The sequence below is a fragment of the Fodinibius roseus genome, from assembly GCF_900129315.1.
Lineage (GTDB): Bacteria > Bacteroidota > Rhodothermia > Balneolales > Balneolaceae > Fodinibius > Fodinibius roseus.
Map to the genome: position 1 here is coordinate 57,672 of NZ_FQUS01000014.1, position 57,671 is coordinate 115,342.

The following is a 57,671-nucleotide window of genomic DNA, read 5'->3' on the forward strand; positions in this document are numbered from 1 at the left end:
ATAAAAAACGATCGATCAAAAAGCCGACCTGATTGGCCGGAAGCTGAACCTTATCTAAATCGCGCTGGTACCCGGGAAGTTGATTGAGGTTATTTCTCAGGAAAGCCAGCTCAAAAGTAATGTTTTCATCCCCCTCTTTATCAAGTATAGCGGCTTTCTGCTCCCGGAACTGCTTTCGTACCTGATCCGGCCAGTCCCGGGATTGCTCTCCGAGGCGTTCCAGGGCTTCTTCCACCGCCCTTTGATCGTTCCATTTCGCAGAGGTACGCACCACCTCTAAAAGCAGGGCGAGATTGCCGGGATCTTTCGCCAATATTTGATCAAGCCGCTCTCTAATCTCTTTGGCATTGCCATCAGGATCCTGGCGCTCCAATTCATCAACAAGGGCAAACTGGACGCGAAGATCGGATGAATCCGTTTCAGCGGCTTTTTTCAGGTGCTCCAGCGCACGTTGAATATTTCCTTTGCGACTTTCTAATATTCCAGCTAAAAACTGAATCTCCGCATGATCCGGCGCAAGATCGATCGCCTTCTGTATTCGGGTAGTTGCTAATTCAAAATTACCCTGGCGCATGGCAAAAACACTCAGGTTGCCCCATACAGCCGGTTCTTCCGGATACCGTTCGGATACCTCCTGCATCTTGTCTACGGCAAACAGCGCCTGGTTTGATTGTATAGCAGCTATGCTGGTGTAGAAATCCGCTACCGCTTCCCGGTATTTCTCAGAATCTGTTTCAATATCAGACTTAGACGGTTCCGGGGTGCACGAATAAATAATCGCTATTAAGATCACACCTGTTACCCGGAGCAGCCAGGCACTTATCCGCTCTGTTTTGCAGTCCGTAACCATTGTTCGAAAATTGAATACCAACTTTACCTCATTTATCTCACTCATCCTTTGCCCGTTGTTGCAGGGCTGAAAGCAATACAGATCATGTCCATTTCTCAATCGGGACTAACCCGCATTTCTCAGTATGTTACCACTGTTATAATTTTTTGGCCTCAAAAAAAGATATAAATTTATCCGAATCAAAAGGCCACAACAATGCACAACAAATCCTTGTGAGAGGCCTTTGTAAAACTGTGCTTATGGCCAGTCTCTGCATTTCCGTGCATTCAAATATCCTCACATACACCTGATGTGGGGTGGTTTGGATGCACTCAGGCTTTGATATTGACCAAAGTTTATGGTTCTTCAAAGCCCTCTGTGAGACATAGTGGCTAAAATACCAATAATATCAAAAGCAAACGAATTTAATCCGATCAAATAATGCAAAAAAGTGCAATTATTTTATTTAATTATGAAAAATATTTGAAAAAAATAAAAATGAAATGCTTATTACATACAAATAATAGCAATAATCCGTAACATTGAACCTTCAATATTGTGAAAGTTACTCTAAAAAACATTGCTGAGGAAACCGGATACTCAATCTCCACGGTATCCAGAGTTCTAAACGGATCGGATAAAATAGGAAAACAGGCACGCCGCAAGATTTACCGGGTCGCAAAAAAACTTGAATACCCTATTTATCAAAACCTTGACGGAAAAAAGATTGTTGATACCTTAAAAATACTCTTCATTGTAACAGGTTTTCACCGGGGAGCATTTTACTCTTCCCTTTTTTACGGGATGAATACCGCCGCGGCAAAATACAATGCCCAGCTGTCCTTCGTTTTTCTGGACAAACCTTTTGAAGAAATTCTCGAAACTATTCATCGGCTGGTGGATGACCGGTTCGAGGGATTAGTTCTTTTTGCGCCTGAATTTAATAAAAATCATTACCGGCAAATCAAGGAAGAATTACCCGATCAATTTCCCATCATCTCCAATGGGCTTATTGAAAGTCCGGTTGTCTCAACCGTCACTTTTGATGGATACAGCGGCGGTTTTCTGGCCGGCGAGCATTTTAAAAAAAGAGGCTATATAAAATGTGGCATCATCAGGGGTCCCCTCCAAAAGACCGAAGCCCGCTACAGGTTCAACGGTTTTAGAGACTATATTACCCAGGATAATGAAATGGAACTGTCATGGTGCTATGATGGAGACTTTAATTTTCAATCCGGTGTTGAGGCTTTTAAAAAATTCGAAGAAGAAGAACAAAAGCCGCGCGCCATTTTTGCAAGCAATGATAATATGGGACATGCATTCCTGGAGGAGGCACTCGCCGAAGGGTACCGCGTACCGGACCAACTTGCCCTGGTGAGTTTTGATGATTTACCCATCTGCCGTCGTCATCGTCCCACTATTTCATCTATTCACACTGATTACGAAAAACTGGGACTTGTAACGGTTGAAAAAATGAAAGACTTGCTTGATAACCCGGATCAGCAAGAGGGCGTGCTCAGTTTGGTCCCCGTACATTTGAATATACGTGAATCGTCGTGAGGCGGCGTCACCATACCCGAAATAGCATTCGATTAGCTATTCCCTGGTCCCGTGAGCCTGTTTTTTGCTCTTTCCCAGCAGGCTTACCGACTCCACCAGGATCCAGAGGGTAAAGCCCAGGATGACGGCTCCCAGGAAAAACAGCAGCATATTGGCTTCCCCCGACCTGTAGCCCGACCACTCCAGGAGCACCTGTTCGGTCATCGCCCACAGCGTCATCGCCAGCAGAAACACCATCGGCACCAGCGTATAGAGGATCGGCCGGCCCTGCCGCCGCAGCCAAATCGTGACCAGCAGCAGGCTGATACCCGCCAGCAGCTGGTTTGAGGTCCCGAACAGCGGCCACAGCAGGTACCCCCCGGACCCGAGTCCCCGCGGACCTTCCGGGCCCAGCACCAGCGCCGCGCTGGAAAGCACCGCAATGGAGGTGGCCACATGGATATTGGTCAGCGGCCGCACCCTGTAGATCTCCCCGAGTTCCCCGATGATATAGCGCATCAGCCGCACCGAGGAGTCCAGAGTGGTGGCAGCGAAGCTGACCACAATCACAGCAATAATCGTGCGGGCCGCCTCGGCCGGGATCCACAATCCCGTGGCAAGCTGGCCGGCCCCCTCTATAAAGGCTCCCAGTCCGTTGGCTCCGGCCGCCGAAAAGGAGGAATAGGTTTCCGCAAACGCTCCGCCGGAACCGAAATAGGTACCCACTGCAAGGATGGTGATAATGGCCAGCGCGCCTTCGCCGACCGCCCCGAGGTAGCCCACAAACCGGGCGTCCGGTTCGGCGTCGATCTGCTTGGAGGTGGTCCCGGAGGCCACCAGCCCGTGAAAGCCCGAAACCGCCCCGCAGGCAATGGTAATAAACAGCAGCGGGAACCAGCTCACGTCCGTCGCTGCCGGGTTATGGGCCGGGGCCGTCACTTCCGGGGCCAGCGCAAGGAGTCCACCGTAGAGAATCACCAGTCCAAGCACCAGCTGCTGGGCGTTGATAAAATCGCGCGGCTGCAGCAGTTTCCAGACCGGCAGCACCGAGGCGATATACACGTAGCTCATCAGCACGACGATCCAAGTCAGAAAGGCCATCGAGGTCCCGCTCAGCCCAAAAACCACGGTGCCCCCCTCCCCGCCGAAATAGCGCACCAGGTCAATTTGCAGGACCGGCAGGTAGGAGGCCGCCACGGCGGTCCCGTACATTACCGCCAGCACCAGCAGGGTGGGAATAAGCATCCCGCCCTGGCGACGGTAGGTGTAATAGCCGATCCAAACCGCCAGGGGGATCTGGATGAACACTGAAAGCACGCTGGCCGGGAAGGAGATAAACAGGTTTGAGATTACCCAGGCAAATACGGCATTGACCATCAGTACCAGAATCAGGATGATAAACAGAAACAGAATCCGCCCGCGCCGGCCGATCAGCTGGTCGGCCAGGGTACCGATCGAACGGCCCTTGTGGCGCAGCGAGAGCACCAGCGTCCCGAAATCGTGGACCCCGGCGGCAAAGACCGTTCCCAGAGCCACCCACAGGATGGCCGGCAGCCATCCCCAGTAAATGGCGATGGCCGGACCCACAATCGGGGCGGCCCCGGCCACGGAAGTGAAGTGGTGGCCCAGCACAATCCATTTGTTGGTAGGCACATAGTCCACTCCGTCCTCCTGTGCGTGGGCCGGGGTCTGAAAATCCGGATCAAGCCGGTAGATCTTCTCGGCGATAAATTTCGAGTAGTAGCGATACCCCAGGGCAAAAATCACTAACGCAGATGCGGCCAGCCAGATGGCATTCATAATCGTTCTCTGTGATATAATTAATGTTAACGTTACCGGATAATAGCAGATCCGTTCCTTTTTCTAAAGCCTGCTTTAACAGATATAATAACGACGACAAACGACCCCTATCCCCTGCCGGCTGTTTCACTGGATACCTGGATTAATTATCATCATAGCCCAAAACCTGCCCGTCCTTTTGCAGCTGCTCGCGGAGCCTGGGGTAGTCCACCTGCTGCACCCCGACCTCCTCTTCAACAGCGAGGGCCGCGGCCGTAGCAGCGGACTGTCCCAATACCATAAACACCGGTTCCATGCGGATCGACCCGAAAGCAATGTGGGAGGCCGAGAGCGCCACCGGCACCAGCAGGTTGGTCGCCTCCCCGGCCCGGGGCGTCATCGAACGGTAGGATATGGGATACGGTGGAAATCCGTGCACCTGGATATCCCCTTCGTTTTTGACCATCCCGCCGGTGACCAGCCGCTGAATATGGTGGGAGTCCATCCCATAGGCGGCCATGCCGATGCTGTCGGGCACCACCCGACGGCCGGTCACGTTCTGCTGGGTCATCACGTAGGCGCCCACCATCCGGCGGGCCTCGCGCACGTACAGCTGCGGGGTGAAGTGGCCGTTTTCCTCAAACTCGTCTTTCGGGTATCCCCACTCCGAAATAAACGCCTGCAGCTCCTTCGGCACCCGCGGGTCGGTTTGGTAGAAATACAGCAGGCCCTTGGTATAGCGCTCATGGGCCCGGGTGATCGCCCGGCGCTGCTCATAGCCGGCCTCCGGGTAATCGTGGTTCATCCCGATCATGTCGGTGGAAAAGCCCCCGCGGTTGTTGACATCGGTCTTGCGGTTGGGCATCCGGGTCCAGATAAAATAGTCGTTGATCTCCCGCAGCTCCGGCTGGGCCTGGAACAGGCGCACCAGCAGCTCGTAGCGGGTGGAGTCGTAGCCGGCCGGACGGGTTATGGGGATGCGGTTGGCGGGATCATCGGTCAGGGTAAGACGAAAATTGTAGGCCTGCACTTTCCCGTCGCCGCTCCCGTTCGGGGCCAGCGTGTCGTGGCTGATCCCCCACAGCAGCCCGCTGTCGGGATTTCCTTTTTCTACATACGGGTCCACGCCATCGGGAAACTGGTGGCGGTTGCGCGGGATCCGGCTGAAGTAGTCCACCTTGACCGAGTCAATATCCCCGGGCAGCCCATCCGGGTACAGCTGCACCCCGTTGAGGGATTCCCCGTAGGTATCCGAGGACTCCCGGCCCACTTCGTAGGAGACTCCCGCCGCGGCCATCAGGTCGCCCTCGTAGGTGGCGTCCAGGAACACCTCCCCCTCAAAGGTGCGCCCGCTTTCCATGGTAATCCGGGTAATGGTGGCCTCCCGCTTTTCTACACCTCCTTCCCGCTTCAGGCGTTCTTCTGGGAACAGGTCAATATCTTCAGCTGCCATCATATCCTCATACACCTGGAGGGCGGCGGAGGGCTCAAAGGTCCACATCGCCTCCTCTCCCTCGGCCGTGCGCCCCTGCTGGTCGCCCAGGTACTCCTCCCGGCTCTGCCCGTGCCAGTGGGTGGGACCCTCGTAGTAGCGGTGGATGTTTTCGTAAAATTCGCGGGCGATGCCCCCGATAGCAAACTTGTTGCCGATATCCGTGGCCCCCAGCCCCCCGGTCGTCAGTCCCCCGATGCGGCCGGTCGGCTCGATCAGCGCCACCGACTTGTCCATCCGCGAGCTTTGGATAGCCGCCGCTATCCCCGCCGAGGTGCCCCCGTAGATGACAATGTCATAGGCAGCAGGGGCCTCCGGGCCTTCGGGCGCTTCCTGCCCGCAGCCGGCGGCTACCGCAATTAAGAGGGAGACCATGATAAGGATAATATAGCGTTGCATTATGGATGTCATACGTATTGGTTTCCGGTTCATGTGGATTCATTCGTGGCAATGGACATACCTGCAGCACTACCTGTTGAGCCGTTGTGCATCCTTTCCTTCTTCCAAAAAAAAGAGGCTGGCTTCACGGGTATGTTTTTTGGTGAAAAATCCGGGTTTAATCGTTCGCATGATTATGCCATACGGCGGTTAGCGATTGAATATTTGTATCCCTGCGATTCGGATCACCCCTCCTTTCCCTGCTCCGGCCAGCGCGTCTCGATGCCTTCCGAGCGCACGAACTGCTGGAATTCCTCCAGCAGCGTCCGCTCTTCGCGGACGGCCCGCGGGGGCACCTCCCGGTCCAGGGCAAAGCGGGCCAGCAGTCCGGCCGCCTCCCCGATGCTCCATTCGACGGGGTGAAGCCGGTAGCAGCCGTTGGTGATATGAGTGGTGCCGATATTTTTGGCCGCCGGCAGCAGGTTCTTCATCCGCCTGGGCAACAGCGCTCCCAGCGGAATCTGAAAGGGAAGCGAGGAAAAATCGATATAGTTATCGCCCCCGCTGCTGGGATGCAGGTCGATGTGGTAATAGCCAACCCCCACGCTGTCATAAAAGTCAGCAGCTGTAACCTCTGACTGGTCCTGTCCCGTAACCATCGCCCGCTGCTCTTTGCCCACATGCTCCTCCAACACGGTAAATTCAGCCTTAATGCGCCGCGACTCGCGCACGTACGGGTATTTGGCCAGCCCGTCGCCGGTACCCATCACATCCGCACGCAGCCGCAGCCCAGGCCAGCCCCGGCCGCCATCGGGGCGGGGGACTTCGGTTTGCAGCCAGTACAACAGCGACAGGCTCAGCTGTTTGGACTGGCGGATATGCCGGTTAAACACTTCTTCGGGCACGTCGATCAGGTTCCCGAGCATATAATCATTCTGGGGCCAGTTTACGACCGTCATCCCCCCGCGGTAGGTGCCGGGGACAAAATTATCCGGGTTGATGATCCGCCGGTAGTTCCACAGGTTCAGCTTCTGTCCTGTCGCGGCGCCCCCGGGATGGAAGCCCAGCTCCCGGGGCTGGAGGGTCGAAGGATTCGGGTAGGTCAGGTCCAGCAGTTTTTCCGGCCACGGGGGACTGACATCAGGAACATGCCGCCTCCAGAAGTCATAACGATCCGGTTTAGCAATGATATGGTCTTCCCCCGGCACGTAGTCCATGGCAAAGCAGTAGGTGAACGCCTGCTGGTTGGCCGCGCTGGCCTGCTCCGGGGCGTGCAGCTCCCCGGTCTCTGCCCGCGATTCGGCGCCCGTCACATACTCGGTGCCGGTCAGTGGCAGCAGATCCCCCAGCTCGGTGGCATCCAGAAAATAGGGCGCCTCAAGCACGCGGCAGATCCCGCTCCGCCCGTCAAGGACCTGCAGGCCCCGCACGCGGTCTCCCTCCACGTCGGCCCCGGTCGCGCGGTGCTCCAGCAGCAGCCTCAGCTGCCCGTTGCTCCGGTAGGGAGCGAGCATCCGGCGCAGCACCGCCAGGGCCACCCGCGGCTCATGGCAGAGCCGGGAGACAGCCCCGTCACCGGGATTCAGGTGCTCCCGGTCCGCCGCCTCCGCGGTCAGCGGATAATGCCGGCGGTAATAGCGGCGGATGCCGGTGCGCAGACGGCGGTAGCTGCGCGGGGCCCCGTGCGTTTCGATCCACTGGTGCTCATCCGGCGGCACTCCCTGCTGGGTCAGTTGTCCCCCGATCCAGTCGGTCGGCTCGGTCAGTATGACCGACAGCCCGTTGCGCAGGCCCGCCAGGGCCGCCGCCACGCCCCCCAGTCCCCCGCCGGCGATGACCATATCGGCCCGCATCGCCTGGCCGGCCGCCGCTGCATCGGCCCCGCCCTGCCCTTTCCCGGCCGGCCCCATCATCCCCAGCCCGGAAGCCGCGGCCGTGCCCGCTGCCGTTACCAATTGCAGAAAATCTTTGCGGTCCATCATAGAAGAAAACCTGTTTCTATTGGATTTTTCGAACTACATTTAGGAAATCTGCTATTCTTATCAGGTTAGGTTGCCAGAGGTGGACCTTCGGGAACGCTTATCGGCTCCCGGTCTCCCGATTTGGGCTGGCGGGTGGCTTCGAATGAAGCCGTCAGGTATTCACCCAGGAAGACCTTCCCCGAAATGCTGTTTCCGTCCCCCGAAAGCGTCCCGGTAAAAATATTCGTAACCCGGTCACCGGGCAATCGCTCCGTACTCAATAGTTTAACGGTCGTCCCTTCTACGGTCCCTCCGATATCACGGACGGTAAAGTCGCCCTGGTGCGCCCCCTCCACCCAGTTCTTATCCTGGTCTTCAATGAAGAAAACATGCTCGCTCCGGCCGGCATAATACTGCATGTCAACTTTCCAGCGTCCCGTCAGCCGGGCGGCCGGAGCCTGCATATCGCCGGACCGCGGAGAGCGTTTTTTCGACAACAGCTCATGGATACGACCGGCTACAACCTCCGCATCGTCCGGCTGCATCATCCATGCCGTTATGGTAATATAGCTCGTCCCCGCCTCATCGTCAGTCCCGCTGCCCACCACAATCCGGGGCTTCGTCCGTGCCATCTGTTCAGCCAGCTCAGGGCCGGTCACATGCAGCCGGTCCGGGTCCCAGTGAATTTCCAGGCGGGGACTGTGATTCGAGATCGGCGCCAGCGCGCCCGGGTGGGACATCCCGGGAAGGGACGGTTCTTCTACGACCGTATCAATGCCGTCAATGCCGGAAACCCGCTGGTCAATGGTATCCAGCCACGAAAGCCAGGTCTCCCATTCAGCCTCGTGATCAATCTTGACCCAGGCTTCAACAGCTGCCAGCATACCCATCATCTCCTCCCGGCCGACTTTATTATCGCGTCCCGGTCCGTGGTGCGGCGAGCTCGCCTGCCAGGCCGCCTGCATCAGATGCTTGGGTCCCAGCAAAAGCCCGGCGCACTGGGGACCCCGAAGCGCTTTGCCCCCGCTATAACAGACCATGGTGGCCCCGTCACGCAGGTGGGCATTGGGGATCGTAAGATCTTCGGCAGCGGCATCCACCAGTACCGGCACATCATACTCCCCGGCCATTTTTGCCACGTTCTTGAGTCCCAGGGGACCCGTGCGTCCCGCCAGCAGATAAATCATGGCTGTCCGGGAGCTCAGGGCCAGCTTAAACTCTTTCTCGGTCTCCACAGTAATCACATCCACCCCGATATTCCGCACCGCATGATCATAGGCGTTTCGAGAGTTGTGAGGGATAATGACCTCGGTCTTCTCAAATCCCGTAAGATCAGGGATTCGGATCAGTTTCTCAGGATTTCCACCCGTCACGCAGGCCGCCGTAGCATGCTTCATGGCAGCGGCACAACCGGCCGAAACCATGCCCCACTCAGCGCCCGTCAGCTCCGCCAGCCGCCGGCCTATGCCTTCGGCCAGCTCATCGTATTGTACATAACTTTGTGAGGCGGCCTCCATCGCCTGCCGCACCTGGGGACGCTCCAGCGATCCCCCGATAATGGTGAAAGTCCCCCTACAGTTAATAACCGGCTCCACCCCGATATTCCGAAACGCTTCATCGCCCATCACCCGGTTGGCCTTTCCGTTTTCCGAAAGGATCGCACCGTCACGCTTGCGATTGGCAGCGTTGGCGATATGGCTTCCAGCGGCGGCTCCCAGCGGGAGGGCCGACAACATCTTTAAGACTTCTTTTCTACTTGGCATAACGTTAACATCTTAGTTGAACTTTTTATGATAGATAATGTAACTTGAGTATGGTCATTCTGTTATTCTTCCCACGCGGTGGCAGACAGCCCGTTTTGGTCCCATACTATACGGCCCGCGCGAATGGTCAGGGCGGCTTCCAGTTTTTCATCACCTTCGATCCTCATTCCCCCGGAATCCACAAAACCGTAGTCTCCCGTTTGTCGGTCCAGGACAACAATATCCGCTACCGACCCCTCCTCCAGATCTCCAAGGTCACTGCGCTGAAGTGCCAGGGCCGCCCTCCAGGTGCCCCCTGCAATCACTTCCTCCAGGCTCATACCCAAATTCAGATAGGTTGACAAAATATTCAGCATATTTTTCATCGGACCATTCATGCTGTAGCGGTGCAGGTCCGTGCCAAACGTATCGGGCCGCAGGCCCTGACGCAGGGCGGGGATCGCCTGGCTAAAATGAAAACTTCCGCCGCCGGGACCCACATCAAACAGAATGCCCTTCGCCCGGGCCTCCCTGACGTACGGCCGCAGCTGCCCGTTCTCATCCAGGATCGCCGCCCGGTCGCTCACCTCGCCGAAGGCGTGGGTAACGATATCACCCGGCCGCATCCGCTCCAGCAGCCCGGACAGCGGCAACTCGGGCAGGTGACACTCCAGCAGCAGGGGACGACCGGTGCGGCGGGCGGCTTGCACGGCGGACTCAAACGGCCGCCAGCTCTCCCCGAGAAAGTGTCCCACCCGCATGCCTACGATAAGGTCGGGATGCGACTCGATCATCGCCCGGGCCTTCTCAGCGTCAATATCATCCATCTCATAACGGCCGGAACCGGAGGTCAGCCCGTCGCCGAAAATATTGAGGAAAGCCAGTACGCGCGTGTCGGACTGGTCGATCACCCGCCGTTTAAACTCCGGAAAATTGCGCCATCCGGCATCCCCGGCATCGACCACCGTGGTCACTCCCGACCGGAAGGAGAACGCATCGGGAGAGACGCTGCCCGTCCCGCCCGCAAAGCTCCCCTCAGGGTCGCTGCCGAAAAACACGTGGGCATGAGGATCAATTAATCCCGGCGCTACATAAAGTCCGCTGACATCAATGACGGTCGCAGCCTCCGAGGCCGGAATATCGTCGGCGACCCGGGCAATGCGATCGCCCGTGACGGCAAGGTCCATCGGTTCGTTGATATCATTTTTGGGGTCTATTACCTGTCCCCCCTTGAGCAGCAGGTCGTACGGCTGAGCGAGAGCACAGGCCGATCCCAGAACCAGGACCAAGGCCAGGGCCGCCAACATCATACCAGGAAAATACCACGGGATCCGGTCCGTATTCGTGCCTGTCATTTGGTAACATGCGTGCATCATAAGCCTTGTTTTTTAACTTCTATCCATCGCCTTAAAATTAATACCTCCGCGGCTCCTCCTCCCACGAGGGCGATGCGCGGCCGTTCAGATCCCAGACCACCCGTCCCTCGCGCAGGGTTAGCTCGGCCTCCAGCTTCCGGTTGCCCTGCATGGTTCGGCCGCGGGCATCTAAAAACCCGAAATCCCCTTCTTTCAGCCTGAACACCGCCACATCGGCGTCCGCGCCCGTGCTCAGGTGCCCCAGGTCTTCGCGACCGATCACCTGCGCCGGACTCCATGTGGATCGCAGTATAACCTCTTGCAGCGGCATCTCCATATTTAAAAACTTTGACATCAGATTCGCCATGTTTTTCATGCCCCCGTTCATGCTTGAGGTATGCAAATCGCTGCTAATCACATCCGGCCAGAACTGCTGCTGCATGGACGGGATCACCTGGTGCCAGATCAGGCTTCCTCCGCCGTGTCCCACATCAAACAGTACGCCCCGCTCCTGGGCTTTGAGGACATAAGGCTTAACGTTGAATTCCTCGTCAACCACCGCCTCACGTCCCCGGGTATAAGAATAGGTATGGGTGAAGATATCACCCGGACGGAGCTTGTCCATAAGCAGGGTCTCCAGGGACAGCGGGGGATCATGCTCGCCGAAATCCACCATCACCGGTACCCCGGCCCTGTTGCCCGCTTCGACCGCCCGCTCCACCTGGGTAAAATCGCCCCAGTAGTGGGCGGACTTAATGCCTACGAGAAGATCGGGAAAAAGCTCATTGATCATCAAAGCGGTCATCTCCGGGTTCATATCCTCCACATTCTGTTCTTCATACCGCCCCACCATGCCGACCCCCACAATATTTAAAAAGGCCAGCACGCGGGTCTCCGCCCGGTCGATAGTTTGGGCTTTCAGGGTGCGAAAGTTTTTCCACCCGGCGGACCCGGCATCTACGACCGTGGTAACTCCGGACCGAAAGGTAAACCCATCCGGTGCCACACTTACATGGGCATCCGCTATATAGGCGTCCGGGTCGGTGCCATGAAACACATGAGTGTGCATATCGATAATCCCGGGCGTCACATACAACCCGCTCACATCCACAACGCGATCGGCGCTGTCCGGGGAAATTTGGGGAGCAACCTCGGCGATGCTGTCCCCGGCGATAGCTACATCCATCGGTTCATTAATACCGTTTTTGGGATCAATAAGATGTCCCCCCTCCAGCAGCATATCATAGGACTGAGCATACACTACAGCAACAGGCATCAACAAGCCCCCGATCACCAATACCCGGAACGCCCGCTTCAGGGTATTCCACCGCCGGAACGCCAAACTATTTTTTTTAATCATTGCCTTCTCTTATCTGTTTTAAGTTGCTGTAAATTAATTTTAAAAACCCGTATCCCGTTTGACCATATCTTCCGTACGGCGGATCTCCTTCTGACTTCATGCCTCCTGTGAATCCCCAGCCCCCGGTTCAATGTCAAAGCCTCTTCCAGCCGACCTTAATTTTCTCCCGGTATCAAGGTAGCACTGATCACTTCATTCCGGCGTTCACGGATGTTTGACAATACCTGCCGGCTGGGATCCGTATCGAGCTGAATCGTACAACATGCGGTCTTTTTACCGTCAAATATGACGTTTTTAAGCTCCTGGGCATTGATGTCCGCTTTTTTTAGTTCGTTCATAACATTAGCAATAACGCCCGGTTTATCATAATGACGCACCACAAGTTTCCAGGGGGCCTCGGTGTGCTCGCAACGGTTCAGCCAGTTTCTTACTTTTCCTTCGTTAATATACCCGCGTATAATGTCAACCGCATCCGAAGCTACCGCCAACTGGGCCTGCCGGGTACTTGCTCCGATGTGATGACTCACATAGGCGCCCTCCAGTTCCTGAAACCGGCTCTCGACGGGACCCTGTTTCACTTCAGGCTCATCACTCAGCAAGTCTAATCCCGCCCGTATCCGGCCCGACCGGACTTCCTCGAAAAGAGCATCTTCATCGACCACCCCTGCCCGTGCCGTATTGATAAAAAGGGCTCCGTCGCGCAGTTTGGACAGGATCTCCCCGGAAATAATTTGCTCCGTCTCCGGATTGAGGGCAAGGTGTACACTCAATATATCACATTCGGATGCCACTTGCTCCACACTTTCTGCATGTGCAATATCCATTTCTTCTGCCCGGGCGGGCGTCAATGAGCGCGACCACGCGATGACCGGCATGCCAAATGCTTTAGCTCTTTTAACCACCTCCCGGCCAATACCCCCCAGTCCGACAATGCCGATAGTCTTTCCGAACAGGCCGTCCGCTTTACCGTAGGTGGCTTTATTCCATTTACCATCCCGAAAATCGATCACGTTGTCCGCCAGACGCCGGTCGAGCGATATGATTAATCCCATCGTCAATTCAGCAACAGCGATGGAATTCTTTCCCGGACAGTTAGCCACATAAATGCCCGCATTGCTTGCGGCCTCAAGATCAATGGTATTTACACCGGCGCCCGCTCTGACAATAAGAGCCAGGTTGGGACTATTATTGATGCATTCTTTACTGACAATCGTTGACCGGACAACCAGTACCTGGGCCTCTCCCAAACCGCTATCCATCTCACTCGCTGTGATCGACGGTTTGTTTTCAACGTTTTCAACGAGCGTTCCGAGCTCATCAATCGATTCCTGTGGCAGTTTATCAGCAACAAATACCTTCATAAATATAATTTACCTTTATAAATTTTGAGCTTCTCATAATGTGAAGAAATACAAAATATTTACAAATCACAGCATAACAAAACTTTTATTCTTTTTTTTAGCTGTTTTATTTCCTCTTTTCTTGCATTATATAAATATATCCCCGTCACTTAGGAGAAGCCTTTGCAAAACCGCTCTTTTGACCAATGTCGGCGTTACCGGCCGGTTGAAATCCTCACAAAGCTTCTCATTTTTTTGTATCTTGTCGCCTTTTTCTACCAGGAAATTCAACAAAAGAGTCCCTATGAGTGAAATTCAGCCCAGTGTCAGCTACAGCTTTACCATGCGCCTGTATATCGAAAACAAGCCGGGTATGCTGGTTAAGGTTCTTAACGTCATTGCAGAACATAAAGGAGACCCCGGCGCAGTTGACGTCGTTCGCGTTGAAGGCCGCTACAAGGTACGCGACCTCACGGTAAGCGCCCGCGACGAAAAACATTCCCGTGCTATCGTAGAGGAGGTCAAAAAAATTGACGGAATTAAAGTTCACAATGTATCCGACCGGGTATTTCTGCTCCACCTCGGCGGAAAAATTCGCATCGAAAACAAGGTGCCGGTTAACACCCGTGATGCGCTCTCCATGGCCTATACGCCGGGCGTGGGACGTGTCTGCGAGGCTATTGCCGAAGAAAAGGACAAGGCCCATACCCTCACTATCAAGCAAAATTCCGTGGCGGTCGTCAGTGACGGTTCAGCGGTATTGGGACTCGGTAATATCGGGCCGGAAGCCGCGATGCCCGTTATGGAGGGAAAAGCGATGCTTTTCAAGGAATTTGCGGATGTCGATGCCTACCCTATATGCCTGGATACCCAGGAGGTCGATGAGATCGTCAACGCCGTAACATGGATGGCGCCCGGCTTCGGGGGTATAAATCTCGAAGATATCAGTGCCCCCCGCTGTTTTGAGATTGAAAAGCAGTTAAAAGAGATCCTGGATATTCCCGTATTTCACGACGATCAGCACGGTACGGCTGTCGTAACGCTGGCCGCCACGATCAATGCCTTGAAAGTCGTCGGCAAGAACCTCTCCGACCTCCGGATTGTCATTGTCGGCGCCGGTGCGGCCGGCGTGGCGATAACCCGCATACTGCTTGAAGCGGGAGCGGAGGAAATTCTCTGCTGTGATCGAAATGGCATTATTAATCGTAATGATCTTTCGGACAGGAATGCCAGCAAAAAGTGGATCGCCGAAAACACCAACCCGGAGAATAGCTCCGGCTCACTGATGGATGCGGCAACGGGCGCCGATCTGCTCATCGGGGTAAGCGGGCCCGGCATCGTACCCCGGAAAGCAATTGAGGAAATGGCGGAAGATCCGATCGTTTTTGCGCTTGCCAACCCCGTGCCCGAGATCAGGCCGGAAGAAATAAATACCATTGCCCGAATCATAGCTACGGGAAGAAGCGATTATCCCAACCAGATCAACAATGTACTGGCATTCCCGGGATTGTTCCGCGGTGCCCTGGATGCCCGGTCCAAGGATATCAATGAATCCATGAAACTCGCTGCCGCCCATTCTATCGCCAACTGCATTGATGAAAATGATCTGGGAGAAGAGTATATTGTCCCCAGCGTATTTAACAAACAGGTGGTACGCAACGTAGCCAGGGCCGTCGAAGAGGCGGCTTATGAGAGCGGGGCCGCAAAGCGAAAAAAAGTAGAAGGAGCCGATGAATTATAGAAAGGGGGTATGATGAAAACGCTTCTGTGCATCCTGACGCTTATCGGCTTCACCGCCTGTCAACAAAGTAATGAAGGAAAGGGAGAGGCAGAAGACTATCCCATCATGACGGTCACCGGCGAGATTTCCGCCTCGGAGATGGACACTACCCTGATTCACGAGCATGTGTTGGTTGACTGGATCGGAGCCGACAGTACCGGTTATCATCGGTGGGACCGTGACGAAGTCGTAGAGCGGGCGCTTCCATTTATCCGGGAAGCGGCGGGACATGGGGTGCAGACCATACTCGATTGTACACCGGCTTACCTGGGACGCGATCCCTGGCTGCTTCAGGAGCTTTCTGAGCAATCAGGGGTCCGGTTACTCACCAATACCGGTTATTACGGCGCCGTGGATAACAAATTCATGCCTCGGCATGCCCGGCAGGAAAGTGCTGAGGAACTTGCCGGCCGCTGGATTGATGAATTTCGAAACGGTATTGAGGATAGCGGCGTGAAGCCGGGGTTTATCAAAATCTCAGTGGCCGGTAACGGTCCCTTATCCGACCTGCATCAAAAAATTGTCCGGGCCGCTGCACGTACCCATCTGCAAACCGGGCTGACCATAGTATCGCACACCACCGGAGACAGGCCTGCCCTGGCTCAAGTAGAAATACTGAAGGAAATGGGGGTGTCTCCTTCCGCCTGGGTGTGGACCCACGCGCAGGCCGGGACCCTTGAAAACCAGATTAGAATTGCCCGGGAAGGCGGCTGGATCTCGCTCGATAATGTTAGCTATGTCCCCTCCCGGGAAGGCGATAATGGTGATAACGACGACAATATGAAATGGTTTGTCGAACGCATTTCGGAGCTGGATGAGTCCGGCTTGCTGGACCGGGTCCTGATCTCACATGATGCCGGTTATTATAATCCCGATGAAGATGACGGGGGTGACTTTCGAGAGTACACCGATATTTTTGAATACCTTCTCCCCGCCCTCCGGAAAAACGGATTTACGAACAGTGATATTGATCAACTGCTGGTACAAAACCCACGGGAAGCCTACGGTATTCGAACGAGAACCGCGCAATAAACATTTTGGCGGTTATCGCCGGACAGCAATAGCAGTTGTCTGACAGTTTTTCCTGTAAAGGCTCCATTGTATAACAAAAGCCGCGCTCAAAGCCGCGGCTTTTGTTAATGTTATGATAATTACGAGCTACTGTATTAGTGTTAATGTTAATGCACTTCTATCTTGCGGCCGGCTTTTTCTTTCAATTTGGGCACCCTCACCGCCGAACGCCTTATATTAATATTAAATTCTCACGCTATTTTTCTGTAGTTTATGCCTCTCAACTAACCAATTTCATTCGGATATGTTTGGATCGGAACCGTTAAGCAGTATGAAGAAAAAAGGCCGAATTATCTTTAACTCACGATTTTTGCAAAATCTGACCATATTGGAACGGTCGGAATTTTTGCAGTATTGCCACCGGCGCAAATATAAAAAGAATGAGTACATCTACTATAAAGGCGATCCCGGCACCGGCATGTACTTTATTGAGGAGGGAAAGGTTGAACTTATTTTAGAGGTCGAATCGGATCAGGATCAGAGTCCCTATTCCTATACCATAGAAGCCCCCGAAAGTTTTGGAGCTCTCTCCATCGGGTATGAAATTCGACGGATCTCCAATGTAAAATGTCTCACGGATTGCACCCTGCTGGGATTCTTTAAACCCGACTTTGAAACGCTGAAAAACCGACATCCTGTTATTGCCGTTAAGTTTATGGAGACGCTGGCAATGGTCGCCATGAAACAGCTGGAGATTGTAACAAACGAACTCAAAAGACAGGTGGGGGCCAAGCATGCCCTTTCCCTGCAGTTCGAGTCTTTGATGAATCCTAATAATAATGACGAACTACTTTAATGACACTCACAAAAGGAACAGAAGCTGAGTTTACCATTGAGTCCGTTGCTTTTGAAGGCAAAGGTATTGCCAAAGTCGACGGACTGGCCGTTTTCGTACCCAATACGGCCCCGGGAGACCGTGTCAAAGCCCGCATAACCAAGAGCAAAAAGAATTATCGCGAGGGTAAACTGCTTGAAGTGCTTGAACAGGGCCCCCGGCGCATCGAGCCCAAATGCCGCCACGCCCGGGAATGCGGGGGATGCAGCTGGCAGCATGTGGATTACCCGTACCAGCTGGAATTTAAATCCGAGCAGGTACAGGATCACATGGAGCGCATTGGCGGTTTTGACACCATTGAGGTAAAAGACACCATAGGATGTGAGAATCCCTTTTATTACCGGAATAAGATGGAATATTCTATCGGGGCCCGGCGCTGGCTGAGTCCCGAGGAGATCAATCGCGAGGAGTATGTGGATGACCGCTGTTTTGCGGCGGGATTGCATGCTCCGGGACGGTATGACAAAATTCTGAATCTCAGTGAATGTCACCTGCAGGACCCCGTTTCCTATAGCATCCTGGATTTCGTGCGATCCTGGTGTATCGAACATGAGGTTGAACCCTTCAATATAAAACGCCGGAAAGGGTTTATGCGGAACGTCGTCATACGCACCTCCGAATATACCGATGACCTGATGGTTAACCTGGTGAGTTATAAAGATGAGCCGGAGATTATTGAACCGCTTTCCGAAGCGCTGCTGAAAGAGTTTCCTCAAATTACAACGGTCATCAATAATGTCAACGACCGGTCGAATCCCACGGCCGTCGGACGCTACGAAAAGGTTCTATACGGGCCGGGATATATTACTGATCGTATCGGTTCCTACGAGTTTGAAATTGACGCCAATTCATTTTTCCAGACCAATACCCGGCAGGCAGAGCGGCTGTACGCCGTGGCCCGGGAATATGCAGATCTGCAGCCGGGGGATACGCTCTTTGACCTCTATTGCGGGGTCGGGACCCTTACCCTTTTTCTCAGCGACAAGCCCGGGCGGGTGCTGGGAATCGAGCTGTCCAAGGTCGCCATCAGAAATGCGCAAAAAAACAGCCGGAAAAACAATGTTGACAACGTGGATTTCCTGCAGGGAGATATCCAGGAGGTTTTCGGGGAAGAGATCACCGGGGAGTACGGTCATCCCGACTGCCTGATTACCGACCCCCCGCGGGCCGGTATGCACCCGGATGTGGTCGAGCATCTGAATACCCTCAAAGCGCCGAAACTGGTTTATATCAGCTGTAACAGTGCTACTATGGCACGCGACCTGAAAAAATTAAGCGCCGTTTATGCCATTGAGGAAGTACAGCCGGTCGACATGTTTCCACAGACCTACCATATTGAAACGGTAGCCAAACTCCGGTTAAAAGATGAAAACTGACCGTTTGGAACTCCCTGGGTTCCCCCGTTATTAGCCTCGTGAGTAATACACTATTTGCATCATCTTCCCTTTTGAAGTCCTTACTGCTCACAGTTGCGGGATGAGCAGAGTAATTTATAATTCGCCCTATGAATATACTACTCACAGGTGCTACCGGTTATATCGGCCAACGACTGCTCCCTGTTCTTCTGGATGAAGGACACCATGTTATTTGCTGTACGAGAGATAAACATCGTTTTGATACTTCTCAATACCCAGCTGACCAAATAGATGTTATCGAAGTTGACCTGTTAGAGGACTCCACCCTAAACGTTATTCCGAAAAATATTGACGCCGCCTATTACCTGGTTCATTCGATGTCTTCTTATGACGATGATTTTGAGACCCTTGAACAACAGTCCGCTACCAGCTTTGTAAAGCAAATGAAGCATACTTCTGTCGAACAGATTGTGTATCTAAGCGGAATTATTAACAGCGAAAATCTTTCCAAACACCTGCGTTCACGAAAAAAAGTTGAGGAGATTTTATCTTCCGGCCCTTTTTCGCTGACGACACTTCGGGCGGGCATCATTGTGGGTTCGGGCAGCGCATCCTTTGAAATTATTCGCGATTTGGTAGAGAAACTGCCGGTGATGATAGCACCGAAATGGCTAAGTACCCGAACTCAGCCCATCGCCATCCGAAACGTCATTGCATACCTGAAAGGTGTGCTGTTGCACAGGGAAACATATGATCAAAGTTTCGACATCGGAGGCCCGGAAATCCTGACCTATAAGCAAATGCTGCTTCAGTTTGCTGATGTTCGTAATCTTAAACGTACCATTATCAGTGTACCGGTAATGACTCCACAGCTTTCCTCTTATTGGCTATATTTCGTTACTTCCACCTCGTATAGGCTGGCCGTCAATCTGGTGAACAGTATGAAAGTAGAGGTGATATGCAGTGAAAATAAGCTCCACGAAATGCTCGACATGCCCTTATTGTCCTATAAAGAGGCTATTCGAATGGCTTTTGATAAAATAGAACAGCAAGGAGTTATATCCCGGTGGACCGATGCCCGTTCCGGCGAAATATTGAAAGAAGGAATTTCTAACCTTATCGAAGTTCCCTCCTACGGTTGTTTTAAAGACCGTCAACAACAGAAAATAGAAGATAAACAGCTTATTTTAAACAGAATTTGGTCCATCGGAGGAGAAACCGGCTGGTACTACGGCAATAGTCTCTGGGCCCTTCGTGGTTTCATTGATAAAATTGTCGGGGGGGTCGGTTTGCGACGAGGACGCAAAAGCAGTAACAATTTATCGGCCGGAGACTCACTTGATTTTTGGCGGGTGCTCTACGCCAGCCGAAAAGACCAACGCTTACTCTTATATGCAGAAATGAAGTTGCCTGGGGAAGCCTGGCTTGAGTTCCGAATAAAAGATGACATCCTCTATCAAACAGCCACCTTTCGTCCCCTCGGAGTATGGGGGCGACTGTACTGGTATGCCTTATATCCACTTCATGCCTTTATTTTCAAGGGAATGATTCAAAATATTACTAAACCTGCTACCGAATAACAGTTATGAACGTAATGGTCATCGGATCAGGACTGGGCGGCCTGTCAGCGGCTTGCCTGCTGGCTTCGAAGGGACATAATGTTACGGTCCTGGAAAAAAACAGCAAGCCCGGCGGAAAAATCAATGAGATCAGAGCACAAGGCTACCGGTTTGATACGGGTCCCTCGCTGCTCACCATGCCCCTTGTTCTGAAGTCCCTGTTTGAACAATGCGGCTCCGCAATGGATGATCACCTGACGGTTGAAGCCATTGATCCCATCTGCCGCTACTTCTTTGCCACGGACACCCGGTTTGATTGTTACCGGGATGAAGGCATCAATATCGCCCAAATACAGGCATTCGCACCGGATGATGTCCAAGCCTACCGGGAGTTCATGGACTACTCCCGGGACCTCTACCAGCGGACGAAAGAGGCTTTTCTTTTCAATCCTCTTTACGGGCTTTCCGACGTAAGCTCCCTGAAACTGACGGACTTCTTCCGTATTGATGCTTTTAAAACGGTTGCTGAACGCGTTGACCGCCAGTTTACGTCACCGGAACTCCAAAAATTCTTTAAACGGTTTACGACCTATAACGGCTCCTCGCCCTACCGTGCGCCCGCTACACTGAACGTGATACCTCATGTAGAAATCGGCATGGGCGGCTATTATATCAAGGGCGGTATGTACCGGCTCATCGAAGCCTTAGTCGATGTAGCCCGTCGTCTCGGTGTAACATTTTCGATGAACAGGGACGTTAAAAAAATCACGGTGAAAGACCGCCGGGTAACCGGCGTAGCAGACGAGTCGGGTCATTTTAACCAGGCGGACCTTGTGGTTTCCAATGCGGATGCCTGCGAAACCTACCTGAATCTCATGGACGCTTCGTCTGTCTCTTCATTTAAACAGAAAAAGCTAAGCCATACGGAGCCTTCCTGTTCGGGATTTGTACTCATGCTCGGCATCGACAGGACCTACCCGCAGCTTTCCCACCACACCATCTTCTTTTCCGGGGATTACCGGCGTGAGTTTACCCAAATTTTTGAGCATCAAATGATGCCCGATGATCCGACCATATATGTGGCCAATACCTCGCATTCGGACCCGGGACATGCCCCTGGCGGGGGATCAAACCTGTTTGTGCTGGTAAATGCCCCCTATCTGACCGAAAACAGCCGGTGGGATGAGCGGTCATCCGAATACCGGGATGTGCTGATCAGGAAACTGGAACAACGAGGGCTGGATGGATTGACGGATCATATACGGTATACAAAGACGATTACGCCCGCTGACTTCCATCAAAAATACCGCAGCAACCGGGGGAGCATCTATGGCACCTCCTCCAACAGCCGGCTTTCCGCTTTCCTTCGTCCCCGAAACAAATCGCGGTCGATAGAGGGACTGTATCTCGTGGGCGGGAGCACGCATCCGGGCGGGGGCATTCCGCTGGTGATCCTCTCTGCTTTCCATGCAACGGAATTGATCAGTCGCTACCGGGAAGCTTAGTTTATAAACAGCTCTTCGGACCACAAATCACCCACTCTCCTGAAGTGGCCGTGAGAAGATCTCAAAAACAACAATTTTGACATAAGTAAGAAACCACGCTTTAGAGCGCTTTGAATTACTTCTCTCCCAGATTAATAACTTCCATCTCCTGGATGCGGCCCTCATCAATATTAAAACGAACACAGGTGCGGTACACCTGAACGCCATAGCGACCCGCTGCCCCGGGGTTAATAAACAGCATCTTATTTTTCTGCTGGTCGCGGCCGATTTTCAGGATATGTGAATGCCCGCAAATAAAAACGTCCGGCGGATTCTTCTCCATCTCCTCTCGAATAGGAAGGCAATAGCGTCCCAGTACCCCGCCAATATGCGTCATCCAAAAATCGATCCCCTGCCGGTTAAAACGCTGGTGCATGGGGTACTCCCGGCGAATATCCCGGCCGTCGATATTCCCGTATACGCCCAAAAGCGGAGCGATCTCCCTGAGTTCATCAGCAACTTCCAGGGCTCCGAAATCACCGGCATGCCATATTTCATCCCGGTCCTCAAAATGTTCCAGGACCTCGGGATCAAGATAGCCGTGGGTATCCGAAATTAAACCAACTTTTATCATAAACTGTTAACAACCTCTGTTTTGCTGAACCGAATAAGCCAATAAGGTACAAAGTTCTGTCATTTCTCAAAATAGTACTTTATGGAAAACGCATAACCCACAGCAAAAATTTTCCAAGAATGTTAAAAGAAATTCCGGTTGGCTTTTCCTATACTACTCCCTTTGATCAACTGATTATTTACCATATAACCTATGCCCTCTTTCAGCATTATTATTGTTTCTTGGAATGCCCTTCATCACCTCAAAAAGTATCTGCCGAGTGTGGTTGCTACCAGCTACAGCGATTTCGAAATTATTCTGGCGGATAACGCCTCTGACGACGGGTCCAAAGCATGGGTTCGGCAGCAGTATTCCGAAGTGAAAATTGCGGCGCTGGATGAAAACTACGGCTACTGCGGCGGGAATAACCGGGCGGTCCCCCACGCAAGCGGCGAAATCCTGCTTTTCCTGAATAATGATGTCCGCGTGGAGCCGGACTGGCTGGATGCGCTCGCCGAATGTTTTACCGACCCGGAGGTAGCTGCTGCGCAGCCCCGGTTCCGATCCGATAAACAGCCGGAATATTTTGAATACGCCGGGGCGGCGGGGGGTTTTTTGGACCGCTATGGCTACCCTTTTTGCAGGGGACGCATTTTCGATACCGTCGAAAAAGATCAGGGACAGTATGACGATCCACGGGATATCTTATGGGCCGGCGGGGCGGCGCTGGCGGTCCGGAAAACAATATTTGAGGAGCAGGGGGGATTTGACGAGGATTTTGAGTTTCATATGGAGGAAATCGACCTGTGCTGGCGCCTCTGGAACGCCGGCCACAGGGTGCGGTACTGTCCCCATAGCATCATCTACCACCTCGGGGGCGGCTCACTGCCGATGGAATCCCCCCGGAAAACCTACTATAACTACCGGAATAACTTAATCATGCTCTGGAAGAATTGCAGCGCGCAAACGCTGCATCGGCGATTCTGGATACGTTACAGCTTGGATGTTGTGGCCGCCCTGCGATCCCTGCTGCGGGGAAAATGGGCCGAATGCAAGGCGATCGTCCGCGCCCATTATCATTTTTGGCAATCCTTCGGGACGACCCGTCAAAAGCGGGCCTGCCTGCAGGAGAGGCGAACCGTCAAGAGCGATCCCTCCCCGCTGCTCCCGGTAAATATCATCGTGGAGTACTTCATCAACCAAAAGCGTACCTTTGACGCCCTGTTTTCGGCTTCCGAAGAAACATGAATTCCGTAAGCAGTCACAATTATCGTATGCTGTAAAATGACTGTAAAAAGTGGTGCGAATCCGCGTCCCCCTCCCCGTTTTTCAATAACGCAGGAAATCCGCTTTGCCGGTTCACCTCCTCTGCCTTCGATCCCCCGCCCCACACAAAATTTACCGGGTATAAATAAAAATATCTGCGGAGTACAAAATGGTCCCAAAAATACAAAGGATCATTAAACGGCTGCTACCTCACTTTAAGATCGAATTAATATCGCACAAATATGCTATTTATATGCGGGATGATCTTCTGCTTATTGCAGTAAATCGCAATAAAGACAGGATATTATGAAGTCCCGGATGCGCTGCTACTCGCACGCCGGGCAGATCCTTCTGAGCATGGGGTCCGTGGGACACGAATCGGCGTCGGCCTCGAGCGCCTCATCCACAACCTCATCCCCAAATTTCTGCCGGGCCTTGGCCTCCAGTTCGGCCTGGGTTCCTGCTTCTGCAGGCTCGCTCGTATCGGATGAATCGCCGTTCGCGGCAGAAGCCGCACCTCCGCCTCCGAACCCTTTGCGCGATCCCCTCTTGTTTACTTTCTCGGTGTACTTCTCCCCTTTTACCACCTTGTCAATGAAGCAGTAATAGGTAGACTTCAGCTTCTTCTCCCAGGCATAGAGATAGATCTCCTCCATGTCCTCACGCAGGTGCTCGTCAATGTACAGCGACTTGGACACGGCCTGGTCGATGGATTCCTGGAAGGCCGCCGCTATATCGATCTGCCGCCTGGGATGAATCTCATAGGCGGTCTTGTACAGCTCTTTGTCGATGACGCCATCCAGCTCATCGATATACTGCACCGACCCGTTATGGGCCTTTATGACGTCCGCCATCCCATCGCTCCACTTTCCTTTTTCCTCCAGGTCCTCAATCAGCTGGCGGTTGATGACGATATGCTTGCCGGAAAGGGTATCGCGCGAGTAAATATTGCTGAAATAGCTGTCGATGGAGGAGGTCGTGCCGGTGATAATGGAGATCGATGCGGTCGGCGCAATGGCCAGCAGCACGGCATTGCGGCGCGGCGGGTAATCATACCCCTCCCCCTGCTCTTCCATCTCCCGGTAGTGCCTGAACGCCCCGCGCTCTTCGGCCAGCTCCTGCGAGGTGCGGTAGGCGATCTTCCGCATAAAAGCTCCCAGCTTGCGGGCAAGGATGACGGCTTCCTCGGAATCATAGGGAATATCCAGGTCGATCAGGGCCTCCGCAAAGCCCATGAGTCCGATCCCCAGGGGACGCAAGTCCATGGTATTCTGACGGGCGGCTTCGGAGGGATAGAAATTCTTGTCCAGGATGTTATCCAGTCCCCGCGTCATTGTTTCGAGCGTATCTACCAGTTTCTCCCAGTCGATGTCGCTTTTATCCTCTTTCACATGCTTCGACAGGTTCACCGACGCCAGCGTACAAACGGCCGTGGAATCGGGACGGTTGGGAATGGAGATCTCGGTACACAGGTTGGAGCTGTTGATCACGCTGTACTCCGGGCACGGGTTATGGCGGTTGTGCTCATCCTTGAAGATCAGCCACGGGTGACCCGTTTTCGCCAGCTTGAAGAGGTACTTCTTGAAGAAGTCCTGGCTGTCCAGTTGCCTGAACTGCTCCAGTTCCCCGGCTTCGGCCTGCTCAATACGCCGGGCATAATTCTTCTTGAAATCATCGCCTGTGGCATCCACCAGTTCGGGGCACTCACCGGGATCAAACAGGTAGATCGGTTCTCCCTGGTCGATACGGCGCATCATTTCGTCGGGCATCCACAAGCTCGTGTTGAGCGATGGCGTCCTAAAATAGGCGTTGCCCGTGGTTTCCCGCAGGTCCAGGAAGCCGTCGATATCCAGGTGCCAGGGCTGCATGGAAACGACCTGCGAGCTGCGGCGGCGTCCCCCCTGCTGGATGGAGTTGACCAGCGTATCGAAGATTTTGATAAAGGGAATGGCTCCGGATGAGGGCGCATTCAGCGAGGCAATATTCGACCCCGTTGCCCGGATGCGACTGACATCGGTCCCTACGCCCCCGGCATATTTTGCCAGGAAGGCCGTCTCGCGGGCCTTGTCCATGATCGAATCCAGGGAGTCGTCGATGACACTCACATAACAGGAAGAATACTGTGAGGTAACCGTACCCGAGTTAAACAGCGTCGGTGTGGAGTGCAGGTACTCCAGCTTTGAAAGCTTGTTGTAGATCTTGATGATCTCCTCGTTCGAATTGCCGATGCCCATGGCCACCCGCATAAAGAACCATTGCGGTTTCTCCATGACTTCTCCGTCGCGGTTTTTCATCAGGTAGCGGTCATTCATGGTGGTCAGGCCAAAATAGCCGAGCAGGCGGTCCCGCTCAAAGTCGAGCGACTGCTCCAGGAGCTCAAAATCAAAATCTTTAAGCCGTTCATGCAGCAGCTCCTGCTCAAAGCCCTTCTCCAGGTAGTCCCGGAAGCTGTCCAGCCGCCGGTCAATGCGCTTGTTGATAAGCTTCAGCAGCTGCCTTGTGGCCAGCGTATCGTAGACCGGATGCCTGGGGATAAGCTGTTCTATAGCCTTCAGCACCAGCCGGTCAAGCTCTTCGGTGGACACCCGCTCCGGCACTTTCAGATCCAGCTCCTTCATAATCAGAAAGACCAGCTCGTAGTCGTCCTCTACCTCCAGTCCCTCTATAATTTCAAAAATAGCATTAATAATTTTCTGCGTTCTGAACGGTTCTTCCGTTCCGTCGCGCTTTATGACTGTTCGTTTCATGGTTCTCGGGATTTATATGTATTGATAATATTTCATTGAAATAACCAGCTCGTACAAGCTTTTACCTTTGGATTTTGTATGCCGGTTGCCAAATATCTCGTGAGAGCTATGGCTGCATCATTGAATATTCAGTACAACCTGCTCCCTCGGCGGGATCTGCTTAACCTGCAGTCAGTAATTCGTGTATTCGGTCGAGGATACCTCGAAGAAGTTGATCAGCTTTTTCACGTCCTCTTTCTGGAGGAACCGCAGCGGATTTTCAGTAATATGGAATTCCTGCTGAAAGCCCAGCTCCTGCAGCCGCCGGTCGGTGATATATTTCAGGTAGCGCTCCAGTTCTCCGTATGATATGCCCAGGATGGTGCGGTCCCCGAACTTGTGCTTCACGTATTCGATTTCCAGGGCGGTTCCCTCCAAAATGACGTCCCGTATATCCTGCACGTATTCGGTATCCTTCACAATCTCCGGGTTTTCATCCAGCATAATCAGGATTGCTTCAATGCCATTTTGCAGGTGCAGCGACTCGTCAATCAGCACCAGCTCCACTCCCGAGACCACATTCTTCATCTTGGCCATATCCTTGAGGGCGAAGAAATGCGCAAAGGAGGAGTAAAAGAAAATCCCTTCCAGGATGATGTTGTTCAGCAAGATGGCGCGCAGGACCTGCTTCTGTCCCTCAAGCGTTTCCGGATCGATTTGCCCGTAGCTGATCTTGTCGATCTCATCCACAATCAGCGACTGCTTCTTGCGCAGGATGGGATCGTCAAAAGCCACATCGTACATCTTCTCACGGTCCATGCCGAAGGACTGTAGCACAATCTCAAAAAAATCGCTGTGAATGTTTTCCATAAACAGCTGGGTGCTGAAGCTCATCTTGGCGTGGGGATCGGTGAGCAGCGGGAAGAAGGAGTTCACCAGCACATTCTGCACCAGCAGCTCCGAGGAGCAAAAGTAGCCCACGGCCGTATCAAAAAGATCCTTTTCATCCTCCGAAAGCGAGTGATAGTCCAGTGCATCCTGCTGAATATTCAGCTCCTCGGGAAACCAGATCGCTTTCTTTTGTTTTTCATACAGCTCCTTGAAAATGGGATATGAAGGATCTTCACTGAGTTTAATATTATCGCGTACCGACGTGCGTCCGATTAGTTTGTTAATCATGAGATTCGATTTAATTACTGTTGAGATGTAGCATGCCAGGCCGACACCTAATAAATTTTGGTTTTAATGCTACTTAAAACGTACTGTGCCTGTAGCTATGATTCCTTTATATGTATCAGTACATATTTTATATAAGTTGTTTACTCACAATATGTTGCAATATATACTTAATGGAAATTTAAGAGACAGTTCTTACATAGAAAATCCACAATGAATTTGCGTGATGCTTTCCAGCTCCGTGTATCGCCGTGCCTGCTTTGTGCAAACAGCTACGCCTTAACTGACGTCCGCTGTCTTTCTTCGCATCCCGCGGGCGGCTTCCACCATATTTTCCAGCGACGGCAGCGTCTCTTCCCAGCCGCGGGTCTTCAGTCCACAGTCGGGGTTGACCCATATCTGCTCAGGGTCAAGCACATCCGCGGCTTTCTCCAGCAGCGCGACCATCTCTTCGGTCGACGGTACCCGGGGAGAGTGGATATCGTAGACACCGGGACCTATTTCATTGGGATAATCGAACTCCACGAAGGCATCCAGCAGCTCCATCCGGGAGCGGGAGGTCTCCATGGAAATGACATCCGCATCCAGGCGGGCAATATGTTCGATCACATCATTAAACTCGGAATAGCACATGTGCGTGTGGATCTGTGTTTGATCCTCAACCCCAGTAGAAGCCATGCGAAAGGCATCTACCGCCCACTCCAGATAGCGGTCCCAGTCGTCCCGCCGCAGCGGCAACCCCTCCCGGAAGGCGGGTTCGTCAATCTGGATAGCCTGTATGCCGGCTTCCTCCAGGTCTTTGACTTCATCGCGGATGGCCAGGGCAATCTGTTTTGCCGTTTCAGACCGGGGATTGCGCCCACCAGCAGCGCCGTATCCAGCACCTGATCATAGAGTGAGAAGTCATTCGACGGGACCCGGTCTATGCCCGCTTCTTTCTGTTTGGTCCAGTGCATCACCCGAAGGACTTCAGTGGATTCCACCAGTTTTGATTTATCGATATCGCCTTTCCAATACGATTCTACGATTTTTTTAAGATCTCTGTTGGTACCTATCCGCGGATACCCGAGGTTGTGAGTAAGCATGAGTATTACCTTGTTTTAGCTTATAATTATACGGGGCGGGAACGCTAAAACGTTGATAAGACAGGAAATACATATATCATATAAATTATAATATAGACCTGCACCATGCCTGTCTTTCAACAACGCCTTAGCTCCCGAAGGCCTCGTTTACTCAATTTAAAGGCAGGTCTCCTGGCTCACCGAAATTTCCCTGGTCCTTCCCATCTCTTTTGGGGCTGAGACAGTGGATTAACAAGAAAATATATCGGATTACAGTTGCGGGAACAGCTCCGGATTCTCCCTCTTCGGGGATTACCGGATTCCCTTTTCATCCGCCGGCTGGCGGACACCTTTAAATCTTGTGTTCAAGAAAAGAGCTTCGGCGTCCATTGTCAACGAATACTTTTCCACATTTAGCCGAAGTTGTTAACATTTGTCCCTATTCATATAACCGAATAAATAATATTTTGCAGAATTGAGTGTTGAACGGGCGGACTAAAATGCGTATGGTATAGCAGACACTGCAGGATCAACCGACCTGCAACATGAGCACAACTCCAAAAACAACAAATAAAATATGATGAATTACTCAATCAAACTATTTACAGCTCTCGGTATCATAGGCTTGCTCATGGGCGGAGTTACTCCCGCTTCGGCCCAGCAGGCGGAGGGAGAATGGATCTCCCTGTTTGACGGACGGACGCTCAATAACTGGCAGGCCAGTGAGAATCCGGAGACCTTTTCGGTAGAAGACGGACTCATCAAGGTCGACGGTCCCCGCGCGCACCTTTTTTATAATGGCCCTGTTAATGACAGCATAGGTTATACTACTTGGGATAATGGCAACGATTTCAAGAACTTTGAATTTATGGCCGACGTAAAAACAACCGAGGGCTCCAACTCAGGCATCTATTTCCACACCGAATATCAGGAAGAGGGCTGGCCGGAGAAGGGATACGAAGTGCAGGTGAATAACACCCACGACGATCCACGGAAAACGGCCAGTCTCTATGCTATCAAGGATGTGATGAACGACGCTCCCGCCCGGGACGGGGAGTGGTTTACGATGTATATCAAGGTCGAAGATCGGGACATCACCATAAAAGTGGATGGAGAAACGATGATCGAATACACCGAACCGGAAGAGGTGGACCGCGAGGGACGCGTGCTTGACAGCGGTACCTTTGCCCTGCAGGGTCACGATCCGGAAAGTGTAGTCTACTACAAAAATATCAAAGTTAAGCCGATTGACTGATAAGCAAACGCCTCGTTCCCGTTGAATGTGACAGCAACTGATTTTACTACCTGATGATGCATAAATCACAATCAAATTTAAAAGAGTATTATACCATGGAGAAGATGGATCGTCTGCGCGATACAATTACAGACTATATTTATGAAAATGGCGTTGAATACCAGCGGCTGCTGGTCTCGAAGGAGTTTTACGAGGCGCTGCTTAAAGAGGCTGAGGAACACGATACAAAAGTAGACCTGCCCCGCCTGGAAGTGAAAGAAAATGCAGGTTATGATTTTAAACTCCTCCCCTGATTTTCTCCCGTTCTTTACAGGCTTGTTTGCAGAGGCCCTTGAAAAACTGTCATTTTTGTCCAATCTCTGCCTTTTTAGGGTTTCAATATCCTCACATGAGGGCTATATATACCCTGCAGGCTTGAAATCGTACAGGCTTTGCAGTTGATACAAAACCCCTGGCCTTTCAAAGCCCTCTTATAATAATACAGGTTCATTGGCTCATTTTTTCATAATTAGGTAAAAAGTGATTATGTTTACATGACAACTCTAAATTTAAAGACAAGCGATATACTTATGCCACGATGTGAAATTTACAAGGATGTTAAAGGCGAATGGAGATGGCGGAGAACAGCCAAAAACGGTGACATCCAGGCTTATTCTGATGGCGGATTTGAGGACAAGGAAGAATGCAAAAAAGATGGAAAAGAGAACGGTAACTGCACCAGTTATACACGCAGCAACTCCTATTAATTCATTTATATTACTGCAATTACGGGGCTGCCCATCATTCATGGGCAGCCTTTTTTTCCGAATTATCCTTAATTTTATTTACCAGAAGCCTTTGCAGAACTGTTCTTTTGGCCAATGCCGGCGTTATCAGTAGGTTGAAATTCTCACATATGGGCGATTTGCTGCGACAGCTACCTCTCTCTGGCCTTGACCTTGAACAAAATTCCTGTTTTTCAGAGACTTCTTACCATTGCTTGCTTTTATTGACTCACCTTAGACGATCAACTTGATATGGGACAAAAAACAGACCAGTTATGTGAACGGGGACGATCATTTTTAGAAAAAGGGAACTATGAACAGGCTCTCCGCCTATTTAACCAGGTACTCAACAGGGAACCAAACAACAAAGAAGCCCTGAAGAATAAGGTTCTGATAAAAATTTCCGAAGCTCCGAGGGAAGAAGCGAAAGAAAGCCTTCAATTTGCTTTAAAACAACTTCCTGAAGATGATGAGCTGCATGAAATTGCGGGTTCATTCCATATTAATAATAAAGATGTTAATACCGGCATAAAACATCTCAAACGATCGATTCAACTCAATGGTAATAATGAACTGGCCCATTATGGACTGGGAATCATCAGTGCCAACCATCGATCAGATCATGCCCGGGCTATTGAGCATTTCAGCAAAGCAATTAAACAAAATGCTGAGTTTACCGAAGCCTTTTTTAACCGGGGCTGCAGTTATTTAATGGAGGATCAGACAGACAAGGCCCGGCAGGACCTGATCACTGCCAGGGAACTGGGGCATCCGGATGCCGAGGATATCCTGGAAAAATATTTTGCTGAAGAGTAGTGGTATTCGGCCTGAATTGCCCAATTTCATCCCCCTTTCCTGCCGAAACGTTTCCATTAGGGCGGATTTCCTCGCTTTCGGGAAATCATAAAGCCAGCACAACCCCGGTCCGCATTCACAGCAAAAAAGTGACGTTTTAGTTAAGAACCTATTTTACCAGATAACGATACAACCGTTCGAGGAACGGTTTGATATCCGGAGGTTCTGCACCTTTCTCCCGGTTTCCGGCGCCGATCTCAAACGCCAGTCGCCACTGTTGGCAGAGAATTCGAAGTCCCTGAGATAAGCTATAGTGCTTATCGTAAATATTTGTTGACTCCGAGGTTACCCCATTTACTTCAATAATATCTATATCCTCTCCCCTCCTCAAATGGCTCGCTGTCGGTACCTTAATGTCCATCCGTCCAAAACAGAAACCAGGTACGGAGCTACAGATATTATTAAGGGTCTCTTTCAACGCCCCGCTCTTTAAAGAAGATCCTTCTTCGAAGACCGCTCCCCGGGCATGCGTTCCCAGCCTGACCACCGGCCATCGCTCTCCTTTTTCCGGTACCTCATATAACTGCTCCCTGTTTTGATTTAAATGGTATTTGGCAAGGGTCACGGCCTGGTTATCCGCTAAAATAAGTTCTTCGACCGTGCTCTGACCGTCCCCCACCACATACACGAGATGCTTAATGGTAATCGAGAAGATCTCCCCCTCTTTGCTATCCGGAAACCGGTAATAAAAGATCCCGTACTCCTGTCCCTCTATATATTCCTGGAGTATCAGTTTTTGCCGGCTCTCCCGGATGATACTTTCCAACTGAGGATAATTATCGATAATCCGCACCCCTTTTCCCCGCTCGCCCACATCCGGCTTTATGACCACCGGAAAAGTAAGGCCCAGCTGGTCCATAAACGCATGCGCCTTTCTGAGCCGCTCTTTTTCCGGCAAGGCACCCGGCAGGGTTATAAAGGGAGCGACGGACTGCCTGTCAAACTTTGACAGAATAGCTGATTTGGATTCCCCCGCAACCCCCCCGTCCGGAATCCCGGGATTGGCCAGGGTAAAGAGGGTGGGACATCGATACCGCCATCCCAGGTAGAGAATATAAAAAAACACGGGCATATAAAGCAGGAAAGAGGGCCAGTGCTGCCAGTGCGTCAACCGGCGATAACGGGAAACCAGGAAACGGCGTCCCCTGTAACTAAACGCCGGGATGATCGCCTTGGCGATGATAATCAATAGCAGTATAAGAGCCAAAAAGGCCCAAAGGGCATAATCCTGGTACAGCGAAAAATACCGGAGCAGTTCATTCCCCAGCAGTTGCGAGATACCGACCAGTATGGGCGTCCATACCACGGCAGCAAGTAAAAAATAAAAAATAAACATCCAAAAGCCGGCCCTGATCACTCCCGCACTAAAGTAGGTGGGCAGCCGGCTGCCCGGCAAAAAACGGCTCGCCATAATAATCATGGGTCCCCTCCTCTTAAACCACTCGGCGCTCTTATCCAGATCGCCTTCCGAGATCATCCACTTAAAGGGAGCCTGGCGGATGGCTTTCCTGCCGACAAAGCGACCCGCCAGGTACAGCCCCACATCCCCGATAAAAATACCGGTCAGGCAAGCCAGGGTGGCCGGCCAGAAGCCAATGAGCCCGCGCGCCGCCAACAGGCCGGCCCCTATGCAGGTCAAATCCTCACTGACCAGCGTCGCCAGTATGATAATGAGCATAATAATCATCAGGGAGATCCCCTCGAACCTGGCAAAGTCGACATTTGAGAACGGTTTCGCTGCTTCTGCGAGCCGTTTCTGCGACGCATTTTCCCCGGTACGGGCTTCGCCTGCTTCCACGCTTTCGACAAACATACGAATATCATTGGCTACCGAATCGTTGTGTGTTTCGGTGATCTCGTGATCAGCCTTGTAAAGCTGCAGCTCACTTTGCGGGACAATCCGGTGGTGCTCACGGGCCACGGCATCAGGCACGAGCGGGTCATCTGTGCCATGCACAATCAGCATCGGCTTTTTGTACGATTTGAGGTAGGAACGAATGGGACGCTGGTCAGACTCATAATAGCTCTTGGCGTAGGGCACGTTGATATCCAGGGCGTTAAAAAGTCCGAAGTGAGGAACGGCATTATGCAACAGCCAGACGGCTCCCAGCTGTATGCCATGGACAGCATGATTTAGCGTATAACCGCCCAGCAGTTCCAGCTCCTGAACTCCAATGGATGCGATTAGCGTCACGGACCGGATACGACTGGTATCGTCGTGTGCCCAATGGATAGCGCTGGCTCCTCCCAGCCCGTATCCCACCAGATGGACGTTGGCAATGCCAAGCGTATCCGCAAGCTGCCGGGAATAATCGGCCAGCGCCCGAAACGAATAATCGGGCAGCTGTTCACCCGACCTCGCATGCCCCGGCAGATGGGGGATAATAAGCCTGAAGTCCTCCTTAAGTCTGGAAATCAGCGGGTCAAAGACCTCCGGTCCTTCCGGCCCGCCGGGTAACAACACAACGGCCGGTTTATGTGCATCCGCACCTGCGGAAAGATACTCATACGCTATGAGTGCCTTGTCACCAGTCCATTTTCCCTCTTCCGAAACCGCTTTGAGCGCAATCCGCTGACCGGCTTCATCCCCGGGACTCACGGGACTTTCAAAAAGCCAAAGGGAAAGATGAGAAAGCAATAACAGTCCCCCGTACAGCAACAGGTATTTTCTCCATCCTCTGAAGGCAGAAGGTAACGCACTCATAGCTGAATATGCGGTTTTTCTGTTCTGGGTTGCACCACCGGATGGAAATCATCCGAAACAGCCTGCCGGAGACGGCTGGCTAACATTTTGCGATCGGATTCAATCAACTTCCTTTTTCCGAACGTAATGGTTGCTTCAAAGCCGGGCAGGGTCAACAGTTCCCAAAAATGACTGAAAAACGGCATCTCGCCCCACCAACAAATATGCGTATGAGCGGGGGTTTCCGGATCATAGCTTCTATAAGTCACGGTGGCATAGCTTACCGGTATTGCGGATGAGGCAGGGAATTCAAGCAGTGACGCATGAAATGGTTTCACTTCCGCTCCCCTGCTGCTTGTACCCTCGGGAAATATAATCACGCCCTGGTCATTGGTGATAGCGGAAGCAATCAGGGCGTTTACCCGTTGAACGTCGCGTCTTACCTTCCGGTCTATAAAAATAACGCCGAGCGTGCGGGTCGCCCAACCGAAGAAAGGCCAGGATCGCACCTCGCTTTTTGCTATGAAGGTGCCATCCAGACAGAGCCAAAGCGGTACAACGTCCATATAACTTAAATGGTTGGATACCAGAAAGAAAGGAGATTCAGGGGGGCTTCCTTTCAGGTGAATGCGCATGCCTGTGATTTTACTGACCAGCCAGGCCCAGTATCCGATGACAGTGTTCTTCCACTGCACGGCCCTTCTGCGTGAGACTATCCCGACTGACAGATTTCCCGCCGCAACCAGCAATACGGTCATCAGCGACGTAATAAAGAAAGCTATAAGCCGTATGCCCCCTCGTATTTTTGCTCTCATAGGCGATAAGATAGCAACTCCTTATTTAAAAAATAGTGTCCTTGTCTGCTCATCAAGTTTGGTAATATCAACAATAATCAAATAATCGATGGTTTTGAAGCTGGAATCCAGTGCCGGGTTGGAAAGCACTTTTGCCCCTAAACTTAGGTACAGCCTGAAAAGCTGAGGAAGTTCCACCTCATGCTGTGTCTCCCCGGTGTCATAGTTCCTCTTGGGACAGTCGAAGACCGGCGTTGGAACAAGGGTATATGTTTCATGAACATGATTATTGTGGACCAGGTAGTCCATGACGGCCCACCCCTCCCCCGGATCGGTACTGTTAATCGAACAGCACCCTATCAGATATCTTGCCGATTTCATCTTGATATATTCGGCAATGCCCCGCCACAGCAGGTACAGCACGCGCCCGTTCCGGTGGTCTTTATGGATACATGCACGTCCCACTTCCACGGACTCACTGAGCATCTCTTCGGGGAGCTCGGAAAGGGTGAACTCTTCGGCGGTATAAAACCCATGTTGTTGACGGGCCTTTTGATAATCCTGCATGCGATACGTGCCGATAATCTGTTCGGTCTTTCGATCCACTACCAGCAGGTGATCGCACTGCGCATCGTACCGGTCCACATCCAGCCTGTTGGAATGCGAGGATTCTAATCCCTCCCCCAGTTCGATGTTAAAGATTGAATAGCGCAGGGCCTGTGCTTTGCGGATGTCTTCTTCCGTTTTTGCCAGTCGAACTGCATACCTGTTGCTGATAAATAAAGAAGTAGGGTCATTTGCCAGCACGGAAATATATGTTTGGTTATTTCATAGCCTTTCACTGTCAGAAGGCATTGCAAAACGGTCTTTTATTCTCCAAAATATTCGCTATCCGGAGGTTAAAATCCTCCCATATACTCAATATGCTGCGGTTTTTAACAATTATCCGGCTTTGATCTTAACCAAAATCCTTGTTTTGCAACGCTTTCCGTTAAGATAAGATAAATTTGACCTTTTAAAATAACGGTATTGTTAAGATACTCATGGTTGCCGGGATAGGTACGGACCTTTATTCTTTAGTCCATCTTCCGGCTTTTAATATAAGTAATCCGTATTTCTAACCATAAAATTGGCCAGACATGACGAACGAATATAAGTGAATGTGATTTTGAGTGAGAAATACGGGACAGCATGGCCACCCCGGGAATGTGCTCTATACTCGCTGACTTCCGGATCAGTCCCACCGGTACCTATATCCATATCAAAAACCCGGGAAAAAGTAATTAATCAGAAATTTAATGGCATAGACCAACGCTACCGCTCCCGCTGTAAACAAGAGCACTGATATGGCAATAGCCTTGCCTTCAGACATTTCCTTCCTGGGAGGTGACTTCTTTTTATTAGCCATAATCTTTATATCCGTAGGTTAACATGAACCGTACAGGCAATCTATCAGCCCGCATCAACAGTTGCAACTATTGATAGCAAAAATTCACTTTCCATCTCCCGTTTTTTCATCTATTATTAGTATGAGTTTTAGATCCGGATAAAGGTAAATAACGATATGAATCATTCAATAACCATTGAGGAACAACGGCATCAGGTATGGAAAACGGGAACGGTTACCGCCGGGACACTCACTATTCTCTTTGGTTTTCTTTTTTGGTATCAGTCTGATCCCCTCTGGGTGGGCATCCTGCGCCTGATAGCTTTCATATTCTTTTCACTGACCGTTTTTGGTGCTCTTAAATTGCTCGACGGTCCCGTAAGCATCACCATTACCAGCACGCCCACTCACATACAAGTCAACTACCGGCAGAATGAAAAGACCGTTCAGGAGGAGGAGTTCGAACAGTCCACTATTGAAGACTTTGTCCTTTCCACGGGGGATAAGTCCCCACTGAAGCATTACCTGCAGCCTCGCTCAGCAACGCTGAAGGTCCGATTCAATGACGGCCATCGCGACCTGCACCTTTTTGAATACAGTGGTCGCACCCTGTTTTTTGACGAATCGATGCTATCGGAGGTTCAGGACTTTTTACATGCTCATCATAAACACAAAGAGCGTTCGGAAGCAGAGTAACCTCTGAAACTACTGCGCTAATTGCGCACAGGTTGCGGATACACGGCCGGACTCCTATTGTCGTACTGGTCGACGGCTCGTACCCCGAAAAGGTAGTTGTCTTTCGAAACGCCTTCAATGGTAAACCGTGTGGTATCTCCCGCAAACCGGCTATGCTCCCAAAACGTCTGGTTCGTCGGCCGCCATACGATTTCGTACCCTTTCAGGTCCGGCTCCTCATTGGGTGTCCACAACAGCGTCGTATTATTTTCAAGTTTCGATACATCGATCCCCACTTCTCGGGGACGAGCGGGCGCGTTGGCAAGGGTCGCGAGGACTGCTGCGTTAAGTTTTGTAATCTTGCCGACATAAGCGTAATCTACAAATTCCGGCAGATCGCCATACTGCACGCCGTTCACCACTCGCACATCCTGATGTTGACGCTCATAAAATTCATGGGGTTCACTAAATCGCACGGCAGGATATCCCCGATCCAAAAAAGGAGAATGGTCCCCCCCGCGAAGGTATCGATCTTTTCGATAGATGACATTCACGTTCAGGTCGGGCATATACTCCTCTCCCACCCTGTGTATAAAACGCCCGAGCTGTCGTGCAGGCGTATCATTTTCACCGCCCGTGGCCAGTAACATCCGATGCTCATCGGAGAGGGAGTCCTCCGGGGGGATGCCCTGGGCAAAAACGCGCACTTCATCATCATGAACGGAGCCGTCAGCGCTTTTAATGGTATTACCTATAATATCATTGGTAAACATGGCCGCGATATTCAACTCGCGACTTTTCGCCTGTTCTGCATAATGGGAGGAACCCAACAGTCCCTGCTCTTCGCCGGCAACGGCCATAAAAATGATAGTCGCATCGAATTCGAGTGTTGACATAACCCGCGCCAGCTCCATCACTGCCGCTGTTCCCGATGCGTCATCATTGGCTCCGGGGGCATAGCTGGTATCATCCATCACATCCGAAACGCGTGAATCGTAGTGACCGCTGACCACATACTTGCGCTCCTTGCTCTCCAGCTGAGTTCCCGGCAATACGCCTATGATATTGACAATCCTGGTTGGCTTATCCAGGCGGGCATGGTCTGTTTCAAGATGACTCTCATAAGAGACCCGGAGCCGGTTACCCGAAGCCTGACTATATTGCTGGAATTTATCATAAATCCACCTCCGGGCGGCCCCGATACCAGTTGAATCGCTGGTCGTATCCGAAGTGGTGTGACGAGTATGGAAATTCGCAAGCGTTCGGATATTCGATTCAATAGAGTCGACCGAAATCTCATTAAAAACACGGTTAATTTTTGGGTCCGTAGAATTTTTCTTTTCCTGATCGACTTCATCGCCACAACCCGCAGACATGGACATAAAGAACCAGCATAATAACGCGAAAAAAACAGATAATTTTCTTTGAAAGATTTCCATAGTTTGCTGCCCTGTAATATTACAGAATATTTCCCGGCCACCGTTTTGTGCGGTGACAGGATTAAAAAAGATTTACCGGTATTTCGGCCCCACGTCCTGCAATCGGTGAGCAAGGTACACTGGCAGGAGCTATTGCTGTTTAAACCGGCCATACAAGAGGATTTCCCCTTGTCCTGTAGCCGCACAATACATAGTATAGAATAAGAGACTCTTCATCCAAATGTTGTAAAACATTTTATAAGATTTGCAAAGCAACGATTATTTCCGCAACCTATATCTGTAACTTTTAACAAACATAACCGGAACTTATGTATTTTGTAAAAGAGATACTCTTGACAGGCATTGCCATTGCCGTAGTCGGCGGTTGCAGCTCAAAAGCCAACGAACCCGATCAACTGCCACCCACGGGAGAAGAATTAGCTATGAAATTTATTATTGTTGACGGTCATATCGACGTTCCCTACCGGCTGGAGAACAACTGGGAGGATATCTCGCAAAAAACGAACAGCGGTGACTTTGATTACCCTCGTGCCCGGAAAGGCGGGCTCGACGCCCCCTTCATGTCTATCTATATTCCCGCCCGTTACCAGCAAACCGGGGGAGCTAAAGCGGTAGCCGACAGTCTGATTAACCTGGTCACCGGCATTGCGGATGACCATCCGGATAAGTTCGCCCTGGCTACCTCCCCTGAAGATATCCGGCGGCAGTTCAAAGAGGGACTCATTTCATTGCCGATGGGCATGGAAAATGGCGCTCCAATAGGAACCGACCTCTCTAATCTGGAATATTTCTATGACCGCGGCATACGATACATTACGCTCACCCATTCAGAGGACAATCAAATAAGCGACTCTTCCTACGACATGAGTGAAGATACCCATGAAGGACTCAGTGATTTCGGCAGGAAGGTCGTTAAAGAAATGAACCGGCTGGGCATGATGGTGGATGTCTCGCATATTACTGACGAAGCTTTTTTTGATGTTATTGGAACGACACAAGCACCAGTCGTGGCCACTCACACTTCATGCCGTCACTTTACACCCGGGTTCGAGCGTAATATGGGCGATTCCCTTATCAGACGTTTAGCTGAAAATGACGGGGTCATAATGATAAACTTCGGCTCCACCTTCCTGGACAGTGCTTCTGCCAATAGCGCTGAAAGAGTACGCGACCAGATTGACAAGAAGATTGCGGAGCGGGACTTGGAACCGGGAAGTGAGGAGGCGCGTACCTTCCGTGCCAGCTATTTCGAAGAACATTTTGCATTCAGTACGGTCGAAAAGGTCGCGGATCACATCGATCATGTCGTCGATCTTGTCGGAATAGATCACGTAGGTTTGGGATCCGACTATGACGGGGTTGGCAACACCCTGCCGGTCGGACTAAAGGATGTCTCCACCTATCCCAACCTGCTTTCCGAGCTCCTTGACAGAGGGTATACCGAGGATGAGATCCAAAAAATATGTTCCGGCAATATTTTCAGAGTGTGGAACCGGGTCGAAGAGATAGCTCAAGAACTGCAGAAGGACAGGTAATAAGCATGAATAAGCGATACGCATCAAATAATCTGTAATCGAAGATACATAAGGTTCGTCAAACCTGCGGACGTGACCGGTCCCAACTCAACCGTTAAAACATTATGAATTACGCCCCCCCTACACAACCTACGCTGCTACTAAACGAAGCAATCTGTCGCGCTAATATACAACGCATGGCTCAAAAAGCGCACCAGCACGACCTGCAGTTCAAACCTCATATGAAAACCCACCAATCGGCAGAAATCGGTGAGTGGCTGAGGGATTACGGGACGGAGGCTATCACCGTTTCCTCGGTAAGCATGGCCTCTTATTTTGCCAGGCACGGGTGGCATGATATAACCATTGCTTTCCCCTGTAACCTCCGGGAAACCGAGTCCATTAATGCACTGGCCGGCAATGTTTCCCTGACACTGCTGGTAAACAGCCTATCCACCGCCCGGACGCTGCAGAGGCAGCTGGTCCATCACGTTGAAGTATATATAGAACTCGATACCGGGGCGGGAAGAACCGGACTTCCTCCTTCCGACGTAACGGACATCACTCCGCTGGTAGATTACCTGACAGATGAAGATACAAACATGCTTCAATGGAAGGGGTTTTACTCTCATCCGGGACACTCTTATGATGCCCGGACGAACAAAGAAATCCATGCTGTCCACCAGTCGGTCCTGGATCAGATAAATAGCCTGCAAAATGAATTACGTTCTGTCTATGGCGATTTTGAGGTATGCATCGGTGATACGCCCTGCTGCTCAGCAGGTACCGATTTCAGAGGCATCGATGCCGTAAGTCCCGGTAATTTCGTCTTTTATGACTTGATGCAGGCCCGGATCGGCAGTTGTTCCGTCAGCGATATTGCCACGGCTGTAGTTTGCCCCGTCGTCGACCGCTATGCCGATCGCAACCAATTGGCCATCTACGGGGGTGCCATCCACTTTTCAAAAGAGTCCCTCACAGAAAATGGATCCACACACTACGGGCAAGCAGCCACGACAAATGGACAGGCGTGGTCTGTACCTGACCCGGATACCTGCCTGGCACGATTGTCACAAGAGCACGGCATTGTTCAATGTTCGCCACAGACCTTCGAACGGTTTTCTATCGGAGATCTCATTTCGATACTCCCCGTCCATTCCTGTCTGACCGCTCACCTGCTGGGACGGTTTCAACTGGTGAGTAACGGGAAAAGGATTGAACAGTTTGGCTGAAATATAATTTCCTGTTCTGCCCGTCAGTATTTATTATATTCACTACAGGTTAATCGGAGATCAACTGAGACCAGCGTGGGTCTTGTTAATAGAGGGTTTTGAATAACCAGGGGTTTTGTTCAACAGCAACTCCTGAGCGATTTTAAAACCGCAGTGTATACACAATACTGAGGATGTTGAAATCGCAAAAATGAAGCATTGGGTAAAACAACGGTTTTACAAAAGCCTCTAATACTCTTTTTCGAAATCAGAAACAGATTGTTCATGGATATTCAAACGGCTGACAATAAATTTCAAAGCGTCAAGTTCGGAGACTCATCATTTGAAGAGCTCAAAAATGAGCTGGCCCGGACTGCCGATCACGAGCAACATCATCTGTCCCTGTTTTTGGGACTGTATGAACCTCATAAACAAAAGGCGTTGAATGAAATAGCTGCCAAACTGGATAGAGAGGTTGAAACCATACGTACGGATAAACTGGTTTCAACGATTGAATCTGAAACCTTTGATAACCTGGATACGCTCTTCAGTGGATTATCCCAGTCGGATGTCATTCTCTACTTCAAAAACGGCGGGAAACTCTGCGGCACGTATACCGGCTATTCCCACTCCCGCGTCAAATACGCTACGCCCCAGGAGCGCTATTTTTTAAAAAAGGTCAAACAATTCAACGGGCTTGTCATCGTGGATATAGAAGAATTTACCGATGCCGATATGACCCTGCGGCGGGCAGCACAATCCGTGGTTTCTTTTTTCCTGCCCGGGTCCCGGTGGCAGCGGTTTATCTGGCACCTCAAAAATTACAGCTTTCACGGGGTTGAGCTCAAGACCAAGCGGCCGGAGGCCTACGGGGAAGCGAGCTGATTCCCCGTACTTGTTTCCATTTCCGGCCTTGCCAAACTGCCGGAAAGCAAATAGTGGTGGTTTTTCCTTTGGTATTGATATAAGCTGAAAGAACTCCTATTTTCGAGAATTATGAAAAAACCTCAGCGACCACTCCCTACCGATTGTTGTGGCAGCGGATGCACCCGTTGCGTATATGACCTCTATGAGGATCAAAAGATCCAGTATGAAATGTGGAAAAAAGAACAGCAACAGGATGAAGAAAAACCAAATCAATAAGCAGCTCTATCATGGCTATTAAAATAAGAAAAGAGACCGGCGGGCGACGCGGGAAGACCGTAACAATGATCAGCAATATCAAGCATAATCCCCAGGTCATTGAAGACCTCGAGAAAAAGCTTAAAAAACACTGCGGAGCCGGTGGCACCAGTTATGCAAAAACGATTGAAATTCAGGGAGATCATGTGGATAAAGTCCGCAAGTTTCTTGAAAAAGAGGGCTTCAGCGTCAACTGATTGCATGGCTTCAGACTGAATTTCTGCCGATTCTATGTCCCAGGGCATGGCTGGGGGCCGCCTGATAGCCTCCTTATTATAAACCGTCCCTGACCTGCTCCCGGGACGGTATTGCAGAGACCCCACAAAAAGAACATACATTTATTGAATAAGAGACTACGACACAATGAATCTTGACATACCAGAGGAACAGTTCCGGGAAATTCTTGAACAGATTAAAAGTGACGACAGTCCCGTAGGCATTGATGCGGGAAAAACACATGTACTCATACTGCAGAAGCTTTTGGATATTGAAAGCCGTCTTGAGGAGTTGGAAAAAGCGTTCTCAAATAATGATTAGCCGTGGACTGCTATCAATTCAACGCACTGGTCCGTCATACCATCCTGTCTTAGTTCAGAGCACATAACGAGATCAGAATTCAGGGTAATAATCGTAATAATACGATGCCCTAAACGGCGGGGCAACTTGCATATCTCGCCCACTGCATTCTAACGTGCAAAAATAATGGGGAAATAGGAATTACTATACGTTCACCAACACAAAAAGGATCTAAAGCATAGATTTATAATATTGATAGTAGGTATTGATAACATATAAGCCTACTACCATCTGTATCAACGCCGTTAACAGTACAAAAATCCATATCCATACCAAAGAGAGCGACCAGCCGACAACAGCCCACATAAATACATTTATTACCCCCATTATCCCAGCAAACAGGAGCATGTCGACTGATGAGGGAGTAATCAGGTCCATGACACTCTTTACATAAGACCATGATTTGTGCCGGTATCCAGCTTTAAGAAGTTTAGGAATATAATGCCTGATAGTCGAGATCCAACCCGTCTTGCAATTTTCTTTCCTTTTAAATTTGTTTTTTGCTGGCATTGTCGGTATCTCAGTCAAAAGAACGGCCTCCTGTACAAAGTCAATTTCTATACCCTTCAGCTGTAGCTTTAGCCCATAACCGATATCATCAGCCGCAGAGTCAAGCAACCATGGATTACTGCGTAGCGTCTCCGTTTTAAAACAGATCCCATTGCCCCGGTACTCTCTACAAAAACCGAACAGTTTTCTACCCAGTGGTTTCAATAAATTGTGAAGTAAAAAATTAATTTGTTTAACTCTTTTAGCTTCAAGTCCAGATTGCGGTAACATAAGATTACTACTCTGGATAACGTCGCTGCCCTTATCCAGATAAAAATTCATTACATCCAAATAATTACCGGAAACCAAACTATATGATTCAATTACCAATATAGCATCATAGGTTTTGTCGACCTGCAAAATTTTTTCAAATGCTCCCTGTAGATTACGACTATCCGATTGCCGGGAAGATCCATTATTACTCAGGACATTTGCTCCCATCTCGCGGGCAATATTAATGGCGTCTTTCGATAGATTATCTCCTATCAAAAAGACATCGTATAGATTTTTCGGGTATACCAGTCCAAACAAACTGTATAATGACTTGGATATCATTTGCTCATTTTTTGGGGCAGGCATTATAATTGCAAACTGGCGATTTTGCACCGAATTAAAAGCAATTTTATTTCTCACTTTTAAGGCCTGAATACTCAGTGTTAATTGATAACCAAGTAAAATCATCATCAGAATCCCTATGCCGTATTGTATTACTTCAATAAATATCATTTAACCTACCTTTCTATCTGCTTCAATCTTATTCAGCGAAATAACTGGTTGTATTTTATTTATAAATATTCAAATTCAGATATACTGAACGCTGGGTTTTAACGGAGCATTAGTTTCAAAATTTCAGATACCCTAAAATGATAATCTGCCTGTCCCTGACCTTATCAAACAGGATCCTATTGCTACCAATTTTAAAAACGTCAAACGAATTACTAATCAAAATTACAGTCTACCCTTTTATCACATTACATCACTATCTATTCCATTTATGAGGCAACAAATGTGCCAAGAAGTTTGGGATATAATAATTTGTCTTTTAAAACACGTTAAAGCGACTTTGACAATATATCTTCAGGCAATGAAGTAACTTTTATTCTCACTGTACGTCCTATGTGTAAAATATGTACGTACTGTAACTTCTACTGACCAGTCGTTTCAAACTGATTAACTTATAATCGTACCCTCATACATGGGCATTTTGAAAAATCATAGATATGATTTTTTTTCGGAGAACTGGAGAAATATTCGATAAAAGAGGCAAAAAAATTAGTCGGCGGTCGTGCGGATGAACGTAATCTTACTTGTAAAAGGAGCATGCTCCTAATTGTTATAATCGATCCAATAAGCCCTTCAGACACTATTAGGATTCCCTGCACGGGAGATAATATTGCTATGAAACTATGATACACATTGAGGATATCCTGTGAAATTTATTCACAGAGGGATAGCGAATTTCAGGGGAATCTTACCCACCACCATATGAGTTGCTTCAGGAATATGCATCTATATACAGTGATACTATGCAATCGAAGCTGCTGAAAGTTTGGCACATTAATTGTATTAATTAATGTAAGCTATCCCAGTATTACACAGACTATATCCTGATAACAAAGGATTTTAAAAGAAAGGCAAGCAGGGATTGAAATAAGGCTCTTAAGGTTACTCAACCTTTCTGAGGATGGGTAGGCTCAGCTTTTAATTTCACCTTCACGGCGGAAGAAAATAGAGTTCAGTTCAAAATTATCGGTGGATACATTAAAGATTGGAAAACAATCGGAATATTTATCAGACCAGGTAATCAGTACCATACATTTATTGACCGTTTCACATTATAGAATATTAGAATCGAATAAGCTTCTAAAACCCAAATCATTTTATTTAACCATTTATCAACCATGGTAACGACAAAATCTGTTATTAAAAAACCCTTGCTGAATGATATAGAAAAGTCTTCGAAAAGTCTTCTCATGCAAGATATTTTTTATAAAATCCTGCGACTGGCCAAAATAGACACACCAGTGATATTAGTTGGTGAAATAGGATCCGGTACAAAGAGATTGGCACATGTTATCCATAAAAACAGCGACAGGGCGTTAGCACCCTTTCATACGTTTAATTGTTTAGGTATACGGGAAGAAGAATACAAAGATGCCTTTTGGGGACAGCTACAGTTTGATGATAATCATCTTTCTCTTAAATACGATCTCCTTGAAAAAGCGGTAGGAGGTATTCTTTATCTTGATCAATTTTCTGAGCTTTCGCCAAGCTTAATGCTGAATATTCTTGATTCCTATCAAAAAGGTTGCAAGCAGTTATTTCGGCATAATAAGCAAGCTAAACCCAGACTTATCCTTTCTTTTAACCAAGAGTCATATCACAAAATTCTGACTCATTCCATCTGGGAAAAGTTACTCGGTGAACTAAACCCGGTAGTTCTGATGCTTCCACCCCTACGTGAGCGTAAAGAAGACATACCTATATTGATTGATCATTTCATAAAAGAGATAAAAACGAATTATCCCGATTATAAAGATTTAAACATATCTTCCCGGGCTCTTATAGAATGTTATGACTATCATTGGCCAGGTAATATACTGCAGCTTAAAAATGCTATCTTTCACGGTGCTATTCTTTCACACGGACAGACAATTGAATTAGAGCACCTGCCTTTTTCGATGAGCTGGAAATCTCCGTATACCATACATAAGAATAATACCTCCCTTTAAGTCCCGGTACCGTCTACTACGTTCGTCCAACGGCGACGAGGTAAATGGGAATGACCAATGCCGTTCGAACGGCTTTATCAGGAGCTGATACATCCGCAGCAAACCGGTGTGATTTTCCCAACCTCAACAGCTGCTTGCGGCTGTTTGGAGCTATGCTCAGAGAATAGCAGAAGGATTGGAGCACAGGCCGAGAGTACCAATATAATTTGAACCGGTAGCTGTCTCGCTAACTGGATTAAAAAAGTCTGCAGAAATTGCCGGGTTGCTATACCTTAATCAATCAGGTTTTGGTCCAGGGCATAGCGGGTAAATTCCACATTCGATTTCAACTTCATTTTTTCTTTTATACGAAATCGATAGGTGTGAATGGTCTGTACGCTCAAAGATAATTCGTTGGCAATTTCATTTACTTCCTTACCTGAAGCTATCATACACATAATTTGATACTCCCGGTCCGAAAGTGTTTCATGCAATGGCTTATTGCCGTTCATGTCCATACTACTAACCAGCTGTTCAGCCACATCCTGGCTGATATATTTTTTATTGTGAATAACTATTCTTCGAATGGCTGTAATTAACTGTTCAGATATGCTTCGTTTATTCAAATAACCATGAGCCCCAGCCTTAAGTGTACGAACCGCAAAACGATCCTCAGGATGAATGCTTAATATCAGAACCGGCAAATCCGGATAGGAATCCTTTACTTCTTTCAGCACATCCAACCCGCTTTTGCCAAGCATGGCAATTTCAAGAATTAAAATATCGGGTTCCAACTCCCGTAGTTTATCCATGAGTTCATCTGCACCAGAAGCCTCTCCTATTACGTCAATATCAATTGTGCTTTGTTTTACTACTTTTTTCAGACCCTCCCGAACCAGGGGATGATCATCAGCTATAAATATATTTATCATGGTTATGTCTAAAGTTAATTTATTGCCCCTTCCAAATGATTTCGGTAACTATAACAGATGCTGTGGTATGCTGCATTATTATCCATTTTGCCATATCTCAACCACATTGAATTCCGGGCGAGAGTTTTAACCCTCTCAAATTTAATTTGAACTTCGGGCTGATTCCTTCGCCTAAAACCGATAGCTTTATAACAGGCCATTACTAATCTTTTCTTTGCGTATTCTGTACCGTTTAATGTTTTATTACGAGTAATTTTTCATCCTATCGATCCCCTGAGGGAGATAAAACCACATCAATTCCATCGCTAAAGAAAAAAATGGTTCCCGCAGATCTACGCCTCTCTTTAGTTTTCAGCAAATTCTTCTTAGTTTATTTTTCTATTTACCAGATTGTTTCTCAGTTGAACATGTACCCACACAAATAAGACAGATCTCTACTTTCAATATCGGAGTTCTGGTTTTCATTATTTATGTGAAACATTCTTTAAAGAACAATTACCATGCCAAAGCTAATTTATGGTAACCAGAAGCGTTTAAATTGATTAGAGACATTATTTTCTGCAGTATCACTGCGGATAATTTTCACATCCGTAACTGCACGTGAAAAAAGGTTACATCTCGGTCAAGCCGGATTTCTCACTTCCAAAAGATTGTTAGATAGGCAAAGTGAATGCTGACTGCGCTTTTACCAACTATTGAGGCAGCAGAGGTCTGATCCTTAATCGGCAAGCATAAAAGCTATAAGCAGGAGAGAATGGGAGTGACCATGCCATTTTTTGGTAGAACCTCAGCTAAGCGGTAGATTGCCGTCGGTAAATTATGACGACAAACAATTATGGCAAACCCAAAAAGACGAAATTACAATACAGTATTTAAACTGGACGTAATCCAGCAAAGTTGGCAGTCCCGATTATCATTATATTAATGATATATCCTTTTAAAATCCCTTATTTATCAACCCTCTTACATAAAATATCTATACAAACACCCATTACTTTCCTTCATATTTCTCCAGCTTGTTATGCAATGTCTTACGGCTAAATCCAAGAATTTTCGAAGCTTCCGTTTTATTATTATCCACAGAACTTAACGTCTGGTTAATAACCTTACGCTCCACCTCCTCTAAGCTTACGCCAACCGGTACCTGAATATAATTATCAAATTCACTTTTCTTTGGAGAAACCGGGTAAACCTTATCCCCTGCCTGCAGGTGGGAAGGAATCGCATCAGCCTGTACTTTTTCCCCTTCACACAACACCGCACAACGTTCTACGATATTTTTCAACTCCCGAACGTTTCCCGGCCAGCCATAGGACGTAAATATATCCATACATTCCTCCGAAAATTCGATGGGTTTCATATTGTAGGTGTCAGCAAAGTGATTCGAGAAATATGAAACTAATAGTGGGATATCCTCCCTGCGATTCCGAAGAGGTGGAATATAAAGCTCTATGACATTCAACCGGTAATATAGATCTTCCCGAAAATTGCCCGATTTAACCTCATCGATCAAAATTTTATTCGTGGCGGATATGATACTTACATCCACATTAATCTCCTTCTTACCACCTACCCTGCGGAATGACTGCATTTCAACAGCCCGTAAAAGCTTTACCTGCATATCTTTCGGCATCTCACCGATCTCATCCAGAAACAAAGTACTTTTATCAGCCAGTTCAAAACACCCTTTCTTTTTCTCACTGGCACCGGTGAAGGCTCCTTTTTCATGTCCGAAAAGTTCACTTTCCACGAGATCAGAAGGAATAGCCCCGCAATTGACCGAAATCATTTCCTTGTCACTCCTGGAACTGTAATAATGAGCCATGCGGGCCATCACTTCCTTCCCTGTCCCGTTTTCACCTGTAATCAGAAGTGTTGCCCTGGTTTTAGCTACCAGCTTGATTTTTGCCAACAATTCTTTCATTACCTGGTTTTGGGTAATGAATACCGGTTTTGTTTCTCCTCTTTCTTTTCCTGTTTTATCCTGATTATTGCCATTATTACTCTTAGTCATTATATGTTGTACCCTCTATCTTTTTTTTTGATATATGATTGCCAACTAATTTTGACGCCCTAAGTCTCCTGCTACTTAAGGTAAAATGAACGTCCTGATCTTACTGGAATACTCTCTCTTAAGAGCTTAGGCTAATTGTTTGTCACCCTCCAGCAATTTGTCTTAATCACTCTTTCTCTATATTATTTCGCGGCTTAAATTTAATAATTATCATTAAAGATGCAAGCAAAACTTCAATAAAGTTAATATATACATTGAATAATTAAAGCAATATCAATAACGATAGAAAAACAAAGACATCATAAAATATTTTCCGATACAGGCAGGGGTTAATTCTTATGTATTTTTTCCAGGGCTTTTTGTGCTGCATTTTGCTCCGCTTCTTTTTTGCTCTTCCCCACACCTTTGGCAACCGGTTTTTCATCCACATATACCTCAATTTCAAATGTTTTATCATGCCCCGGCCCCCGCTCGGATACAAGACTATAGGTGGGAATTTCCATTTGCCGGGCCTGTGCGAACTCTAACAACAGGCTTTTATAATTGTCCAGCGTAGTAGTAATGGTATCAAAATCAATATGACGGTCAATAATCCTGCGAACGAACAGTGACACAGGCTTATAGCCGGCATCCAGGTATAATGCGCCGATGAGGGCTTCAAAGACATCGGCAAGGATACTTTTTGAGTTCTCAATACCCTGTCCCTGCACCTGATCGGCAAGCAACATCAGTTCATTAAGCTGAAGCTTTCGGGCAAACATGGCTAACGTATCACCTTTGACAAGTTTTGCCCGTAATTTGGTAAGAAATCCCTCATTTTTTTCAGGAAACAGGTCGAAGATAATTTCAGTGACTATAAGATCCAAGACGGCATCACCCAGAAATTCCAACCGTTCGTAGGAGTCGGTGGGACCAAAATCATTCTCCACCAGCGTAGAACGGTGTCGCAGCGCCTGAACATAGATAAAGGGATTATCAACAGGCGTCTCTATGATCCGCTCAAGCTTGTCAATACGTTTTTTCAGCTCAGGAGATAGCTTCTTCTCTGATTTAAAAAGGTCCCTGAGCTTCTCAAACATGCTATTTATTCTTCGAACTTTTTAAACACAAGCGTCGTATTGTGTCCGCCAAATCCAAAAGCATTATTCAGAGCGTATGTGACGTCCCGAACCACAGCCTCATTAACCGTATAGTTTAGATCGCACTCTGGATCGGGTGTTTCATAATTGATGGTAGGCGGGATCATGCCATGATAGGTAGCCAGCATGGTAGCCAGTGCCTCCATGGCCCCGGCAGCACCAAGACTGTGTCCTGTCATCGATTTGGTGGAATTATGATTAATCTCATAGGCGTGCTCCCCAAAGACTTTTTTTATGGAGTTAGTCTCGGCAATATCTCCCAGGGGTGTCGAGGTTCCGTGCATATTGATGTGGTCGACATCTTCCGGCTCAATACCGGCTGCATCCAGCGCCCTGTTGATGGCCAGAATCACCCCTTCCCCGTCAGGGTCGGGTGCAGTAATATGATGGGCATCTGCTGAAAAACCATATCCGATGATCTCTCCGTAGATACGGGCTCCCCGTTCTTTGGCGTGTTCATATTCCTCGAGGAACAGGATTCCTGACCCTTCCCCGAGCACAAAGCCGTCCCGGTTTTTATCAAAAGGCCGCGAAGCCGTTTTGGGATCATCGTTGCGGTTCGACATGGCTCTCATAGAAGTGAATCCGGCCACGCCTATCCGCGAAACCGGGGCCTCCGACCCGCCTGAAACAGCCATTTCGCATTGACCGCTTTTGATAGAATCATATGCCAGACCTATATTATGGGATCCCGTCGCACAGGCCGAAACCGCACAAAAATTAGGGCCTTTAAAACCGTATTTGATGGAAATCTGTCCCGCGACCATGTCAGGTATGAGCATGGGAATAAAGAAAGGAGAAACGCCCCGGGGACCATGTTCATGAAAAGAGATGGATTGATCATAAAAGGTAATCATTCCACCGATTCCTGTACCCACAATAACGGCTATCCGGTCTTTATCAACTTTTTCAAGATCAAGACCTGTATCCTGAATCGCTTCTTCAGCGGCAATAAGCGCATATTGACATACTTTGTCCAGCCGCCGGGCCTCTTTACGGTCGAAATAATCGAGTTCGTCGTAATCTTCAATCTGGGCAGCAAATTTTGTCGGAAAGTCCTCAGTGTCAAAATGCTCGATGGGACGAGCGCCACTCTTTCCTGAAATTAATCCATTCCAGAAATCCGGTGCCGTCTTACCTACAGGGGTAAGGGCACCGATTCCGGTAATGACTACTCTACGGTCAGACATGCAAATAATTTAGCGTGTAAAAATTAAAGTATGCAGATGTATTCCTATACTTTATCCTGGAGATACTCCACAGCGTTACCTACCGTTGCAATATTTTCAGCATCCTCATCGGGAATACTAATATCGAATTCCTTTTCGAATTCCATTATAAGCTCAACGGTGTCAAGAGAGTCGGCACCAAGGTCATTGGTAAAATTTGCTTCGTGCGTTACTTCTTCTTCGTCAACACCTAATTTGTCAACGATAATTGCTTTTACTTTTGATTCTACGTCTTGTGACATAACTGTTTGTTTTAGCTTAAATTTAAGTTAATGAAGTAAGATAAAATCTGCCTACTTGCGTAAAGCATGGGCAGAAAATACAATTAAAATTAGTAAAAATACACTTTATGCAGCTACTCAATTAAAAAGGCTCATTCCTACATGGCCAGCCCGCCATCCACCCGGATGATTTCACCGGTAATGTACGAACTAAGGTCTGAAGCTAAAAATGCAACAGTGTGCGCTACCTCTTCTGCTTCCCCGGGCCGTCCCAGCGGTGTTTCCTCCTTAATACCCTCCAGGATATTATCATCCAGTTCACCGGTCATTTCTGTCGTGATATAGCCGGGCGCCACGACATTAGCACGAATACTGCGCGATGCCAGCTCTTTGGCGTATGATTTGGTAAACCCGATAATACCCGCTTTGGAAGCCGCATAGTTACTTTGCCCCGCATTACCGCTGAGGCCGACGACCGAACTGATATTAATGATGGATCCCCCACGGTTGCGCATCATCGGTTTCGCCGCAGCTTTGCTGTAGTTGAAAACACTTTTAAGATTGGTATCAATAACCTCGTCCCACTGCTCTTCGTTCATCCGCAGGATCAGGTTGTCACGGGTGATTCCGGCATTATTGACCAATATATCCAATTTTTCCCAGTCAGCGGTAATTTCGGAAATCACCCTTTCGGCTTTTTCATAGCTTACTGCGTCGGCCTGTATCGCCTTGGCCCTGCGACCTTTGGATTCGATTTCAGCTTTCACTTCATTGGCCGCATCAGCAGAGCTGACATAGGTGATCGTTACATCAGCCCCCAAATCAGCCAGTGTGACGGCAATAAATCGCCCGATCCCCCGGCTTCCACCGGTAACTAATGCTGTTTTTCCATTCAGTGATAATTCCATATACGATTATTGGTTATAATATTATAAGGATGCATTTCCATGTTAAGGTACATTGCATGATCAATGTACCATTTATTCGTATCCACTTGTTTCTGCTTTTTCAAGCGTGCGTTTGACCAGTCCCCGTAACACCTTGCCGGGACCTACTTCCACAAACGAATCGGCTCCATCCGCATGCATATTTTTTATGGTCTGGGTCCACAATACCGGATTCAACAACTGGTTGAGCACATTTGATCTAATTTCATCCGGGTCCGTAGTGGGCCCGGCGGTGTAGTTGCTATAAATGGGGCAGTGAGGTTCGGTAATCTTCAATCTCCCTAACCATTCTTTCAGCCCGTCATAGGCAGGCTGCATAAGCGATGAATGAAATGCCCCGCTCACCGGAAGCATTTTAGCCAGCCGGCATCCTTCTTCTTTCAATAATGCAACCGCTTTCTCAACCGCCTCCACATTACCGGAAATAACCACCTGCCCGGGGCAGTTATAATTGGCCGCTACAACTTCTTTCTCCACGATTTCCGAGGCACGGCTGCACATTTTTTCCACGACCGAATCATCCATGCCGATCACCGCCGCCATGGTGCCCGAGTTTATTTCCCCGGCCTTCTGCATGAGCTTGCCCCTTTTGCGTACGATCCTCAGGGCCTCCTCAAAGGCAACGGCCCCGCAAGCGACCAAAGCGGAAAACTCCCCGAGGCTGTGTCCGCCCACCATATCCGGGCTTGCATCCAAGGTATTGTACAGCGCTGTCGAGTGGATGAAAATAGCCGGCTGGGTAAACTCGGTTTGCTTCAGTTTCTCAGCCGGACCTTCGAACATGATGGATTTCAAATCGAAACTCAACACTTCATTGCCGCGATCCAGATAACGAGCGAATACATCACTTTCTTCGTAATGATTACGCCCCATCCCAACAAATTGCGAACCTTGTCCGGGAAAAAGATATGCTGTTGCCATTATGTAATCCCCCATTTCATATAAATTGCTCCCCATGTATAGCCGCCGCCAAAGGCAGCAAGAATTAAATTATCGCCATGACGAAGTTCATCTTTCCAGTCATACAGACAGAGGGGGATCGTCGCTGCGGTGGTATTGCCATACTTGTCAATGTTCACCATGACTTTCTCTCGTTCCAGTCCCATGCGGTTTGCGGTCGCGTCAATAATACGCATGTTGGCCTGATGCGGGACCAGCCAGGCCACATCATCAGCGGTCAGTTCATTTGCATCCATAATTTCGGAAACAACATCCGCCATGCCCACCGTAGCCTTTTTAAATACGGCACGGCCATCCTGTTTTATATAATGAAGATGGTTGGCTACGGTTTCTTGCGTAGCGGGGTTTCTGCTACCTCCCGCCGGCTGATACAATGCGCCATCCGTATCGCCCTCCACATGATGTATGTAATCAATAAGTCCCGTTTCGTCCGCTGAGGCTTCCAGCAGTACGGCCCCGGCCCCGTCACCAAACAGAATACAGGTCGATCGGTCTGTATAATCCACAATAGAGCTCATTTTATCGGATCCGATAACCAATATTTTTTCTGCCTGTCCCGATTCGATAAAGTTAGCACCGGTTGAAAGGGCATACAAAAATCCCGAACACGCCGCCGACAGGTCAAATCCGTAAGCATTATGGGCCCCGATATATTCCTGGATGAGGCATGCTGTAGCCGGAAACAAATAATCGGGTGTAACCGTCGCCAGTATAATGAGATCGATCTCTTCGGCCTCTATTCCACGTCGCGCCAATGCTTCTTTAGCCGCTTCCGCCCCCATAAATGCGGTCGCTTTGTCTTCATCCTTTAAAATACGCCGCTCTTCAATACCTGTTCGGCTTCGAATCCATTCATCATTTGTTTCGACCATTTCCTCAAGATCGCTGTTTGTCAGCTTATGCTCAGGCAAATAATGTCCTACAGCTGTAATTCCTGCTCGTTTAATTTCCGCCATGCAAGGGATTATTTAATTGAGAGATGCTACAATTTTTTCATTGATATTGTACTCAATGCATTTGGCTGCATTCAATATCATGTTCTTTATGGCACGCGGGGTGCTGCTGCCGTGTCCTACCATGCTGACCCCATCCACCCCGAGGAAGGGGACCCCTCCCACCCGGTCGGGGTTAAACTCTCTTAGAGACGTTTCCAGCACCTTATTCACCAGCTGTGCTTCTTCACTTCCCATTTCCAACTCCTGAATTCCTCTTTTGATAAAAATCCCCAGAGCGGCGGGAATCGATTCGCCGAACTTAAGAAGAATATTACCCACTAACGCATCACACAAAAAAACATCCGCGCGGGCATTGAAAATATCTCTCCCCTCGACATTACCCACAAAATTGGGGAGCCCTTCAAGCTTCTGAAAAGCCTCTTTCAAGTTATCCGTACCTTTTTCTTCTTCCTCACCGACATTCAGAAGTCCCACTTTGGGATTATCCACCCCCATGATTTCACGGACATATATCGCTCCCATACGGGCAAACTGGGGATACATATCGGGACGTACTTCCAGGTTGGCTCCCACATCCATCACCAGTCGCACCCCCTTAATAGTGGGGAAGATGGCCGCAATAGCCGGACGCGAAACTCCTTTCAGTTTTCCCAGAAGAAAAGTGGACGCAGCCAGCAAGGCTCCGGTATTGCCGCTGCTAACAAAGGCATGGCACTCGCCCGCCCGGTGCATACCGATGCCCGTAACAATCGACGATTTTTGTTTGGTCTTGACGGCCTGAGCCGGTGACTCATCCATTTCTATAATTTCAGGTGCGTGCTGTACCTTTATGCGTTGCCGGTCATAATCATGATTGGCAAGCTCATCACTGACCACATCTTCGGGGCCAACAAGCATGATGGTAAGCTCAGATGTTTCATTAATAGCTTCAATAGCACCCTGTACCGGGCTTTCGGGATAATGATCTCCCCCCGCGGCATCTACAGCAATAACCATGAAAAAGGAATTAGGATAAAATTATTTGTTTACATCTAATACCTGCCGGCCGCGGTAATAACCGCACTCTGTGCAAATATGATGATACTTGTGATATGCGCCACAATTTTGACATTCAGCAAGGGTAGGTTCGGCGATCTTATGATGCGAGCGCCGTTTATTTGTTCGTGAAGATGAATGTCTGCGTTTTGGATGTGCCATTATAAAATTGTAATAGTGTTTCTGTTAATTCTTAAGTTTCTTTAATTTTTCCCACCGGGGATCTATCTGTTCGGTTTCTTCCTCCACTTCTCCATACTTCCTGGTTTCAAATTCCCTGGGATTGCCTTCCTCATCCAAAAATTTGGGATGCAGTTTTTTAATCGGAATATTCAACATGATAGTATCGCGAACTTCCTCTTCGATACTGAGCGTGTTCGACGAAAAGTTAAATCGCCGTACCGCACCCTCCTCGTTTTCTGTCTCTTCCTGTACATCTACTTTAAACAGAACTTCATAGTCGGAAGCTACAGGCTGAATATAGGATTCAAGCGAACGATCACACGTCAGCTCTACCTCTGCATCCACACGAAAATTAACCCGTATAAAGTGAATCGTCCGGTAAAAATGAAGATCGATTTCCGCCCCTTTAAAATCGTAGGGCGACATATCCAGATCTTCGCCGGTAAGCCCGACGGTTCTCCGGCTTTCCCCTTCGGGTATTTCAACTATGTTGAATTCAAGTTTTGACATAACAGTAATAGCTTGCAAAGTTATGAATATTTGGATATATCCGCAATCAATTAAACAACCCAAATAAACGCTGCTCTACCAGTTCTATTATACGGCCCAAATCCTCGTCATTATTCACAAAATCCAGATCATCGGAATTAATAATCAGCTTCTCGTGGGGATACCGTTCGATCCAATCTTCGTACAGCCTGTTCAGGCGTTCCAAATATTCGATGCGAATCGTATTTTCATAATCGCGCCCGCGCTGCTGAATCTGTTCGACCAGGGTCGGTACCTGCGCACGGATATAAATCAACAAGTTGGGCGCCCGGAGGTAGTTTGTCATCTCCTCAAACAGGGCGTGATAGTTGCTGAAGTCACGATCGCTCATGAGTCCCATCTCATACAGGTTTTTAGCAAAAATCTCCACATCCTCGTAGATCGTGCGGTCCTGCACCACCCGTCCCTCCTTCTCAAGCATCTTTTTTTGGTGGCGAAACCGGCTGGACAGAAAATAGATCTGCAGATTGAAGCTCCATCGGCGCATATCCTCATAAAAATCAGCGAGATAGGGGTTGTTATCCACAGATTCATACACCGGTTCCCATCCCAGGTGTTTTGCCAGCAAGCCCGTCAGTGATGACTTACCCGCGCCGATATTCCCGGCAATCGAAATAAACTTGAGATCGTCAGAAGCCGATTTGCCGGCAAGTATGTCGTTATTGTCTTTGCTCATTCCTCTTACTTTTTACCCAGCAATTGATACATTTCTTTCTTATAGAATTCAACACCGGGCTGGTTAAAAGGATTCACCTCCAGGCTATAGCAGTAAACCGCCGTCATCAGCTCATACAAATAAATGAGCTCTCCGAGGTGCTGAGCATTGAGTTGGTCCATAGTCACTGCTATACAGGGTACCCCCCCTTCATGATGGGCCGCAATGGTTCCTTCAAAAGCCCTGCTGTTTATATCATGAAAAGAACGCCCGGCAAGATAATTCAGTCCGTCATGATCTTGCTCCTGTTCTACAACCTCCAGGGTCTTGTCCATCGATCTCACGCACAAAAATGTTTCCATCAGGGTACGCGACCCCTCCTGGACAAACTGTCCCAAACTGTGCAAATCGGTAGAATAGGTCGCTTTTGCCGGAAATATTCCTTTAAGATCTTTTCCCTCGCTTTCCCCCAGCAGCTGTTGCAGCCAACCGCAAAAGGCCTCCAGCTGAGGCTCAAACGTGGTAAAAAGATCAATCGTTTTACCCTGCTCG

General features: G+C 49.3%; 50 protein-coding genes, 2 pseudogenes and 1 riboswitch (2 of these 53 cut by a window edge). Of the genes and pseudogenes, 20 read left to right on the top strand and 32 right to left on the bottom strand.

Annotated features, from left to right (window positions below; translation table 11 throughout):
- Positions 1-895, bottom strand: the 5' portion of a protein-coding gene (locus BUB16_RS13305) for a CRTAC1 family protein (RefSeq protein ID WP_084088281.1). Its footprint begins 2,633 nt before the window's first position; 895 of the gene's 3,528 nt are visible here — the first part of the coding sequence; its start codon is at positions 893-895; its stop codon lies off the left edge, out of view.
- A 492-nt stretch (positions 896-1,387) separates the two neighbouring features.
- Here BUB16_RS13305 and BUB16_RS13310 point away from each other — a divergent pair, with 492 nt between their 5' ends.
- Complete coding sequence (locus BUB16_RS13310; RefSeq protein ID WP_073065220.1) at positions 1,388-2,389, top strand: LacI family DNA-binding transcriptional regulator; 1,002 nt, start codon at positions 1,388-1,390, stop codon at positions 2,387-2,389.
- Positions 2,390-2,425: 36 nt separating this feature from the next.
- On the opposite strand, the gene BUB16_RS13315 is transcribed toward BUB16_RS13310, so the two are convergent.
- The 7 genes from BUB16_RS13315 to BUB16_RS13345 form a co-directional block, all read right to left on the bottom strand.
- Positions 2,426-4,168, bottom strand: a complete 1,743-nt coding sequence (locus BUB16_RS13315; protein ID WP_073065223.1) for a carbon starvation CstA family protein — start codon at positions 4,166-4,168, stop codon at positions 2,426-2,428.
- Between the two features lie 142 nt (positions 4,169-4,310).
- Positions 4,311-6,038, bottom strand: coding sequence for an FAD-dependent oxidoreductase (locus BUB16_RS13320; RefSeq protein ID WP_084088282.1), 1,728 nt, complete (start codon positions 6,036-6,038; stop codon positions 4,311-4,313).
- A gap of 224 nt (positions 6,039-6,262) precedes the next feature.
- Complete coding sequence (locus BUB16_RS13325; RefSeq protein WP_073065405.1) at positions 6,263-7,996, bottom strand: FAD-dependent oxidoreductase; 1,734 nt, start codon at positions 7,994-7,996, stop codon at positions 6,263-6,265.
- Between the two features lie 68 nt (positions 7,997-8,064).
- Complete coding sequence (locus BUB16_RS13330) at positions 8,065-9,741, bottom strand: selenocysteine synthase (RefSeq protein WP_073065229.1); 1,677 nt, start codon at positions 9,739-9,741, stop codon at positions 8,065-8,067.
- Between the two features lie 62 nt (positions 9,742-9,803).
- Positions 9,804-11,096: an amidohydrolase/deacetylase family metallohydrolase gene (locus BUB16_RS13335; RefSeq protein WP_211483176.1), complete on the bottom strand. Its 1,293-nt coding sequence runs from the start codon at positions 11,094-11,096 to the stop codon at positions 9,804-9,806.
- Positions 11,097-11,133: 37 nt separating this feature from the next.
- Entirely contained in the window at positions 11,134-12,351 is a 1,218-nt protein-coding gene (locus tag BUB16_RS13340; protein ID WP_073065412.1) for an amidohydrolase/deacetylase family metallohydrolase, read from the bottom strand.
- Between the two features lie 239 nt (positions 12,352-12,590).
- Positions 12,591-13,796: an NAD(P)-dependent oxidoreductase gene (locus BUB16_RS13345; protein ID WP_073065230.1), complete on the bottom strand. Its 1,206-nt coding sequence runs from the start codon at positions 13,794-13,796 to the stop codon at positions 12,591-12,593.
- A 283-nt stretch (positions 13,797-14,079) separates the two neighbouring features.
- Here BUB16_RS13345 and BUB16_RS13350 point away from each other — a divergent pair, with 283 nt between their 5' ends.
- The 6 genes from BUB16_RS13350 to BUB16_RS13375 all read left to right on the top strand — a co-directional run bounded on the left by BUB16_RS13350 (position 14,080) and on the right by BUB16_RS13375 (position 21,880).
- Positions 14,080-15,516: an NAD-dependent malic enzyme gene (locus BUB16_RS13350; RefSeq protein WP_073065233.1), complete on the top strand. Its 1,437-nt coding sequence runs from the start codon at positions 14,080-14,082 to the stop codon at positions 15,514-15,516.
- A 9-nt stretch (positions 15,517-15,525) separates the two neighbouring features.
- Positions 15,526-16,587 carry a phosphotriesterase family protein gene (locus tag BUB16_RS13355; RefSeq protein WP_073065237.1) on the top strand — a complete coding sequence of 354 codons (1,062 nt, stop codon included), beginning with the start codon at positions 15,526-15,528 and terminating at the stop codon, positions 16,585-16,587.
- 310 nt (positions 16,588-16,897) lie between these two features.
- Positions 16,898-17,422 (top strand): cyclic nucleotide-binding domain-containing protein, encoded by a 525-nt coding sequence (locus BUB16_RS13360; protein WP_244545700.1) that lies wholly within the window; start codon positions 16,898-16,900, stop codon positions 17,420-17,422.
- Positions 17,422-18,837, top strand: coding sequence for a 23S rRNA (uracil(1939)-C(5))-methyltransferase RlmD (gene rlmD, locus BUB16_RS13365; protein WP_073065243.1), 1,416 nt, complete (start codon positions 17,422-17,424; stop codon positions 18,835-18,837). Before BUB16_RS13360 ends, rlmD begins: the two co-directional genes overlap by 1 nt.
- A gap of 128 nt (positions 18,838-18,965) precedes the next feature.
- Entirely contained in the window at positions 18,966-20,396 is a 1,431-nt protein-coding gene (locus BUB16_RS13370; protein WP_073065245.1) for an SDR family oxidoreductase, read from the top strand.
- 14 nt (positions 20,397-20,410) lie between these two features.
- Positions 20,411-21,880 carry a phytoene desaturase family protein gene (locus BUB16_RS13375; RefSeq protein WP_244545701.1) on the top strand — a complete coding sequence of 490 codons (1,470 nt, stop codon included), beginning with the start codon at positions 20,411-20,413 and terminating at the stop codon, positions 21,878-21,880.
- A gap of 115 nt (positions 21,881-21,995) precedes the next feature.
- Here BUB16_RS13375 and BUB16_RS13380 read toward each other — a convergent pair whose 3' ends face one another.
- Entirely contained in the window at positions 21,996-22,493 is a 498-nt protein-coding gene (locus BUB16_RS13380; RefSeq protein ID WP_073065251.1) for a metallophosphoesterase family protein, read from the bottom strand.
- Positions 22,494-22,685: 192 nt separating this feature from the next.
- Here BUB16_RS13380 and BUB16_RS13385 point away from each other — a divergent pair, with 192 nt between their 5' ends.
- Entirely contained in the window at positions 22,686-23,720 is a 1,035-nt protein-coding gene (locus BUB16_RS13385; protein WP_073065254.1) for a glycosyltransferase family 2 protein, read from the top strand.
- A gap of 344 nt (positions 23,721-24,064) precedes the next feature.
- Here BUB16_RS13385 and BUB16_RS13395 read toward each other — a convergent pair whose 3' ends face one another.
- From BUB16_RS13395 to BUB16_RS21945, 4 genes and pseudogenes are all read right to left on the bottom strand, one after another.
- Positions 24,065-26,485, bottom strand: a complete 2,421-nt coding sequence (locus tag BUB16_RS13395) for a ribonucleoside-diphosphate reductase subunit alpha (protein ID WP_073065261.1) — start codon at positions 26,483-26,485, stop codon at positions 24,065-24,067.
- Positions 26,486-26,656: 171 nt separating this feature from the next.
- Positions 26,657-27,643 carry a ribonucleotide-diphosphate reductase subunit beta gene (locus tag BUB16_RS13400; protein ID WP_073065264.1) on the bottom strand — a complete coding sequence of 329 codons (987 nt, stop codon included), beginning with the start codon at positions 27,641-27,643 and terminating at the stop codon, positions 26,657-26,659.
- A 276-nt stretch (positions 27,644-27,919) separates the two neighbouring features.
- Positions 27,920-28,489 (bottom strand): annotated as a pseudogene (locus BUB16_RS13405) (5-methyltetrahydropteroyltriglutamate--homocysteine S-methyltransferase); the annotation flags it as partial.
- Between the two features lie 56 nt (positions 28,490-28,545).
- Positions 28,546-28,725 (bottom strand): annotated as a pseudogene (locus BUB16_RS21945) (hypothetical protein); the annotation flags it as partial.
- Positions 28,726-28,869: 144 nt separating this feature from the next.
- Positions 28,870-29,073: riboswitch (cobalamin riboswitch) on the bottom strand.
- 211 nt (positions 29,074-29,284) lie between these two features.
- Between BUB16_RS21945 and BUB16_RS13415 the strand changes: the two are divergent.
- From BUB16_RS13415 to BUB16_RS13425, 4 genes are all read left to right on the top strand, one after another.
- Positions 29,285-29,959, top strand: coding sequence for a 3-keto-disaccharide hydrolase (locus BUB16_RS13415; RefSeq protein ID WP_434083892.1), 675 nt, complete (start codon positions 29,285-29,287; stop codon positions 29,957-29,959).
- A gap of 53 nt (positions 29,960-30,012) precedes the next feature.
- Positions 30,013-30,252, top strand: a complete 240-nt coding sequence (locus BUB16_RS13420; RefSeq protein ID WP_139240307.1) for a hypothetical protein — start codon at positions 30,013-30,015, stop codon at positions 30,250-30,252.
- A 276-nt stretch (positions 30,253-30,528) separates the two neighbouring features.
- Positions 30,529-30,705 carry a YegP family protein gene (locus BUB16_RS21555; RefSeq protein ID WP_170864391.1) on the top strand — a complete coding sequence of 59 codons (177 nt, stop codon included), beginning with the start codon at positions 30,529-30,531 and terminating at the stop codon, positions 30,703-30,705.
- Positions 30,706-30,975: 270 nt separating this feature from the next.
- The gene (locus BUB16_RS13425) at positions 30,976-31,539 is read left to right on the top strand and encodes a tetratricopeptide repeat protein (RefSeq protein WP_073065273.1); all 564 of its coding nucleotides are present in this window, start codon (positions 30,976-30,978) and stop codon (positions 31,537-31,539) included.
- Between the two features lie 148 nt (positions 31,540-31,687).
- On the opposite strand, the gene BUB16_RS21110 is transcribed toward BUB16_RS13425, so the two are convergent.
- From BUB16_RS21110 to BUB16_RS21560, 4 genes are all read right to left on the bottom strand, one after another.
- Positions 31,688-34,282 (bottom strand): alpha/beta fold hydrolase, encoded by a 2,595-nt coding sequence (locus BUB16_RS21110; RefSeq protein ID WP_084088286.1) that lies wholly within the window; start codon positions 34,280-34,282, stop codon positions 31,688-31,690.
- Positions 34,279-35,076, bottom strand: a complete 798-nt coding sequence (locus BUB16_RS13445; protein ID WP_084088287.1) for a lysophospholipid acyltransferase family protein — start codon at positions 35,074-35,076, stop codon at positions 34,279-34,281. Before BUB16_RS13445 ends, BUB16_RS21110 begins: the two co-directional genes overlap by 4 nt.
- Before the next feature lie 21 nt (positions 35,077-35,097).
- Entirely contained in the window at positions 35,098-35,862 is a 765-nt protein-coding gene (locus BUB16_RS13450) for a GNAT family N-acetyltransferase (protein ID WP_170864392.1), read from the bottom strand.
- A 454-nt stretch (positions 35,863-36,316) separates the two neighbouring features.
- On the bottom strand, positions 36,317-36,463 hold the full coding sequence (locus tag BUB16_RS21560) for a hypothetical protein (protein ID WP_170864393.1): 147 nt from the start codon (positions 36,461-36,463) through the stop codon (positions 36,317-36,319).
- A 156-nt stretch (positions 36,464-36,619) separates the two neighbouring features.
- On the opposite strand from BUB16_RS21560, the gene BUB16_RS13455 reads away from it, so the two are divergent.
- A complete protein-coding gene (locus BUB16_RS13455; protein ID WP_073065281.1) occupies positions 36,620-37,138 on the top strand; it encodes a hypothetical protein in 519 nt (172 codons plus the stop codon).
- A gap of 17 nt (positions 37,139-37,155) precedes the next feature.
- Here BUB16_RS13455 and BUB16_RS13460 read toward each other — a convergent pair whose 3' ends face one another.
- Positions 37,156-38,499: a M28 family metallopeptidase gene (locus BUB16_RS13460; RefSeq protein ID WP_073065422.1), complete on the bottom strand. Its 1,344-nt coding sequence runs from the start codon at positions 38,497-38,499 to the stop codon at positions 37,156-37,158.
- 365 nt (positions 38,500-38,864) lie between these two features.
- Here BUB16_RS13460 and BUB16_RS13465 point away from each other — a divergent pair, with 365 nt between their 5' ends.
- The 6 genes from BUB16_RS13465 (at position 38,865) to BUB16_RS21565 (ending at position 43,000) form a co-directional block, all read left to right on the top strand.
- Positions 38,865-40,091, top strand: coding sequence for a dipeptidase (locus tag BUB16_RS13465; RefSeq protein ID WP_073065284.1), 1,227 nt, complete (start codon positions 38,865-38,867; stop codon positions 40,089-40,091).
- A gap of 104 nt (positions 40,092-40,195) precedes the next feature.
- Positions 40,196-41,302, top strand: a complete 1,107-nt coding sequence (locus BUB16_RS13470) for an alanine racemase (RefSeq protein ID WP_073065287.1) — start codon at positions 40,196-40,198, stop codon at positions 41,300-41,302.
- Between the two features lie 264 nt (positions 41,303-41,566).
- The gene (locus BUB16_RS13475; protein ID WP_073065290.1) at positions 41,567-42,166 is read left to right on the top strand and encodes a hypothetical protein; all 600 of its coding nucleotides are present in this window, start codon (positions 41,567-41,569) and stop codon (positions 42,164-42,166) included.
- Positions 42,167-42,277: 111 nt separating this feature from the next.
- Positions 42,278-42,424 (top strand): oxidoreductase-like domain-containing protein, encoded by a 147-nt coding sequence (locus BUB16_RS13480; RefSeq protein WP_084088289.1) that lies wholly within the window; start codon positions 42,278-42,280, stop codon positions 42,422-42,424.
- An 11-nt stretch (positions 42,425-42,435) separates the two neighbouring features.
- Positions 42,436-42,660: a translation initiation factor gene (locus BUB16_RS13485; RefSeq protein WP_073065293.1), complete on the top strand. Its 225-nt coding sequence runs from the start codon at positions 42,436-42,438 to the stop codon at positions 42,658-42,660.
- A 166-nt stretch (positions 42,661-42,826) separates the two neighbouring features.
- The gene (locus BUB16_RS21565; protein WP_170864394.1) at positions 42,827-43,000 is read left to right on the top strand and encodes a hypothetical protein; all 174 of its coding nucleotides are present in this window, start codon (positions 42,827-42,829) and stop codon (positions 42,998-43,000) included.
- Positions 43,001-43,210: 210 nt separating this feature from the next.
- On the opposite strand, the gene BUB16_RS13490 is transcribed toward BUB16_RS21565, so the two are convergent.
- A complete protein-coding gene (locus tag BUB16_RS13490; protein WP_073065296.1) occupies positions 43,211-44,314 on the bottom strand; it encodes a glycosyltransferase in 1,104 nt (367 codons plus the stop codon).
- Positions 44,315-45,489: 1,175 nt separating this feature from the next.
- On the opposite strand from BUB16_RS13490, the gene BUB16_RS13495 reads away from it, so the two are divergent.
- Positions 45,490-46,320: a sigma-54-dependent transcriptional regulator gene (locus BUB16_RS13495; RefSeq protein WP_073065299.1), complete on the top strand. Its 831-nt coding sequence runs from the start codon at positions 45,490-45,492 to the stop codon at positions 46,318-46,320.
- A 272-nt stretch (positions 46,321-46,592) separates the two neighbouring features.
- Here the strand turns inward: BUB16_RS13495 and BUB16_RS13500 are convergent, their stop codons facing one another.
- From BUB16_RS13500 to BUB16_RS13560, 13 genes are all read right to left on the bottom strand, one after another.
- Positions 46,593-47,231: a response regulator gene (locus BUB16_RS13500; RefSeq protein ID WP_073065303.1), complete on the bottom strand. Its 639-nt coding sequence runs from the start codon at positions 47,229-47,231 to the stop codon at positions 46,593-46,595.
- A gap of 991 nt (positions 47,232-48,222) precedes the next feature.
- Positions 48,223-49,245, bottom strand: coding sequence for a sigma-54 interaction domain-containing protein (locus tag BUB16_RS13505; protein ID WP_073065308.1), 1,023 nt, complete (start codon positions 49,243-49,245; stop codon positions 48,223-48,225).
- Positions 49,246-49,574: 329 nt separating this feature from the next.
- Positions 49,575-50,324: a ribonuclease III gene (gene rnc, locus BUB16_RS13510; RefSeq protein WP_073065311.1), complete on the bottom strand. Its 750-nt coding sequence runs from the start codon at positions 50,322-50,324 to the stop codon at positions 49,575-49,577.
- Positions 50,325-50,329: 5 nt separating this feature from the next.
- On the bottom strand, positions 50,330-51,574 hold the full coding sequence (gene fabF, locus BUB16_RS13515; protein ID WP_073065314.1) for a beta-ketoacyl-ACP synthase II: 1,245 nt from the start codon (positions 51,572-51,574) through the stop codon (positions 50,330-50,332).
- Between the two features lie 44 nt (positions 51,575-51,618).
- Positions 51,619-51,855 carry an acyl carrier protein gene (locus tag BUB16_RS13520; protein ID WP_073065317.1) on the bottom strand — a complete coding sequence of 79 codons (237 nt, stop codon included), beginning with the start codon at positions 51,853-51,855 and terminating at the stop codon, positions 51,619-51,621.
- Between the two features lie 137 nt (positions 51,856-51,992).
- Positions 51,993-52,742: a 3-oxoacyl-[acyl-carrier-protein] reductase gene (gene fabG, locus BUB16_RS13525; protein WP_073065320.1), complete on the bottom strand. Its 750-nt coding sequence runs from the start codon at positions 52,740-52,742 to the stop codon at positions 51,993-51,995.
- A 72-nt stretch (positions 52,743-52,814) separates the two neighbouring features.
- Positions 52,815-53,702, bottom strand: coding sequence for an ACP S-malonyltransferase (fabD, locus tag BUB16_RS13530; protein ID WP_073065323.1), 888 nt, complete (start codon positions 53,700-53,702; stop codon positions 52,815-52,817).
- Positions 53,702-54,697 carry a beta-ketoacyl-ACP synthase III gene (locus tag BUB16_RS13535; protein WP_073065326.1) on the bottom strand — a complete coding sequence of 332 codons (996 nt, stop codon included), beginning with the start codon at positions 54,695-54,697 and terminating at the stop codon, positions 53,702-53,704. The genes fabD and BUB16_RS13535 overlap by 1 nt, the downstream gene beginning before the upstream one ends.
- A 12-nt stretch (positions 54,698-54,709) precedes the next feature.
- Complete coding sequence (gene plsX / locus BUB16_RS13540) at positions 54,710-55,693, bottom strand: phosphate acyltransferase PlsX (RefSeq protein ID WP_073065329.1); 984 nt, start codon at positions 55,691-55,693, stop codon at positions 54,710-54,712.
- Between the two features lie 21 nt (positions 55,694-55,714).
- A complete protein-coding gene (rpmF, locus tag BUB16_RS13545) occupies positions 55,715-55,894 on the bottom strand; it encodes a 50S ribosomal protein L32 (RefSeq protein WP_073065333.1) in 180 nt (59 codons plus the stop codon).
- 24 nt (positions 55,895-55,918) lie between these two features.
- Positions 55,919-56,425, bottom strand: a complete 507-nt coding sequence (locus BUB16_RS13550) for a YceD family protein (RefSeq protein WP_073065336.1) — start codon at positions 56,423-56,425, stop codon at positions 55,919-55,921.
- A gap of 46 nt (positions 56,426-56,471) precedes the next feature.
- Positions 56,472-57,140, bottom strand: coding sequence for a deoxynucleoside kinase (locus BUB16_RS13555; protein ID WP_073065339.1), 669 nt, complete (start codon positions 57,138-57,140; stop codon positions 56,472-56,474).
- Positions 57,141-57,145: 5 nt separating this feature from the next.
- Positions 57,146-57,671, bottom strand: partial view of a glucose-6-phosphate isomerase gene (locus tag BUB16_RS13560; protein WP_073065342.1) — the 3' end only. It continues 761 nt past the right edge of the window; 526 of the gene's 1,287 nt are visible here — the last part of the coding sequence; its start codon lies off the right edge, out of view — the gene reads right to left on this strand; its stop codon occupies positions 57,146-57,148.

What these genes read in the sequence shown, in the direction of transcription:
- BUB16_RS13315 (WP_073065223.1), bottom strand. Translation starts at nt 4,168, where the DNA reads ATGAATGCCATCTGGCTGGCCGCATCTGCGTTAGTGATTTTTGCCCTG.
- BUB16_RS13320 (WP_084088282.1), bottom strand. Translation starts at nt 6,038, where the DNA reads ATGCAACGCTATATTATCCTTATCATGGTCTCCCTCTTAATTGCGGTA.
- BUB16_RS13325 (WP_073065405.1), bottom strand. Translation starts at nt 7,996, where the DNA reads ATGGACCGCAAAGATTTTCTGCAATTGGTAACGGCAGCGGGCACGGCC.
- BUB16_RS13330 (WP_073065229.1), bottom strand. Translation starts at nt 9,741, where the DNA reads ATGCCAAGTAGAAAAGAAGTCTTAAAGATGTTGTCGGCCCTCCCGCTG.
- BUB16_RS13335 (WP_211483176.1), bottom strand. Translation starts at nt 11,096, where the DNA reads ATGATGCACGCATGTTACCAAATGACAGGCACGAATACGGACCGGATC.
- BUB16_RS13340 (WP_073065412.1), bottom strand. Translation starts at nt 12,351, where the DNA reads ATGCCTGTTGCTGTAGTGTATGCTCAGTCCTATGATATGCTGCTGGAG.
- BUB16_RS13345 (WP_073065230.1), bottom strand. Translation starts at nt 13,796, where the DNA reads ATGAAGGTATTTGTTGCTGATAAACTGCCACAGGAATCGATTGATGAG.
- BUB16_RS13350 (WP_073065233.1), top strand. Translation starts at nt 14,080, where the DNA reads ATGAGTGAAATTCAGCCCAGTGTCAGCTACAGCTTTACCATGCGCCTG.
- BUB16_RS13355 (WP_073065237.1), top strand. Translation starts at nt 15,526, where the DNA reads ATGATGAAAACGCTTCTGTGCATCCTGACGCTTATCGGCTTCACCGCC.
- BUB16_RS13360 (WP_244545700.1), top strand. Translation starts at nt 16,898, where the DNA reads ATGAAGAAAAAAGGCCGAATTATCTTTAACTCACGATTTTTGCAAAAT.
- rlmD (WP_073065243.1), top strand. Translation starts at nt 17,422, where the DNA reads ATGACACTCACAAAAGGAACAGAAGCTGAGTTTACCATTGAGTCCGTT.
- BUB16_RS13370 (WP_073065245.1), top strand. Translation starts at nt 18,966, where the DNA reads ATGAATATACTACTCACAGGTGCTACCGGTTATATCGGCCAACGACTG.
- BUB16_RS13375 (WP_244545701.1), top strand. Translation starts at nt 20,411, where the DNA reads ATGGTCATCGGATCAGGACTGGGCGGCCTGTCAGCGGCTTGCCTGCTG.
- BUB16_RS13380 (WP_073065251.1), bottom strand. Translation starts at nt 22,493, where the DNA reads ATGATAAAAGTTGGTTTAATTTCGGATACCCACGGCTATCTTGATCCC.
- BUB16_RS13385 (WP_073065254.1), top strand. Translation starts at nt 22,686, where the DNA reads ATGCCCTCTTTCAGCATTATTATTGTTTCTTGGAATGCCCTTCATCAC.
- BUB16_RS13395 (WP_073065261.1), bottom strand. Translation starts at nt 26,485, where the DNA reads ATGAAACGAACAGTCATAAAGCGCGACGGAACGGAAGAACCGTTCAGA.
- BUB16_RS13400 (WP_073065264.1), bottom strand. Translation starts at nt 27,643, where the DNA reads ATGATTAACAAACTAATCGGACGCACGTCGGTACGCGATAATATTAAA.
- BUB16_RS13415 (WP_434083892.1), top strand. Translation starts at nt 29,285, where the DNA reads ATGAATTACTCAATCAAACTATTTACAGCTCTCGGTATCATAGGCTTG.
- BUB16_RS13420 (WP_139240307.1), top strand. Translation starts at nt 30,013, where the DNA reads ATGATGCATAAATCACAATCAAATTTAAAAGAGTATTATACCATGGAG.
- BUB16_RS21555 (WP_170864391.1), top strand. Translation starts at nt 30,529, where the DNA reads ATGCCACGATGTGAAATTTACAAGGATGTTAAAGGCGAATGGAGATGG.
- BUB16_RS13425 (WP_073065273.1), top strand. Translation starts at nt 30,976, where the DNA reads ATGGGACAAAAAACAGACCAGTTATGTGAACGGGGACGATCATTTTTA.
- BUB16_RS21110 (WP_084088286.1), bottom strand. Translation starts at nt 34,282, where the DNA reads ATGAGTGCGTTACCTTCTGCCTTCAGAGGATGGAGAAAATACCTGTTG.
- BUB16_RS13445 (WP_084088287.1), bottom strand. Translation starts at nt 35,076, where the DNA reads ATGAGAGCAAAAATACGAGGGGGCATACGGCTTATAGCTTTCTTTATT.
- BUB16_RS21560 (WP_170864393.1), bottom strand. Translation starts at nt 36,463, where the DNA reads ATGGCTAATAAAAAGAAGTCACCTCCCAGGAAGGAAATGTCTGAAGGC.
- BUB16_RS13455 (WP_073065281.1), top strand. Translation starts at nt 36,620, where the DNA reads ATGAATCATTCAATAACCATTGAGGAACAACGGCATCAGGTATGGAAA.
- BUB16_RS13460 (WP_073065422.1), bottom strand. Translation starts at nt 38,499, where the DNA reads ATGTCCATGTCTGCGGGTTGTGGCGATGAAGTCGATCAGGAAAAGAAA.
- BUB16_RS13465 (WP_073065284.1), top strand. Translation starts at nt 38,865, where the DNA reads ATGTATTTTGTAAAAGAGATACTCTTGACAGGCATTGCCATTGCCGTA.
- BUB16_RS13470 (WP_073065287.1), top strand. Translation starts at nt 40,196, where the DNA reads ATGAATTACGCCCCCCCTACACAACCTACGCTGCTACTAAACGAAGCA.
- BUB16_RS13475 (WP_073065290.1), top strand. Translation starts at nt 41,567, where the DNA reads ATGGATATTCAAACGGCTGACAATAAATTTCAAAGCGTCAAGTTCGGA.
- BUB16_RS13480 (WP_084088289.1), top strand. Translation starts at nt 42,278, where the DNA reads ATGAAAAAACCTCAGCGACCACTCCCTACCGATTGTTGTGGCAGCGGA.
- BUB16_RS13485 (WP_073065293.1), top strand. Translation starts at nt 42,436, where the DNA reads ATGGCTATTAAAATAAGAAAAGAGACCGGCGGGCGACGCGGGAAGACC.
- BUB16_RS21565 (WP_170864394.1), top strand. Translation starts at nt 42,827, where the DNA reads ATGAATCTTGACATACCAGAGGAACAGTTCCGGGAAATTCTTGAACAG.
- BUB16_RS13490 (WP_073065296.1), bottom strand. Translation starts at nt 44,314, where the DNA reads ATGATATTTATTGAAGTAATACAATACGGCATAGGGATTCTGATGATG.
- BUB16_RS13495 (WP_073065299.1), top strand. Translation starts at nt 45,490, where the DNA reads ATGGTAACGACAAAATCTGTTATTAAAAAACCCTTGCTGAATGATATA.
- BUB16_RS13500 (WP_073065303.1), bottom strand. Translation starts at nt 47,231, where the DNA reads ATGATAAATATATTTATAGCTGATGATCATCCCCTGGTTCGGGAGGGT.
- BUB16_RS13505 (WP_073065308.1), bottom strand. Translation starts at nt 49,245, where the DNA reads ATGACTAAGAGTAATAATGGCAATAATCAGGATAAAACAGGAAAAGAA.
- rnc (WP_073065311.1), bottom strand. Translation starts at nt 50,324, where the DNA reads ATGTTTGAGAAGCTCAGGGACCTTTTTAAATCAGAGAAGAAGCTATCT.
- fabF (WP_073065314.1), bottom strand. Translation starts at nt 51,574, where the DNA reads ATGTCTGACCGTAGAGTAGTCATTACCGGAATCGGTGCCCTTACCCCT.
- BUB16_RS13520 (WP_073065317.1), bottom strand. Translation starts at nt 51,855, where the DNA reads ATGTCACAAGACGTAGAATCAAAAGTAAAAGCAATTATCGTTGACAAA.
- fabG (WP_073065320.1), bottom strand. Translation starts at nt 52,742, where the DNA reads ATGGAATTATCACTGAATGGAAAAACAGCATTAGTTACCGGTGGAAGC.
- fabD (WP_073065323.1), bottom strand. Translation starts at nt 53,702, where the DNA reads ATGGCAACAGCATATCTTTTTCCCGGACAAGGTTCGCAATTTGTTGGG.
- BUB16_RS13535 (WP_073065326.1), bottom strand. Translation starts at nt 54,697, where the DNA reads ATGGCGGAAATTAAACGAGCAGGAATTACAGCTGTAGGACATTATTTG.
- plsX (WP_073065329.1), bottom strand. Translation starts at nt 55,693, where the DNA reads ATGGTTATTGCTGTAGATGCCGCGGGGGGAGATCATTATCCCGAAAGC.
- rpmF (WP_073065333.1), bottom strand. Translation starts at nt 55,894, where the DNA reads ATGGCACATCCAAAACGCAGACATTCATCTTCACGAACAAATAAACGG.
- BUB16_RS13550 (WP_073065336.1), bottom strand. Translation starts at nt 56,425, where the DNA reads ATGTCAAAACTTGAATTCAACATAGTTGAAATACCCGAAGGGGAAAGC.
- BUB16_RS13555 (WP_073065339.1), bottom strand. Translation starts at nt 57,140, where the DNA reads ATGAGCAAAGACAATAACGACATACTTGCCGGCAAATCGGCTTCTGAC.